Origin of the sequence: Arthrobacter sp. 4R501 (assembly GCF_002929755.1) — a bacterium.
GTDB lineage: Bacteria > Actinomycetota > Actinomycetes > Actinomycetales > Micrococcaceae > Arthrobacter.
The window spans coordinates 1-55727 of the sequence record NZ_PJIW01000014.1 but is presented as its reverse complement, the minus strand read 5'-3'; the positions used below and the strand labels follow the sequence as shown (position 1 = coordinate 55727).

At 65.4% G+C, this 55727-nt stretch carries 55 protein-coding genes, 1 tRNA gene, 1 other RNA gene and 1 pseudogene (1 of these 58 running past the window's edge); 23 read left to right on the top strand and 35 right to left on the bottom strand.

Features of this window, described 5'->3' with window-relative positions:
- The 3 genes in view from CXR02_RS14875 to CXR02_RS14865 are tightly spaced (at most 22 nt apart) and all read left to right on the top strand, a layout consistent with a single transcriptional unit that may run on beyond the window.
- Positions 1-365: the 3' end of a Gfo/Idh/MocA family protein gene (locus CXR02_RS14875; protein WP_104062690.1), read on the top strand. It extends 814 nt beyond the left edge of the window; only the last 365 of its 1179 coding nucleotides appear in the window; its start codon lies beyond the left edge, outside the window; its stop codon occupies positions 363-365.
- A gap of 1 nt (position 366) precedes the next feature.
- Positions 367-1368 carry a sugar phosphate isomerase/epimerase gene (locus CXR02_RS14870; RefSeq protein WP_104062689.1) on the top strand — a complete coding sequence of 334 codons (1002 nt, stop codon included), beginning with the start codon at positions 367-369 and terminating at the stop codon, positions 1366-1368.
- 22 nt (positions 1369-1390) lie between these two features.
- Positions 1391-1924 (top strand): GNAT family N-acetyltransferase, encoded by a 534-nt coding sequence (locus CXR02_RS14865; protein ID WP_104062688.1) that lies wholly within the window; start codon positions 1391-1393, stop codon positions 1922-1924.
- Between the two features lie 22 nt (positions 1925-1946).
- Here CXR02_RS14865 and CXR02_RS14860 read toward each other — a convergent pair whose 3' ends face one another.
- Both CXR02_RS14860 and CXR02_RS14855 read right to left on the bottom strand, forming a co-directional pair.
- Positions 1947-4094, bottom strand: a complete 2148-nt coding sequence (locus CXR02_RS14860; protein WP_104062687.1) for a glycogen debranching N-terminal domain-containing protein — start codon at positions 4092-4094, stop codon at positions 1947-1949.
- Positions 4091-5227, bottom strand: a complete 1137-nt coding sequence (locus CXR02_RS14855) for a glycosyltransferase family 4 protein (RefSeq protein ID WP_104062686.1) — start codon at positions 5225-5227, stop codon at positions 4091-4093. Before CXR02_RS14855 ends, CXR02_RS14860 begins: the two co-directional genes overlap by 4 nt.
- A gap of 181 nt (positions 5228-5408) precedes the next feature.
- Here CXR02_RS14855 and CXR02_RS14850 point away from each other — a divergent pair, with 181 nt between their 5' ends.
- Together CXR02_RS14850 and CXR02_RS14845 are read left to right on the top strand one after the other, a co-directional pair.
- Complete coding sequence (locus CXR02_RS14850; RefSeq protein WP_104062685.1) at positions 5409-6116, top strand: DsbA family oxidoreductase; 708 nt, start codon at positions 5409-5411, stop codon at positions 6114-6116.
- A gap of 122 nt (positions 6117-6238) precedes the next feature.
- A complete protein-coding gene (locus CXR02_RS14845) occupies positions 6239-6880 on the top strand; it encodes a TetR/AcrR family transcriptional regulator (RefSeq protein ID WP_104062684.1) in 642 nt (213 codons plus the stop codon).
- 78 nt (positions 6881-6958) lie between these two features.
- Here CXR02_RS14845 and CXR02_RS14840 read toward each other — a convergent pair whose 3' ends face one another.
- Together CXR02_RS14840 and CXR02_RS14835 are read right to left on the bottom strand one after the other, a co-directional pair.
- Positions 6959-7624 carry a LytR C-terminal domain-containing protein gene (locus CXR02_RS14840; protein WP_104062683.1) on the bottom strand — a complete coding sequence of 222 codons (666 nt, stop codon included), beginning with the start codon at positions 7622-7624 and terminating at the stop codon, positions 6959-6961.
- Positions 7617-7916, bottom strand: a complete 300-nt coding sequence (locus CXR02_RS14835; RefSeq protein WP_181037249.1) for a type II toxin-antitoxin system VapB family antitoxin — start codon at positions 7914-7916, stop codon at positions 7617-7619. Before CXR02_RS14835 ends, CXR02_RS14840 begins: the two co-directional genes overlap by 8 nt.
- 149 nt (positions 7917-8065) lie before the next feature.
- Between CXR02_RS14835 and CXR02_RS14830 the strand changes: the two genes are divergently transcribed.
- Positions 8066-8995 (top strand): hypothetical protein, encoded by a 930-nt coding sequence (locus CXR02_RS14830; RefSeq protein ID WP_104062681.1) that lies wholly within the window; start codon positions 8066-8068, stop codon positions 8993-8995.
- Between the two features lie 282 nt (positions 8996-9277).
- Positions 9278-10693: a stealth family protein gene (locus CXR02_RS14825; RefSeq protein ID WP_308470693.1), complete on the top strand. Its 1416-nt coding sequence runs from the start codon at positions 9278-9280 to the stop codon at positions 10691-10693.
- Positions 10694-10772: 79 nt separating this feature from the next.
- On the opposite strand, the gene CXR02_RS14820 is transcribed toward CXR02_RS14825, so the two are convergent.
- The 3 genes from CXR02_RS14820 to CXR02_RS22660 all read right to left on the bottom strand — a co-directional run bounded on the left by CXR02_RS14820 (position 10773) and on the right by CXR02_RS22660 (position 13804).
- Positions 10773-11705 (bottom strand): phosphodiesterase, encoded by a 933-nt coding sequence (locus CXR02_RS14820; protein ID WP_104062679.1) that lies wholly within the window; start codon positions 11703-11705, stop codon positions 10773-10775.
- Positions 11706-11827: 122 nt separating this feature from the next.
- Positions 11828-12355, bottom strand: coding sequence for a glutathione peroxidase (locus CXR02_RS14815; protein WP_104062678.1), 528 nt, complete (start codon positions 12353-12355; stop codon positions 11828-11830).
- 81 nt (positions 12356-12436) lie between these two features.
- Positions 12437-13804, bottom strand: a complete 1368-nt coding sequence (locus tag CXR02_RS22660) for a M23 family metallopeptidase (protein WP_258060984.1) — start codon at positions 13802-13804, stop codon at positions 12437-12439.
- A 166-nt stretch (positions 13805-13970) separates the two neighbouring features.
- Here CXR02_RS22660 and CXR02_RS14805 point away from each other — a divergent pair, with 166 nt between their 5' ends.
- Positions 13971-14888: an oxygenase MpaB family protein gene (locus CXR02_RS14805; RefSeq protein ID WP_104062677.1), complete on the top strand. Its 918-nt coding sequence runs from the start codon at positions 13971-13973 to the stop codon at positions 14886-14888.
- A gap of 108 nt (positions 14889-14996) precedes the next feature.
- On the opposite strand, the gene CXR02_RS14800 is transcribed toward CXR02_RS14805, so the two are convergent.
- Positions 14997-15084 (bottom strand) — tRNA-Ser (locus CXR02_RS14800).
- A 311-nt stretch (positions 15085-15395) separates the two neighbouring features.
- Here CXR02_RS14800 and CXR02_RS14795 point away from each other — a divergent pair.
- The 4 genes from CXR02_RS14795 (at position 15396) to recR (ending at position 20152) form a co-directional block, all read left to right on the top strand.
- Positions 15396-15722 carry a hypothetical protein gene (locus CXR02_RS14795; RefSeq protein ID WP_104062676.1) on the top strand — a complete coding sequence of 109 codons (327 nt, stop codon included), beginning with the start codon at positions 15396-15398 and terminating at the stop codon, positions 15720-15722.
- Between the two features lie 217 nt (positions 15723-15939).
- Positions 15940-16036: signal recognition particle sRNA small type (gene ffs, locus CXR02_RS14790), an RNA gene on the top strand.
- A 66-nt stretch (positions 16037-16102) separates the two neighbouring features.
- Positions 16103-19489, top strand: a complete 3387-nt coding sequence (locus CXR02_RS14785; protein WP_104062675.1) for a DNA polymerase III subunit gamma and tau — start codon at positions 16103-16105, stop codon at positions 19487-19489.
- Between the two features lie 63 nt (positions 19490-19552).
- Entirely contained in the window at positions 19553-20152 is a 600-nt protein-coding gene (recR, locus tag CXR02_RS14780) for a recombination mediator RecR (protein ID WP_056348564.1), read from the top strand.
- Positions 20153-20264: 112 nt separating this feature from the next.
- Here recR and CXR02_RS14775 read toward each other — a convergent pair whose 3' ends face one another.
- Positions 20265-21416 (bottom strand): ABC transporter permease, encoded by a 1152-nt coding sequence (locus CXR02_RS14775; RefSeq protein WP_104062674.1) that lies wholly within the window; start codon positions 21414-21416, stop codon positions 20265-20267.
- A complete protein-coding gene (locus CXR02_RS14770; protein ID WP_104062673.1) occupies positions 21413-22384 on the bottom strand; it encodes an ABC transporter ATP-binding protein in 972 nt (323 codons plus the stop codon). Before CXR02_RS14770 ends, CXR02_RS14775 begins: the two co-directional genes overlap by 4 nt.
- A gap of 216 nt (positions 22385-22600) precedes the next feature.
- Between CXR02_RS14770 and CXR02_RS14765 the strand changes: the two genes are divergently transcribed.
- Positions 22601-23959, top strand: coding sequence for an aspartate kinase (locus CXR02_RS14765; protein ID WP_058930163.1), 1359 nt, complete (start codon positions 22601-22603; stop codon positions 23957-23959).
- A gap of 89 nt (positions 23960-24048) precedes the next feature.
- On the opposite strand, the gene CXR02_RS14760 is transcribed toward CXR02_RS14765, so the two are convergent.
- Both CXR02_RS14760 and CXR02_RS14755 read right to left on the bottom strand, forming a co-directional pair.
- Positions 24049-24264, bottom strand: coding sequence for a hypothetical protein (locus CXR02_RS14760; protein ID WP_058930164.1), 216 nt, complete (start codon positions 24262-24264; stop codon positions 24049-24051).
- A gap of 132 nt (positions 24265-24396) precedes the next feature.
- Positions 24397-24639, bottom strand: a complete 243-nt coding sequence (locus CXR02_RS14755; protein WP_104062672.1) for a hypothetical protein — start codon at positions 24637-24639, stop codon at positions 24397-24399.
- Between the two features lie 79 nt (positions 24640-24718).
- On the opposite strand from CXR02_RS14755, the gene CXR02_RS14750 reads away from it, so the two are divergent.
- The 4 genes from CXR02_RS14750 to CXR02_RS14735 are packed head-to-tail and all read left to right on the top strand — an operon-like array spanning position 24719 to position 27077.
- Positions 24719-25201 (top strand): MarR family winged helix-turn-helix transcriptional regulator, encoded by a 483-nt coding sequence (locus CXR02_RS14750; protein WP_104062671.1) that lies wholly within the window; start codon positions 24719-24721, stop codon positions 25199-25201.
- Positions 25202-25241: 40 nt separating this feature from the next.
- Positions 25242-25817 carry an SSI family serine proteinase inhibitor gene (locus CXR02_RS14745; protein ID WP_104062670.1) on the top strand — a complete coding sequence of 192 codons (576 nt, stop codon included), beginning with the start codon at positions 25242-25244 and terminating at the stop codon, positions 25815-25817.
- Positions 25795-26727 (top strand): 3-methyladenine DNA glycosylase, encoded by a 933-nt coding sequence (locus tag CXR02_RS14740; RefSeq protein WP_181037248.1) that lies wholly within the window; start codon positions 25795-25797, stop codon positions 26725-26727. Before CXR02_RS14745 ends, CXR02_RS14740 begins: the two co-directional genes overlap by 23 nt.
- Positions 26724-27077 carry a serine protease inhibitor gene (locus CXR02_RS14735; RefSeq protein WP_104062668.1) on the top strand — a complete coding sequence of 118 codons (354 nt, stop codon included), beginning with the start codon at positions 26724-26726 and terminating at the stop codon, positions 27075-27077. The genes CXR02_RS14740 and CXR02_RS14735 overlap by 4 nt, the downstream gene beginning before the upstream one ends.
- A gap of 81 nt (positions 27078-27158) precedes the next feature.
- Here CXR02_RS14735 and CXR02_RS14730 read toward each other — a convergent pair whose 3' ends face one another.
- From CXR02_RS14730 to CXR02_RS14720, 3 genes are all read right to left on the bottom strand, one after another.
- On the bottom strand, positions 27159-30257 hold the full coding sequence (locus CXR02_RS14730) for a S8 family serine peptidase (RefSeq protein WP_104062750.1): 3099 nt from the start codon (positions 30255-30257) through the stop codon (positions 27159-27161).
- 370 nt (positions 30258-30627) lie between these two features.
- The gene (locus tag CXR02_RS23230) at positions 30628-31092 is read right to left on the bottom strand and encodes a hypothetical protein (protein WP_181037247.1); all 465 of its coding nucleotides are present in this window, start codon (positions 31090-31092) and stop codon (positions 30628-30630) included.
- Positions 31093-31442: 350 nt separating this feature from the next.
- A complete protein-coding gene (locus CXR02_RS14720; RefSeq protein WP_104062667.1) occupies positions 31443-31628 on the bottom strand; it encodes a hypothetical protein in 186 nt (61 codons plus the stop codon).
- Between the two features lie 261 nt (positions 31629-31889).
- On the opposite strand from CXR02_RS14720, the gene purS reads away from it, so the two are divergent.
- Genes purS through purL form a run of 3 tightly spaced genes read left to right on the top strand, consistent with a single transcriptional unit; the run spans position 31890 to position 35243 of the window.
- The gene (gene purS, locus CXR02_RS14715; protein WP_056348600.1) at positions 31890-32141 is read left to right on the top strand and encodes a phosphoribosylformylglycinamidine synthase subunit PurS; all 252 of its coding nucleotides are present in this window, start codon (positions 31890-31892) and stop codon (positions 32139-32141) included.
- Position 32142: 1 nt separating this feature from the next.
- On the top strand, positions 32143-32916 hold the full coding sequence (purQ, locus tag CXR02_RS14710) for a phosphoribosylformylglycinamidine synthase subunit PurQ (protein WP_058930174.1): 774 nt from the start codon (positions 32143-32145) through the stop codon (positions 32914-32916).
- Positions 32913-35243 (top strand): phosphoribosylformylglycinamidine synthase subunit PurL, encoded by a 2331-nt coding sequence (purL, locus tag CXR02_RS14705; RefSeq protein WP_104062666.1) that lies wholly within the window; start codon positions 32913-32915, stop codon positions 35241-35243. Before purQ ends, purL begins: the two co-directional genes overlap by 4 nt.
- Before the next feature lie 77 nt (positions 35244-35320).
- Here purL and CXR02_RS14700 read toward each other — a convergent pair whose 3' ends face one another.
- Genes CXR02_RS14700 through CXR02_RS14680 form a run of 5 tightly spaced genes read right to left on the bottom strand, consistent with a single transcriptional unit; the run spans position 35321 to position 37599 of the window.
- Positions 35321-35614 carry a DUF503 domain-containing protein gene (locus CXR02_RS14700; protein ID WP_104062665.1) on the bottom strand — a complete coding sequence of 98 codons (294 nt, stop codon included), beginning with the start codon at positions 35612-35614 and terminating at the stop codon, positions 35321-35323.
- 30 nt (positions 35615-35644) lie between these two features.
- A complete protein-coding gene (locus CXR02_RS14695; RefSeq protein ID WP_104062664.1) occupies positions 35645-35962 on the bottom strand; it encodes a putative quinol monooxygenase in 318 nt (105 codons plus the stop codon).
- Positions 35963-35996: 34 nt separating this feature from the next.
- Positions 35997-36623 carry a hypothetical protein gene (locus tag CXR02_RS14690; protein WP_104062663.1) on the bottom strand — a complete coding sequence of 209 codons (627 nt, stop codon included), beginning with the start codon at positions 36621-36623 and terminating at the stop codon, positions 35997-35999.
- Positions 36624-36637: 14 nt separating this feature from the next.
- Positions 36638-37222, bottom strand: a complete 585-nt coding sequence (locus tag CXR02_RS14685; RefSeq protein WP_104062662.1) for a DUF1990 family protein — start codon at positions 37220-37222, stop codon at positions 36638-36640.
- Positions 37183-37599: an MmcQ/YjbR family DNA-binding protein gene (locus CXR02_RS14680; protein WP_104062661.1), complete on the bottom strand. Its 417-nt coding sequence runs from the start codon at positions 37597-37599 to the stop codon at positions 37183-37185. Before CXR02_RS14680 ends, CXR02_RS14685 begins: the two co-directional genes overlap by 40 nt.
- A gap of 45 nt (positions 37600-37644) precedes the next feature.
- On the opposite strand from CXR02_RS14680, the gene CXR02_RS14675 reads away from it, so the two are divergent.
- Positions 37645-38673, top strand: a complete 1029-nt coding sequence (locus tag CXR02_RS14675) for an isopenicillin N synthase family oxygenase (RefSeq protein WP_104062660.1) — start codon at positions 37645-37647, stop codon at positions 38671-38673.
- Here the strand turns inward: CXR02_RS14675 and CXR02_RS14670 are convergent, their stop codons facing one another.
- From CXR02_RS14670 to CXR02_RS14645, 6 genes are all read right to left on the bottom strand, one after another.
- Positions 38674-39099, bottom strand: a complete 426-nt coding sequence (locus tag CXR02_RS14670; protein WP_104062749.1) for a CoA-binding protein — start codon at positions 39097-39099, stop codon at positions 38674-38676.
- Between the two features lie 291 nt (positions 39100-39390).
- A complete protein-coding gene (locus CXR02_RS14665) occupies positions 39391-40173 on the bottom strand; it encodes a hypothetical protein (RefSeq protein ID WP_104062659.1) in 783 nt (260 codons plus the stop codon).
- A complete protein-coding gene (locus CXR02_RS14660) occupies positions 40170-40721 on the bottom strand; it encodes an RNA polymerase sigma factor (protein WP_104062748.1) in 552 nt (183 codons plus the stop codon). Before CXR02_RS14660 ends, CXR02_RS14665 begins: the two co-directional genes overlap by 4 nt.
- A gap of 281 nt (positions 40722-41002) precedes the next feature.
- Positions 41003-41344: a DUF1508 domain-containing protein gene (locus CXR02_RS14655; RefSeq protein ID WP_104062658.1), complete on the bottom strand. Its 342-nt coding sequence runs from the start codon at positions 41342-41344 to the stop codon at positions 41003-41005.
- Between the two features lie 319 nt (positions 41345-41663).
- On the bottom strand, positions 41664-42953 hold the full coding sequence (locus CXR02_RS14650) for an adenylosuccinate synthase (RefSeq protein WP_056348633.1): 1290 nt from the start codon (positions 42951-42953) through the stop codon (positions 41664-41666).
- Between the two features lie 243 nt (positions 42954-43196).
- A complete protein-coding gene (locus CXR02_RS14645) occupies positions 43197-44261 on the bottom strand; it encodes a M14 family zinc carboxypeptidase (RefSeq protein ID WP_104062657.1) in 1065 nt (354 codons plus the stop codon).
- A gap of 308 nt (positions 44262-44569) precedes the next feature.
- On the opposite strand from CXR02_RS14645, the gene CXR02_RS14640 reads away from it, so the two are divergent.
- The gene (locus CXR02_RS14640) at positions 44570-45199 is read left to right on the top strand and encodes a uracil-DNA glycosylase (RefSeq protein ID WP_056348638.1); all 630 of its coding nucleotides are present in this window, start codon (positions 44570-44572) and stop codon (positions 45197-45199) included.
- Between the two features lie 90 nt (positions 45200-45289).
- Here CXR02_RS14640 and CXR02_RS14635 read toward each other — a convergent pair whose 3' ends face one another.
- From CXR02_RS14635 to CXR02_RS14620, 4 genes are all read right to left on the bottom strand, one after another.
- Positions 45290-45712 carry a DUF3151 domain-containing protein gene (locus CXR02_RS14635; protein WP_104062656.1) on the bottom strand — a complete coding sequence of 141 codons (423 nt, stop codon included), beginning with the start codon at positions 45710-45712 and terminating at the stop codon, positions 45290-45292.
- Positions 45713-45714: 2 nt separating this feature from the next.
- Positions 45715-46734 (bottom strand): class II fructose-bisphosphate aldolase, encoded by a 1020-nt coding sequence (fbaA, locus tag CXR02_RS14630; RefSeq protein ID WP_104062655.1) that lies wholly within the window; start codon positions 46732-46734, stop codon positions 45715-45717.
- A gap of 210 nt (positions 46735-46944) precedes the next feature.
- Positions 46945-48201 (bottom strand): lipase family protein, encoded by a 1257-nt coding sequence (locus tag CXR02_RS14625; RefSeq protein ID WP_104062654.1) that lies wholly within the window; start codon positions 48199-48201, stop codon positions 46945-46947.
- 223 nt (positions 48202-48424) lie between these two features.
- Entirely contained in the window at positions 48425-49078 is a 654-nt protein-coding gene (locus CXR02_RS14620; RefSeq protein ID WP_104062747.1) for a TrmH family RNA methyltransferase, read from the bottom strand.
- A 91-nt stretch (positions 49079-49169) separates the two neighbouring features.
- On the opposite strand from CXR02_RS14620, the gene CXR02_RS14615 reads away from it, so the two are divergent.
- On the top strand, positions 49170-50000 hold the full coding sequence (locus CXR02_RS14615; RefSeq protein ID WP_181037246.1) for an HAD-IIA family hydrolase: 831 nt from the start codon (positions 49170-49172) through the stop codon (positions 49998-50000).
- On the opposite strand, the gene CXR02_RS14610 is transcribed toward CXR02_RS14615, so the two are convergent.
- From CXR02_RS14610 to CXR02_RS14595, 5 genes and pseudogenes are all read right to left on the bottom strand, one after another.
- Positions 49997-51037, bottom strand: a complete 1041-nt coding sequence (locus tag CXR02_RS14610; protein ID WP_104062653.1) for an alpha/beta fold hydrolase — start codon at positions 51035-51037, stop codon at positions 49997-49999. The two genes, CXR02_RS14615 and CXR02_RS14610, sit on opposite strands and share 4 nt — an antisense overlap.
- 70 nt (positions 51038-51107) lie before the next feature.
- Positions 51108-51680: an orotate phosphoribosyltransferase gene (gene pyrE, locus CXR02_RS22655; protein ID WP_219816437.1), complete on the bottom strand. Its 573-nt coding sequence runs from the start codon at positions 51678-51680 to the stop codon at positions 51108-51110.
- A 78-nt stretch (positions 51681-51758) separates the two neighbouring features.
- A pseudogene (locus CXR02_RS14605) lies at positions 51759-52979 on the bottom strand (FAD-dependent oxidoreductase); the annotation flags it as partial.
- Between the two features lie 151 nt (positions 52980-53130).
- On the bottom strand, positions 53131-55398 hold the full coding sequence (locus tag CXR02_RS14600) for a gluconokinase, GntK/IdnK-type (protein WP_104062652.1): 2268 nt from the start codon (positions 55396-55398) through the stop codon (positions 53131-53133).
- 56 nt (positions 55399-55454) lie between these two features.
- Positions 55455-55727 (bottom strand): enolase C-terminal domain-like protein (locus tag CXR02_RS14595; RefSeq protein WP_308470691.1); only part of this gene is annotated, 273 nt, incomplete at its 5' end.

The following is a 55727-nucleotide window of genomic DNA, read 5'->3' as shown; positions in this document are numbered from 1 at the left end:
TGAAGCTGGAGATCTACGGGGATAAGGGTTCCCTGCTGTTCGACCTGGAAAACCTCAACGAACTCCACTTCCTCGATGCCGCCGTCCCGGTCCGGGAGCAGGGCCTCAGCCGGATCCTGGTCAACGAACCCGAACATCCGTTCATGGATGCCTGGTGGCCGCAGGGCCACATCATCGGCTGGGAACACACGTTCACGCATGAGATCCGCGACTTCCTCACTGCCATCAGCACCGGAACCCCGCCGTCGCCGTCGTTCGAGGACGGCCTCGAGGTGCAGAGGATCCTGAACGCCATCGAAGAGTCCGCCGCAGCGAAAAGCGCCACCATCCCGCTGGCCCGCACTACCATTTCTGAAGGAGCCTGACATGCCTCGCCCCTACACCCTGTTCACCGGCCAGTGGGCCGACCTCCCCTTTGAGGAAGTCGCCCGCCTGGCATCCGGCTGGGGCTACGACGGCCTGGAAATCGCCGTGTCCGGGGACCACCTGGACGCCTGGCGCTGGGACGAACCCGGCTACGTCGAATCCAAACTCGCCATCCTGGAGAAGTACAACCTCAAGGTCTGGGCCATCTCCAACCACCTCAAGGGCCAGGCCGTCTGCGATGACCCCATCGACTTCCGCCACGAAGCGATCGTCGGTGCGAAGGTCTGGGGCGACGGCGACCCCGAAGGCGTCCGCCAACGCGCCGCCGAGGAAATGAAACACACCGCCCGGCTCGCCAAGGCACTCGGCGTGGACACCGTCGTCGGATTCACCGGCTCCTCGATCTGGCAGTACGTGGCCATGTTCCCGCCCGTGCCCGCCGCAGTGATCGAGGCCGGCTATCAGGACTTCGCGGACCGCTGGAACCCCATCCTGGACGTCTTCGACGAATGCGGTGTCCGGTTCGCCCACGAGGTCCACCCCTCCGAGATCGCCTACGACTACTGGACCACCGTCCGCACGCTCGAAGCGATCGGCCACCGGCCCGCGTTCGGCCTGAACTGGGACCCGTCGCATTTCATGTGGCAGGGCATCGACCCCGTCTCCTTCATCTGGGACTTTAAGGACCGGATCTACCACGTGGACTGCAAGGACACCAAGCTGCGCCCCACCGGCCGGAACACTGTCATGGGCTCGCACCTGCCGTGGGGTGACCCGCGCCGGGGCTGGGACTTCGTCTCGGCCGGCCGCGGCGACGTCCCCTGGGAATCATCCTTCCGCGCCCTGGCCGCGATCGGCTACACCGGACCCATCTCCGTCGAATGGGAAGACGCCGGCATGGACCGGCTCCACGGCGCCCCCGAAGCGCTCGCCGCCCTGAAGAAGTTCGACTTCCCCGCCTCCCAGACCAGCTTCGACGCCGCCTTCAGCACGAAGCCCTAGGAAGCGCACGTAGAATCCCTGCATGACCCACACGATTCGAAAGGCAACAACGGACGACGCCGGCCCGCTCGCCGACCTGACGGCCGTCACCTTCCCGCTGGCGTGCCCGCCGTCGTCGTCACCGGAGGACATTGCCGCGCACGTGGCAAACACGCTCAGCGAACGTCACTTCCGGGAGTACATGGCAGACCCTGATGTCACCATCCTGGTCATTGACGCGGACGGGGCGCTCCGCGGCTACAGCCTGCTGGTGAACCGGCCAGCAGAGGATCCGGATGTCGCGGCGGCGCTGAAGGTGCTGCCCACCATGGAGCTCAGCAAATGCTACGTCCACCCCGAACACCACGGCCTGGGCGCGGCCGGCGAACTGATGCACGCCAGCCTCCAGGCGGCGGCGGAAGCGGGCGCGGCCGGAGTATGGCTGGGGGTCAACAGCCAGAACGCCCGGGCCATCCGGTTCTACGAAAAGTCCGGTTTCCGCAAGGTGGGCAGTAAGTCCTTCCGGCTGGGAACCACTGTGGAGCACGACTTCGTCCTTGAACGGGCCCTGCCCTAAGCGCTCCCCGAGAAACCTGCCGCTAGTCTCCGGCCCGTCCACCCAGTCGTTCGTCCAGGGGCGGACGCGGTTCCTTCAGCAGCTTCAGCCGCGCTGGGAGGCCGTCGATGCGGCCCTCCCTCCCGCGCGCGCTGATGGCCACACGCGAAGTCCCCAGCAGGACGTTCTCGGCCCTGAAGTCCCCGATTTCCTCCGGGAGGATCGGTGCGAGATGGACCACGTTGCGCGTGAAGTCCGGGTCGAAGCGCAGCAGGATCCGGGCAAGCTGGATGGGAGCTGCCGCGGCCCAGGCCTGGGGCGAGCATGCCGTGGGGTACGGGACAGGGCCGTGGAATTCGGACCGGTCGAACCCGCAGAACAGCTCCGGCAGCCGGCCGTCGAAGTGTTCGGCGGCGTCCAGGATCCCGCTGGCGATCTTCATGGCCTCATCAACAAATCCATAGCGCATCAGCCCTGTGGCCACGATCGCCGTATCGTGCGGCCACACCGATCCGTTGTGATAGCTGACAGGGTTGTAGGCGCCCATGTCCGAAGCCAGGGTCCGGATCCCCCAGCCGGTGAACAGTTCGGGGGACATCAGGCGCTCCGCCACTGACGGGGCTTTTTCCTCGTCCACGATGCCCACCCACAGGCAGTGGCCCATGTTTGAAGTGCACGCGTCAACCGGAGTCTTGTCCTTGTCCAGCGCGATGGCGAAGTAGCCCCTGTCCGGCAGCCAGAACTTCTCGTTGAAAGCCTCCTTCAGGGCGATTGCCCGCTCGGCCCAGTGGTGCTCTGTCTCAGGATCCCCGGCCCAGCGCGCCAGCAGGGACCGTCCCACATAGGCGGAGTAGACGTAGCCCTGGACCTCGCACAGGGCAGTGGGTGGTTCGGCCATCCGCCCGTCGGCAAAGTTGATCCCGTCCCAGGAGTCCTTCCAGCCCTGGTTGAGGAGACCGTGCTGGTTGGGGCGAAGGTATTCCACAAAGCCGTCGCCGTCACGGTCGCCGTATTTTTCGATCCAGTCAAGGGCGCGGTCGGCATGGGGAATCAGCGAATCAATGATGTCCTCGGACAGTCCCCAGCGGCTCAGTTCGCCCAGGAGACTGACAAAGAGCGGGGTGGCGTCCACCGTGCCGTAATAGGCGGTCCCGCCCAGGGACAGCCCCGCCGTCACGCCCAGCCGAACCTCGTGCGGGATGCGTCCCGGCTCTTCCTCGGAGTCGGGATCCACCTTCGTGCCTTGGAGGGTTGCCAGCGTCTGGAGGGTTCCGGCCGCCAACGTGGGGTCAACCAGCAATGACATGTAAGAGGACAGCAGTGAATCCCGGCCAAAGAGTGCCATGAACCAGGGTGCTCCCGCGGCCACGGCCGCACGGTCCGGGTGCTCGGCGTCGAAAATCCGGAGGGACCCCAGATCGCTTTGGCTCCGGCGCAGGGTGGCCTCGATATTGCCGTCCGCGACGCTGATGCGCGGAATATGTTCTTCCCATGCCAAGTGCCGCTGCACGCCCACGCGTCCGCGCGGTTGTCCCTCTTGCGTGAACGGCGCCGCGGGTCCCACACCGTTGATGAGCGGGACCACAATCACGCTGGTGGACCACTCGCCGCGCGCCGGAATGGTTGCGTGGAAGCGAAGCATCTCGGTGGAGACTTCGGCGCCGGCTGCGCGGATGGCGGAGCCGCGCCGCTGGCCGTTACGGAGGGCCTCGATCAGCATCCCACCGTCGCTGACCGTGCGGCTCACCCGCGCGCCCTGCGGAGTCCGGCCGCCCTTGACGTCGAAGAGGTCGGCCTGGTCGGCGTCAACCAACAGTTCGATATCGCAGTCCACGGCTTCCGCTGAGTAGTTTTCGAGGGTGATGTCGTCCTGCAGCCCGGGTCCGATATGACGGACCTGACGGACCACCAGCGGACTGTCGAACCTGCCGCCGGGCCACTGGGCGCGGCCCACGAACGTGGCCTCGTAGGAGTTGGGCCGTTGCGCCACCAGCGGCTCGCGGAGCGCGCCGTTGATGCGCAGTATCCACCGGGACACAATCCTGGTGTCCTGGTAGAACGCGCCATTCGTTTCACCGTCGGCACGGATGTCGCCGCTCCGGGTAGAGATACAGAAGGAAGACCCTTCCACCACCGTTATGGCCTCAGCCCCGCCGACATCAGCCTCAGTGTCGGCATTCCATGCAGTCATGGATGCGCTCCTTCCTCATGACCGCCCGCTAGAGATCGGGCCCGATCCGACGCCCAGATAACTGCTCTCCCTGTTTGATTCTGGCCCACATGGGAAACATCCGGAACCCCGGGAAGCGGGCTCGTTTCCAGCAGTTTTGTGTAGAGGTCCAGGTGGTTGCCCACCATCCGCTCGGTGCTGAACAGTTTGAGGGCCCGGTCCCGGCAGTGCGCCCTGTCCAGCTGTGCCGCAAGGGGCAGGAAGGTGTGCAGGCTGTCCGTGGGCGCAAGGTAGCCGGTCTTTCCATGGTCCACAATCTCCGGTGCGGATCCGATCGGAGTTCCCACTACGGGAGTTCCGGTTGAAAGGGATTCGATCATCACCAGCCCAAACGGCTCGGACCATTGGATGGGGTTCAGGAACGCCATCGCCTCACCCATGAGCTGAAACTTGTCTGTGTCCCCCAGCTCGCCCATAAAATCCTCGTTGGAGCCCAGAAGCGGCTCAATGACGGAGCGGAAGTACGCGATCTCTTCCGGCTCGCGCATCTTGGCTGCGATCCGCAGCGGAATGCCGGCCCTGCGCGCGATGTGGATGGCTTCGAGAACGCCTTTATCCGGGCAAATCCTGCCGACAAAGCAGACGTACCCGCCTGCGCCGGAACCGACCGGGACGGCAGAGACGTCCATTCCGTGATGGATCACGCGGGTGATCGGAACATCCGGCACACGGGAAGCCTGGTCACGTGAGATTCCGATGATGGCCGTGTCGGCAGCCATCGCGCGGTACAAATCCGCCGACGCCGGGGTGAGGGGGCCGTGAATGGTGGTCACCACGGGGGCGGCGGACCTTCGTCGGGCCAGCAGCGGCCCGGCCAGTGTGTGGTCGTGGATGATGTCCACGTCCCCCAGTCCTTCATAGGCCCTGATGACATGGCTGAGCTCCGAGAGTGTGAACCCCATTGCAGCCGGCTCGGATGGCCTCATCCCCGGCACCCTCGGCGCCGGACACGTGCTGTCCGACGCTGCAGCCAACAACACCTCGTGCCCTGCGGCGATGAATCCCCGAGCAAGGGAGTCAACAACCCTTTCGATGCCCCCATACCCGGCCGGGGGAACCGGAATCCATGGTGCCGCGACAAGTCCTATCCGCATACTGTGCCTCCGGGAGGATCAAAGTCCGGGTCCCCCGACCGACTGATGTGTTCAGAATGGCCTCTGCTTAACCCGCTGCTTCGACTATCGCCCCGCGCGGGGAGCCATTTCAAGGCCCAATGTGACAAATCCGACACTGCCCGCGCGGAATGGGCGTCTGACCTGCACAGTTGTGGCAAGCATGAAGATTGAGATCTGGTCAGACGTCGCGTGTCCGTGGTGCTACATCGGCAAGCGCCGGTTCGAGGCGGCCCTGGCCGAGTTCCCGCACCGCGACGCTGTGGAGGTGAAGTGGCGCAGCTACCAGCTGGACCCCACCCTTCCCGAGCACTATGACGGCACCGAGCTGGAGTACCTGAGCACCCGCAAGGGCATGGCCCGGGAGCAGGTTTCGCAGATGTTTGACCACGTCACCGAGCAGGCCAAGGGCGAGGGCCTGGACTACCGGTTCGACCAGGTGGTGGTGGCCAATAGCTTCACCGCCCACCGCCTGATCCACCTCGCTTCCCAGCAGGGACAGCAGGATGCCGCGAAGGAACGCCTGCTGAGCGATCATTTCGAACACGGCAAGGACATCGGAAGCGCCGAGTACCTCACCACCCTGGGCCAGGAGCTGGGCCTCAACACCGATGAAGTCGCCGAACTCTTCACCACGGACAAATACGCCGACGACGTCCGCTTCGATTTCGAGGAAGCCCGCGGCCTGGGCATCAGCGGCGTCCCGTTCTTTGTGATTGACCGCAAGTTCGGGCTCTCCGGCGCCCAACCTGCCGAAACGTTCACGGCGGCGCTCAACCAGGCCTGGCAGGAGACCAACCCCCTGGTTCTGGTCACTGCCGCGGACGGCAACGACGGCGAGGCCTGCGGCCCGGACGGCTGCGCTGTCTGACACGCCCGATCCAACACGGCCCGCTGAGTTCTTGTCCAGATAATCCACCCAGCGGCCACCAAAAGCGGGTCTATCTGGACGAAAACTCCGGGTTTACTGACACATCGCGGTAAAGTGTCCGCATGCCCAGGATTTCGGCGGCCAACAACGCCGCGCAACGCGCCGAGACGCAACGCCGGGTCCTGACAGCGTTCGGGGAGCTCCTGTTCACCCACGGCCTGCCCGGACTGACCATGACTGACGTCGCCCGGCATGCCGGGGTGGGGCGGACCGCGGTGTACAACTACTACGCCGACATCGAAGAACTGCTGATCTCCTACGCCCTGGACGAGACCGAGCGCTTCCTCGCCGAACTCCGGGAGTCACTGAGCAGGCTCGAGAACCCCGTCGAACGGCTGGCCCTGTACGTGCGGACCCAGGTGGAGGACCTCAGCCGCCGCCATCTCCCGCCCGGACCGGCGATGGCGGCGGTGCTGTCGCCGTCGTCCTTTGCGAAACTGGCCGACCACGTGGGTGAACTCAGCGTCCTGCTGCAGGGCATCCTCCGGGACGGCATGGCACAGGGATACCTGCCGCAAGCGGACATTGGCCAGCAGGCGCAGCTCATCCACGGCACACTCTCCTCCAGCGCCGCACGCGGCAGCAACGAGCCCGCAGAACTTGAGGCCCGGATCGCCCGGACCGTGCGGTTCATCCAGCTCGGCGCCGGAGCAAGGTTCGACGACGACGGCGCACCCCTGCGCGTCAGCCTCCCCTTGCCGTAAACCCCTGCGTTGCTCTATCACCTCCGGTCGTCATCCGCCTGGTTTAGCGACCAGACGTGATAGAGCAACGGCGACAGGTCAGGGGCCGGCCGTCGGAATAACCGGCCACTTGGCATCGTCAGCGATCCGTCGGCTTTCCCGCGGGCAGCTGAGCGTCCCGGGCGTCTGGTCTACCCGGTCCGCGGCGGCCAGCTCCTTGAAATCGCTGGAAATAATCACGTCAACGCTGGCGTCCGTCCGGCCGTCCTGGAAGTAGTCGGAGCCGGGCAGGTTCCGTTGGACGCTGAAGGCCGCAGACTGCCCGGCAGCCCCTGAAACCACCGCAGCCACACCGCGGAAGCCGGCATCCGTGTTGGCCACGGCACCCACCACAAACTTCCGGACCAGCAACTCATCCGCCACGGAGCGAGCCAGACCGGGGCGGCTGGTGGAGTTGTAGACGTTGAGGTTGATTTTGTCGTTGGGGGTGTAGTCAAAGGTGGCCCCGGGACAGGTGGTCCGGGGCTCATCGCTGCCCGCCGTCGTCGGAAGCTTCAGCTGTCCGCTCATGATGGCCAACGCAACGATGATGGCGCCGGCAATGAGGCCCAGCAGCAATACCAGGACCACTCCATGCACCACGCGGCGGCGCACCCGCACGGGGTTGTCGGGGTCGCCGGCAGCCTCAAACGTGGCCCGCAGTTCGGGGCCGGTGACAACGTGGTGGCCATGCAGGACGCTGGCGTCCTTGGGTTTCCTAGCCATCTATGACCAGCACGCGGGCGTGGATGGCGGTCCGCTGGTGCAGCGCTGTCCGGACGGCGCGGTGCAGCCCGTCCTCCAGGTACAGGATTCCCTTGTACTGCACCACGTGCGGGAAGAGGTCTCCGAAAAAGGTGGAGTCTTCGGCCAGCAGCGCTTCGAGGTCGAGCGTCCGTTTGGTGGTCACCAGTTCGTCCAGGCGGACAGGTCGCGGCGGCAGCGACGCCCACTGTTTGGGCGTGTTGAAACCATGGTCAGGATACGGGCGTCCCTCGCCCACAGCTTTGAAGATCACCATGCCACCCTAGGCAGCTTGGGGGCCCAAGAGAAGTGTCCGGCCCGCAGCATCCTAAGGTTGTAGCCAAACAGTGACCATCTGTCACATGCCGTGGACATTGCGCCGCCGGCGCAGGATCAGAGGCCCGTGGCTGACACAATGGAGCCATGACCGCACCCGAATTCCCTGCCAGCACCACGCCCGGCGTCCGCCTGCCGTCCACCCCGCCCCTTGCCCTCCTGCTCGACGTTGACGGACCCGTGGCCAGCCCCGTGACCCGGGACGTGAAACCCGGCATCATTGCCGATCTGGTGGCGCTGGCCACTGCCGGAATTCCGGTCATTTTCAATACCGGCCGCTCCGATACCTTCATCCGCGAGCAGGTCATGGAGCCGATGATCGCCGCCGGCATTCCCGCCGGGACAGTCATCCACGCCGTTTGCGAGAAGGGCGCCGTGTGGTTCAGCTACACCGCCGCCGGGCCCGGCCCCATCCACGTTGATCACGAACTGGCCGTGCCCAAGGCCTACGGCGATGACGTCCGCCGGCTCGTGGCCGAGGACTACTCCAGGCACATGTTTTTTGACGAGACGAAACGTGCCATGGTGTCCGTTGAGCAGCACATCGAGGTGCCCTCCGCCGACTACTTGGCCGAACAGAAGCTTTTCGACTCCGACGCCATGGACCTCATGACCCGCCACGGCATGGGCGTGGTTCGCCTGGAGCACCACGCACCGAATTCCGACGACGAGGTGGACTACCGCGTCGATCCCACCATCATTTCCACCGATATTGAGTCAGTGCGGCTCGGCAAGGACCTCGGCGCCAGCCGCGCCGTGGAGTTGCTGGCGGCACAGGGCATCACGCCGCTGGCGTGGCGGACGGTAGGTGATTCCCGCACGGACTACGCCATGGCGGACTGGCTCCACCACAATGACCACCCCGTAAAACACGTTGATGTCCGCCCGGCGGACGGCGTTCCGGTCAAGCCCTATGACGTGTTGACCGCCACCGATCTCGGGCTTGGGGAGGATGTCATTCACGACGACGCCGGCGGAGCTTACCTGCGCAGCTGGCGGGAGGCCATGGTCGGCTGAGCCCGTCCCCGGCCGGCGGCGCCCGTTTGAGGCCTGCCATTTTGGGGGTCGCGCTATTATTCAGATAAGAACGCTTACCATTTAGCCGCGACGGAGACAACCATTACAGAAGCACCTGTCCAGGACGAGATCTACTACGGCGGCCAGGCGTCCGTAGAACCGCGCACCCACACGGAGGTGACGTCTCCGGCTGCCGAAGCTCGCCTCAAACACCGGCCGGACGTCGTCCGGCACAAGGGCCGGTATGCCCTGATCAACCACAACCGGACACCGTACCAGGCCATGGTTGAGGACCTGTTGTTCCTGCGGAATGTCCTCGCAGAGGCCGGGCTGGACTACCTTTTGGTGCGCGGCAACAACGACCGTCCGGTCATCGCCCTGGACTGGAGAGACCGGAAGAAGCTGCGGGCGGCCTTGGTGGAGGCCTGCCGCAACGAGCCCGTGTACTCCATGACCGTGGACGCGAAAAAGAAGTCCTCCGTGCTGGTTGCCGACGGGGATCTCTCCCCCAACCGTCAGGCCCGCATCTTCCGCCTCTACCGACCGCGGGTTGAACCCGACGGCGGTTTCGAGTTCGGTTCCTCCGCTGGCGTCCAGATTGAGCTCTGGAGCTTTGAGGGCGATCAGCTGATCCTCCCGATCGAAAACTCCCTGACCCGACGCACCATGCAGTCCCAGGACGCTGTCCGCGGGACGGTCGAACGGTACGGCCACACCTGGCCCACCATCGAGAACATGTTCGCCGACCACGCCAGCGACATCAGCTTCGACATCGACCTGGTGTTTTCGTGGGTTGACGGCAGCTCTCCCGAATACATCGCGGCCCGCCGTGCCCAGCAGCAGGGTGTGGTTCTCGGCGAAGGCGACGACCACGAAGCCCGCTTCCGGCAGATCAACGAACTCAAATACGCCCTGCGCTCCGTCTACATGTTCGCGCCCTGGATCCGCCGCATCTTTATCGCCACGGACTCCCCCGCCCCGGAGTGGCTCGCGGAGCACCCGTCGGTGACCATTGTCCGCAGCGATGAGTTTTTCGCCGATCCCGCAGTGCTGCCCACGCACAACTCGCAGGCAGTGGAATGCCAGCTCCACCACATTGAGGGCCTCTCCGAGCACTTCCTCTACTCGAATGACGACATGTTCTTCGGCCGCTCGGTGGGCCCGGACATGTTCTTCACACCGGGTGGCGTCACGAAGTTCATCGAGGCCGAGACCCGGATCGGGCTGGGCGACAACGATGCCGAGCGCAGTGGCTTCGAGAACGCCGCCCGCGTGAACCGCAAGCTGCTATGGAACCGGTTCGGTCGGATCACCACGCGGCATCTGGAGCACACCGCCGCCCCGCTGCGGCGCAGCGTTGTGGCCAGGATGGAGCGTGAGTTCCCGGAGGAGTTCCAGAAGACGGCGGCGAGCAGGTTCCGCGCCGCGGACAACATCTCCGTCACCAATTCCTTCTACCACTACTACGCGCTGTTGACGGGCCGTGCGGTCACGCAGACCGCAGCCAAGGTGCGGTACGTGGACACCACCGCCCGCGCCGGGCTGAACACCCTGCCCAAGCTGCTGGCCAAGCGGAACATGGACTTCTTCTGCCTCAACGACGGCAGTTTCCCCGAAGTCCCCGCGGACGAGCGCGCCGAGCTCGTGACCGACTTCCTGGAGAAGTACTACCCCATCAAGGCGCCCTGGGAGCTCTGACGCTCGCGGCCCTGACGCTGGCTACGCCCGCGTTGGGAGCTCCGGCGTCGGGAGCTCCGACCCGCCGGGCTGTGTGAGGCTAGATAGCGTAGTTCGGAAGGGATACCTTCCTGACGCCTCCTGTTTTGGCGTTGGCGGGGATGCTGACGCCCGCGGCGGCCAGTCGCTCAGCAGTCATTTCCGAGGTGACATGCTCCCCTACGGTGGCCGCGTTCCCCAGCGGAACCACGGAGTGGACAATGGTGTGCTCGTAGACGTGCACCAGGTTGAAGGCCTGCCCGCCGTCCCGGCCGCGGGTACCGCCGACGGCGACGTTGAGGTCCTGGGTGTAGCACGTGGCCGAGGCAACGGAGACAGGAATCCCCGCAAAGGTGGCGGTGGTCGAGTAGTGCAGATGCCCGGCCAGAATAGTCCGGACGTCGGAGTTGCGGACCACGGAGGCCAGGCTTGCCTGGTCCCGCAGTTCCACGAGCACGGCAAGGTCCAGGACCGACGGGACCGGCGGATGGTGGAGCGCCAGGATGGTGCCGTCGGGGGCCGGAGTATCCAGTTGGCGGGTGAGCCACCCCAGCTGGGCCGGGCTTAGCTCGCCGTAGTGGTAACCCGGGACCGACGTGTCCATGGTGATGATGCGCAGGCCGTTGATGAAGTAGCTGCAGTCCACCGGTGCGTCACTGGCAGGCTCGTCCAGCAGCCCGGTCCGGAAGTTGGCGCGGTTGTCGTGGTTGCCCATGGCCCAGATGACTTGGGCGCCCATGTCTTCGCAGGCGGGATCAACAATTGCCCGGAGCTTTGCATAGGCCTGAGGGTCGCCTTGGTCGGCGAGGTCACCCGTGAAGATCACGGCCTCGGGCCGCGCGCCGGAAGCCCTGACCTCGTCGAAAAGCTGAATGAGCTTGGCTTCGCTGTCAACTGCGCCGTAAAGGGGATCCGGACCTCCCAACAGGTGGGGGTCGCTCAGGTGGAGAAGGAAGTGGCGTGGCCGGGGGTGTTCGGCCTCGATGTGCTTCATTGCTGCCTCTGTGGTTGGTGGGAAACGGCGTTTCCCTTCTACCCTTCAGTAACTATTATCCAATCAGATAATTGGCAAACTGTGGGTAAATTGTTGCGGCCAAGTTGGAAAAAACTAAAGAATTAAGCCTTGGAAAGTTCGGTTGTGGCCGCCGGTCCGTCAAATTCTGCCAGTGCCATTTCAATTGCGTCGATGACTTCGGCGGAGTCCGGTTCGACGGTGGGTGCGAAGCGTGCCACCACCTCGCCCTCGCGGTTGACCAGGAACTTCTCGAAGTTCCATTTCACCAGGCCAGGCAGCACACTGGTTTTGAACCTTGTCAGCTCGGCATAGAGCGGATGCTGGTCCTCACCACGCACGTTGGCCTTGGCCGTCAGCGGGAAAGTGACACCGAAATTCCGCTCGCAGAACTCGGCGATCTCGCTGTCGTTGCCTGGCTCCTGGCCGGCGAACTGGTTGCACGGAACTCCGAGCACATCGAAGCCGCGGTCGCGGAACTTCTCGTATAGCGTTTCCAGGCCCGCGTACTGCGGAGTGAAACCGCACTTTGACGCCACGTTCACCACCAGCACCACGTTGCCCTTGAACCGGCCAAAGTCGGTTTCGGTGCCGTCGTTGAGAGTGAGGGGAATGGTGTACAGGTCTGTCACAGCGCCGTCCTTGAAAGGTTGGTAATGCAGGTGATTCGTTGCCAACCATCAAGGGTACGGGTGCAGTCTGGGAGTTCTCTGTCAGGGTCCCGCCGACTCGGACCATGTTGCGGTGTCGGTAGGCGTGGCGGTGGTTGTAGCTGTAGTAGAAGACGAGGGCGAGGGCGACGCTGTTGCGGCTGAGGACCCGCTACTCGTTGTTGCTGTTGGCTCCACCGTTGGCGCCGGCGTCGGCGTCAGGCGCGAGGTAGGCCTGAACGGCCACGACCTGGAAACAGTGGGCGTCGGAGACGGCGACGCGCTCGTCGTCGGCGCAGGCGAAGTGCCCGTGGGGGCAGGTGAGGTGCCCGTGGGGGTGGGTGACGTCGTCGTCGGCGTGGCGCTTGAGGTTCCAGTCGGCGTCCGCGTTGCCCGGGGCGTGGAAGGCGTTGGGGACGGCGATGCCGTCGAAGTGGCTGTTTCCGTCGCTGTTTCAGACGCAGTCGGGTCCGGCGATGCGGATTCAGGCGAGGTAGCGTCCGACGACGGCTCTTCCGTGGGTGCCTCGTCCGGCGGTTCCGACGTTGTCACTGATCCCTCCACCGGCGGCGGTTCGGACAGTTCCTCTTCGCCGCCCAGGACCGTGTGGCTGTTGTCCTCGGCGACCGGGATGGCCCAGCGTTGCGCGCCGACGTCCACGGGTTTGGCCTCATAGCTGACCATGGCTATGTCCTCGAGAGCGTCCAACTGCCGAATGCGCAGAAGTGTCCAGTTCAGCGGGCTGGTGTGCTTGCCGTTGAGGATGGTTTCGAAATGCAGATGGCAGCCGGTGGACCATCCCGTGGTGCCCACACGGGCAATGACCTGGCCCACCTGCACGGAGTCCCCCGTCCGGACCGCCACAGCCTCCAAGTGGTTGTACGTGGTGATCAGCCCGTTGCCGTGGTCTAGTTCCACGCGGTTGCCGCCGCCCCAGGGGTGCCACCCGGCGGCCCGGACCACGCCTGCGTCGGCCGAATAAACCCTGGTGCCGCAGCCTGCAGCGAAGTCCTGGCCCAGGTGGAAATCGCCGCCCGCACCGGTGATAGGACTGACCCTGTACCCGAATGGAGAGCTTGAAGTGAGGAGCTCAAGGGGCGCCATGAGGGACCCCTCCGGGGGACGGGTGAGCCCGGCAGCGGCCACGTCGAGCGGAGCGCTCCCGCCCTTGGCGATCGTCCTGACTAGTGTGCGGTTAAACGGAACCAAGGCCCGGCTGTCCGTCAGGAAAGCACCGGCCAGCCCAGGCAGGCCAACATGTCCGGCACCCGCCGGCGAAGCTGCCGGGCGGGGTTCAACGGGGGACGATCCAGGGAGGCCGACGGCGAAGAGTGACGCGGCAACAACGGCGCTGGCGGCCAGCACGCGCACGGCTATGGCGCAGCCGCCCGCGGGCTCCTTCTCCCGGCCGGATCCCCGATGATTGCCCACTCGTTACTCCCGGGTTGGCCCGCCAGACCCCGGATCCAGACGGACTTACCATTTCATGGGACCACAAAGCTCCGGGCCTGTGAACCCCCGCGCCGGGACCGCTGCGGACATTATGTGGATCCGACGTCAAAACCGTGCCCGCCGGCTTCTGGGCGAGAATGGTGACATGCGAAATTTCCTCAGGGAATGGCAGGGCGAAATCAAACGGGTATTCACCGGCAGCACTGCCGGTCAGCCCGCTTGGGTTCCGCGGCTGGCCGAAGGGGACGACGCCGGCTATCACCTTCCCGGCTCGGCCGTCTGGGCGGTGCACGGCTCCATGGCTACCATTGTGGCTGGGGTCCGCGCGCTCCTGATGCAGGCCTTGCACCCCGGGGCGCTGGCGGGAATCCACGAGCACTCCGACTTCCGCGCAGATCCGCTCAGCCGGCTGGCCCGGACCATCCGCTGGATCTTCACCGTCACCTATGGCCCACAGGCCGCCGCCGACGAGGCTTCCGCCCGGGTCCGTCGGCTGCATGAGCCCGTACGGGGGACGTACAGTGACGGGCACGGCGGCGAGCGGAGCTACTCGGCCAACGATCCGGAACTCGCCCGCTGGGTCCACATCGCGTTCGTGGACGCCTTCCTCTCGGCCCATAAAATCTGGGGTGCCGGGATCCCCGGCGGCCCCGACGCCTATGTCCGCGAGTGGGCCCAGGCCGGACGGCTGATGGGCGTGGTGGATCCGCCCCTGAGCGAGGCCGAAATGCGGGAGCAACTGGACCGCTGGTATAACAACGGTGAGTTGGTGGCGGACAGCAGGGTTGCCGAGACCGTTGAGTTCATCCGCAACCCGCCACTGCATCCGCTGCTGCGCCCCGGCTACCGGATCATCTTCGCCGGCGCCGTCTACAGCCTTGAGCCGAAGTACCGCCGCATGCTGGGGCTCCAGGTCGCCCGGCTGGGGCCGTTCCCGCTCCCCGTGAGGCTGGCAACGAAGGTGGCTCTCGGCGTCGTACATCTGGCCCTTGGACGCGGGCCGGGACCCAGCGAACAAGCGGCCCGGGAGCGCCTCCGCCGCCTGGGCTACGCGGGCACGTGACCTGGCAGCTGGGCAGTTGGGCTGGGCAGCTGGGCTCCCAGCAATGGGTCAACGGGCTGAAGGACAGCAAAAACCCGGCCCTGACGAGGTCAGAACCGGGTTTTTGGCTGGCGGAGAATGGGGGATTTGAACCCCCGAGGGCGTTAACCCAACACGCGTTCCAGGCGTGCGCCATAGGCCGCTAGGCGAATTCTCCAGCTGCTTTCGAATCAAAAGCAGATACTAGACTACCTGAACATTCCGGCATCGCCCAATTGGGCCGGCGGACTGTTACCGCACGCGCCAATCCGGGCTCCAGCTAGCCCGTTAACGTAAAAATGGACGCCCCCAATGCGCCCATTCCTCCGATACACCGTTGAGCTGCCGGGTCCGGCCCTCCAGCCAGGCCCCGCAGCTCACAACCTTGAGATTGCCCCAATCGGTGTACATATCCATGATCGGCCCTACCCGCCGGATAAGCAATGAAAATCGCTGCCCATTAGCCTGCCTTCTTGGCAGGATGAGGCCATGACACAGCTGAACGCCCTGGTGGTTTACGTTCCGGAGACACACACGGAGCCGCTGATCGCGGCAATCGGGGACGCCGGCGCGGGCAGGATCGGGAACTATTCGCACTGCACGTTCACCTCCCCCGGCACCGGGCGCTTCACTCCATTGCCGGGTGCCGAGCCGTTCATCGGGGCCGTCGGCGCGGTCGAACGCGTGCCGGAAACCCGGGTGGAGTGCGTTGTGGAGGAAGAGATGCTCGACGCCGTTGTGCTGGCCCTGCGCGCGGCGCACCCTTACGAGGAGCCCGCATTCATGACCTGGCCGGTGGACGGCTGGCGACGCTAGCTGGCGTCCGGGCCTTGGAACCCGCTTTCGCATTTGCGCCAGCTTTCGCGGCCGTGGCCCGCTTGAGCGGTGCGGGCCAGCACCGCTCAAGCGGGTCCGGGCAGCTCATCAGGATATTCCGGGCCGCGAGAGGGCACCCGGCGGAGCACCCGGCCGGGCCACCGCGGGCCCGCGAACGGGCCGTCCGGACCTTCCTGAATCTTCGGGTAAACTTGTCTGCGGCCCCTCATGTGGCGTCATCCTGTTGAACTCCCCCAGGACCGGAAGGTAGCAAGGGTAAACGGGCTCTGGCGGGTGCATGGGGGGTCTTTACTATTCCCCCATAGGGCGGCCGTCCGCGAGGGATCCTGATTGTCTGCCCGGATTGGTAGGGTTTTCTCGTGACTGTTACTACCACCGCCCTTTACCGTAGATACCGCCCGGACTCCTTCGCTGACGTTATCGGGCAGGAACATGTCACCGAGCCGCTGATGACGGCACTGCGGAAAAACCGTGTCAACCACGCCTATCTCTTCTCGGGCCCACGCGGTTGCGGAAAGACCACCTCCGCCCGCATCCTGGCCCGCTGCCTCAACTGCGCCCAAGGCCCCACGGATACGCCCTGCGGTACGTGCCCCAGCTGCATTGAACTGGCCCGCGGCGGCTCAGGCTCCCTGGACGTCATCGAGATCGACGCCGCCAGCCATGGTGGCGTGGACGACGCCAGGGACCTCCGCGAGCGCGCAACGTACGCTCCGGTCCGCGACCGCTACAAGATCTTCATCATCGATGAGGCCCACATGGTCACCTCGGCCGGGTTCAACGCCCTGCTGAAAATCGTTGAAGAACCGCCGGAACATATCAAGTTCATCTTCGCCACAACGGAGCCGGACAAGGTCATCGGCACCATCCGCTCCCGCACGCACCACTACCCGTTCCGGCTTGTCCCGCCGGAGCCGCTGATGGCGTACCTGGAGCTGCTCTGCAACCAGGAAAACGTTCCCGTGGCTCCCGGCGTTCTGTCCCTGGTGGTCCGGGCCGGCGGCGGCTCCGTCCGCGATTCCCTGTCTGTGCTGGACCAGCTGATGGCCGGCGCCGGACCCAACGGCCTCGACTACGAACTTGCCGTAGCCCTCCTCGGCTACACCCACGCATCGTTGCTGGATGACGTGGTGGAAGCTGTGGCCGCCTCAGATGCCGCCACCGTTTTCCGGGCTGTGGACCGCGTGGTGCAGACCGGCCACGATCCCCGCCGCTTCGTCGAGGACCTGCTGGAACGCTTCCGCGACCTCATCATCGTCCAGGCCATGCCCGAAAGCGCCCAGGTCATCCTCCGCGGCATGCCTGCGGACCAGATCGCCCGGCTCCAGAACCAGGCGCACAACCTCGGGGCTTCCGAGCTCTCCCGCGCCGCTGATGTCACCAACACTGCGCTGACCGAGATGACCGGCGCCACGTCTCCGCGCCTGCACCTTGAGCTTCTCTGCGCCCGCATCCTGCTCCCCAGTTCGGAACAGACGGAACGCGGCATTGCTGCGCGGATCGACCGCGTGGAGCGGCGTCTGAATTACGCCGGGAACGACGTCGGCGCTCCCGCTCCGGCTGGTGCTGCGGTTTCGGCTGGACCCGCTGCGGTTTCCGCGGTGCCGGCAGCGGCAACGCCGGCTCCTGCTGCACCTGTTTCCGTACCAGCAGCTTCCGCGCCAGCCGTTTCTGAGGCGCCCGCTGCGGCACTTCCGATTGCTGCGGTTCCCGCCGCAGCACAGCAAGTTGCTGCGGCGCCGGTTGCTGCGCAGCAGCCTTCAGGGCCAGCGGCTGCCGGTCCAGGGGCGGCCCGGCCACCGGCAACCGGAGCCGAACAGACCAGGCCGTCGCTGATGCCGCCCAGGGTCAGCACCAACGACTGGCCGGTTGACGAGTCCACAGGCAGGCGGCCCGCGCCCACACCGCAGGCATCCGGTCAGCCCACCCCAGAGACCGGGGCAGACGCCCCCCGCGCAGTTTCCCCGGCCACCCCGTCTGCAGGCACCGGCGCTGACACGGCTCCTGCCACCCCTGCACCTGCCCCGGCTGCGCCCGCTTCGGTTGGCCATGCCCCTGCCACTGCTGCACCGGCCGGTGCGACAGGAACTGGCGCGACAGGAACTGGCGCGGCAAGAACTGGGGCCGCCGGGACAGGCGACGTCGAAGTCCTGCGCCGTGCCTGGCCGGAAGTTCTGCAGACACTCTCCAAGATCAAGCGCAGCACGTGGGCCCTGGTTGAGCCGAACGCCCAGGTGGGCGCCTTTGACGGCCAGGTCCTGACACTGTCGTTCAGCACTACCGGGTTGGCTGGCGCCTTCGGCCGGGCTGATCACGCCGAAAACCTGCGGCAGGCGATCCACAAAACAGTGGGCATCGACTGCCAGATCACCGCAGTCGCCGGTGGCGCCAACAGGGCAGCGAGCGCTGAGCCAAACCCAAAAGCTCCCGCTAGTCCGGAAGCCAGCCCGGAAGCTCCGGCCAGTTCAGCCGATGTCGCGTGGGGTCTGGCCCCTGCCAGCGCCGTTTCCACGCCTGAGGTCCTGGCCACCGCGCCGGCACCTTCGCCAGCCCCCTCCCCCGCGACGCGTGCTCCCGAACCGGCCGTGCCTCCTGCCACTGCTGCACCTGCGCCGACTGCAGGCGCGGCAGCTATTGCAGAAACTGTCCAGCACACCGGCGACGTCAGCGCGTCGGCAGCCACTGAAGCCGCCCAGGTACCAGCCGCCCAAGGAGAGTCGGTACCAGCTGAGCCTCATGCCACCGCCGGTTCGTATGCCTACTCCGATGACGACTGGGGTCCCCCGCGCGACGAAGATGCTCCGCCACTGGACGAGGAACCACCCATGGACTGGGATCCCTCGGCTGCGGCTACCCCACGACTGTCGCCTTCACAGCCTGAGCCTTCAGCGGCCGCACCCGCCAAGCGCCCCGCTCGAGGTGCTTCAAAGGCCGCAGCAGCAAAGACGTCCCCAGCTGGCAGGTCCTCCGGTGCGGCATCGGCCGCTCCTTCACAACCCGATCCGGCACTGGATCCGTGGGGCCGGGCCGTCGAGCAGGCGCCGGGCGTATGGGTGGTTGGCACCGAGCCCAATGTTGGCAAAAGCCTGAACACGCCCGTCCCGGAAGAGGCCACGGAAACCGCTCCTGCGCCCAGCTACGAGCCCGCCACCGCCCAGGTCCCCAAGACGTCAGCTGTCGTGAGCCAGTCCGATGCCGACGCCAGCTGGGGTTTGCCGCCCGTAGCCCCCACCGCAACCACCGAAATCCCCGCACCATATTCAGCTGCACATCATTCAGCTGCACCGCAGAGCTCCGCGCCAGAGACCCCCGCACTACAAGGCCCCGCACCAGAATCCGCGGCGCCCAACAACCCCGCGCCAGCCAGCCAAGCCCCGGCAGCTCCGGCAGTCCCGCCAATGGAAGCAGCCGTTCCCGAACCAGCTGAAGTTCGTGAGTACGCCATGGCATCGACTGCTCCCGCTGCCGCACCCCTGCAGCCGGCACCGGCGACGTCCGAGTCCGCTGCTGCCGCCCGGCAGAGTCTTTACCAGCGCCTGTCCAACAGCCCCGAGGCCGAAGCCGGGCGTGCCAAGGCGCCGGCCAGGGCTGCCGCCGCAACCTACGTCCAGGACATACCGAGCGCGGACGATGAAACCATTGAGGAATCCGGTGTCTTTGGACGCGCCGCCGTCGAGCGTATTCTGGGCGGGAAGCTGATCGAGGAGCGGTCCCCGGACGGAAGCCCCATCGTTGCGAGGTTCTAGGCACCTGGCGCTCGTACTCCCGCAACTCCATTCACTACCCAAGCCAAGCCAAAAGAGGAAAACGTGTACGAAGGTGCAGTCCAGGAGCTGATCGACGAGCTCGGACGGCTTCCCGGTGTCGGTCCCAAATCCGCCCAGCGGCTTGCCTTCCACATCCTCGAAGCGGACCCGCAGGACATGAAGCGACTCGTGGAAGCCATCACCATGGTGAAGGAACGCGTGAAGTTCTGCACGGTATGCGGCAACGTCACCGAGCAGGAACTGTGCAACATCTGCCGGGATCCCCGGCGCGACCCGTCAGTCATTTGTGTAGTGGAGGAGTCTAAGGACGTCCTCGCCGTGGAGCGCACCCGGTCCTTCCGCGGCCGCTATCACGTGCTGGGCGGAGCCATCAACCCCATTGCCGGCGTTGGGCCCGAACAACTGCGGATCCGGGAACTCCTGACACGGCTGAACGACGGCGCCATCCAGGAAGTCATTATCGCCACCGACCCCAACCTCGAAGGCGAAGCAACGGCCACGTACCTGGCCAGGATGCTGAAGACAATCGGCATCGTGGTGACCCGTCTGGCCTCCGGGCTGCCTGTGGGCGGCGATCTTGAGTACGCCGACGAGGTCACCCTCGGGCGTGCATTCGAAGGCCGCCGCAACGCGCTAACCTGAGCGGACCTGCCCCTGACCTGGTCAGGCCGACAGGCTAAGGCAACAGGCTAAGGAAGACCGGCGGCCCCCTGGGTTCAGGGGGCCGGGCTGAGCCGTCGTCGGGCACACCGGCTTAGGCGATGCGGGTTCCGCGTGCCAGCCTGTGTGCCGGGGTGCGCAGCGAGCGCCAGCCCAGCCACATCAGCAGCCCGGCAAGCAGCAGCTGCAGGCCGAGCCCCAGCGGCCACAAGGGAGTGGACTGTGCCAGGTACTGCGGCTTGGCCTCCCCGTTGGCGCAGGGGTAGGTGCCCTCCGGACCGGCCATGGCGTAGCGTGCACCCTGGCTGATGGATTCGATGGCCCCCACCGGTGACGACATTCCGAGGCCACTGTTGACTCGGACCGTGTAGGGGATGGCATCGGCCACCACCACGTAAGGGTTCATGGCCAGCATCCACGCCACCCTTTCGGTGCGAACTGCTGGCTGGGCACGCAGCGGTCCGGAGCAGGTGTACTCCGGTTCCTGCGGCGCCGTTTCGTCGGGTACCCGCTGCAGCGGTTCAACATTGCGGTACTGCGCCTGGTTGGCCATAACGGTGCCCTGCGAGAGCCCTGTGCCCAGGCCGAAGGCGATCAGGGAACCGAAAACCAGCCCGGCCACTGCAAGGTACGTGACCACAATCGAGAACAGCGGGCGCCCCGCCAGCGCGGAAATTCCGACGCCGATGGCACACACCACGCCCAGTTCAACCGCCAGCATCAGCAGAGCCACGATGACGTGGCCCGGCGTCATGCCGCCGAGGGCCACTCCGATGACCAGGAACGGCGTGCTGGCAACCAGGAAGGCCAGGGCGGCGGCCCACGCGGCGAAGAACTTACCCCACAGGATCTGTCCGGGACGGAGCAGGGTCACCTGCAGGATGGCCAGGGTCCCGCCGGCGCGGTCGCCGTTGACGGCATTGGCAGACAGCGCTGGCGCCACCAGCAATGCGAAGAGGAGGACAAAGGCCAGGACCACCTCGAAGATCATGGACCCCGGACCGGTGTCGGGCGGCAGAAAGTTGGAGTAGGCGCGCTGGGCTTCGCGCTGGGCATTCCAGCTGGCCCACGTCAGCCAGGTCACCAGGCCCGTCAGGATGAACCAGATGGCCAGCATGATGTACCAGCCGCGGGACCGGAGCCGCTGCTTGAGTTCCAGGACCACCACGTCCCGGATGCCGGCAAGGTAGCCGGCACCAAAGCCGGAAGCCGGCGGGCGCTGCGTTGGTTCTGTCAGCTGGCTCATCGCCGCTCCCCCTCAAGGTTCATGTAAGTCTCTTCCAGGGCACCCGAGGCGGGGGCAAAGGAACTGACCCCGACGCCGGCCAGCACCAGGTCGCGCAGGAGGCGGGCGGCGTCGTCGTCGTTCAGCAACACCAGGCTGACGGCCGGCCGGCGGCCGTCCTCAACCCGGAACGCCAGGCCCAAGTCCGTGAGTTTGGCGGCGAGCGCTGCGCCGTCGGTTGCCGAGATGGCGTAGCGCCTGCCGGAGGCGGCAGCCGCGTCCGTGGTCTGGTGCCGGACCGTCCTCCCGCGGTTGACGAACACCGCTGCGTCCGCAATCTCGTCCAGCTCGCTGAGCACGTGGGAGGAGACAACGATGGACTTCCCCTCCGCCGCAAGCTGCCGCAGCATCACGCGCAGCTCCACCCGCGATCCCGGGTCCAGGCCCGACGCCGGCTCATCGAGCAGCAGCACGGACGGATCGTGTATCAGTGCGCGGGCCAGGCTGAGGCGCTGCTGCTGCCCCCGGGACAGGACACGGGCCGGCTGGTCTGCAAGGTCACTCAGGCGGACCCGGTCCAGCATCCCTGTGACGCGCTGCGGGATTCCGGCCTTGGGCAGCCGGTAGAAACGGGCTATCTGGGTGAGGATCTCACGGGCGGTCAGGGACTCCCACACGCCCAGGGTGTCCGGCATCCAGCCAATCCTTTTCCGCACTTCCGCGCGGTGGTGCTGCGGATCCAGCCCATCCACCGTGACAGTGCCGGAATCCGGCGCCAACAGTGAAGCCAGCATGAGCAACAGCGTGGTTTTGCCGGCACCGTTGGGGCCGATGAGTGCGGTGACTTTTCCCGCCGGAGCATGGAAATCCATGTGCTCGACGGCGTGCACCTGCCCGAAGCTGCGGCTCACCGCGGTGGCGCTGATGCCGTCCTGGCGCGGGCTTTCCGGCTGGGCCGGAATGCCTATTCTGTCCCAGTTTTCTGTCATTTCCCGAGCACCTGTCCCCCAAAGCCGTTCATGCATACTGACTATATGAGCCTACGCCTGAGCCGACGGGCGCAGTATCCGCCGGAAGGCTGAGATTTGGACACAATTCCGCGTCCGGCCACAGGCGGCGATAAACTGGGCTGACACGTCACGCCGTCCAGCAGCAAGGCCGTGCCTGACCTCCAGAACTCCGATTGATCCAGTGAAGGTACGCGCATGAGTACGCCCACTTCCGAAGTGCACACAGCAACGCAGCCACAGGAGCTGCCCGAAGGCACTGCCGTGACCAAACAGCTGATTGTGCAGAAGTTCGGCGGCTCCTCCGTGTCGGATGCCGAGGGCGTCAAGCGCGTCGCAAAGCGCGTGGTCGACGCGCAGCGGGCCGGCAACGAAGTGGTGGTGGTCGTATCCGCCATGGGCGACACCACCGACGAACTGCTGGACCTCGCCGCCCAGGTGACAGATTCCGCCCCTGCCCGCGAGATGGACATGCTCCTCTCGGCCGGTGAGCGCATCTCCATGGCCCTGCTCGCCATGGCCATCAACAAGTTCGGCGCCTCAGCACAGTCCTTCACCGGCTCCCAGGCCGGCATGATCACGGACGGCATCCACGGCAAGGCGCGCATTATCGACGTCGATCCGCACCGTATCCGTACGGCCCTGGACAAAGGGCACATCGCGATCGTGGCTGGCTTCCAGGGCATGAGCCGCAGCACCAACGAGATCACCACCCTGGGCCGCGGCGGCTCGGACACCACCGCCGTCGCCCTTGCGGCCGCACTCGACGCCGACGTGTGCGAGATCTACACAGACGTTGACGGCATCTACACCGCAGACCCCCGCGTGGTGCCGTCCGCCCAGAAAATCGACACCATCTCCAGCGAGGAAATGCTGGAACTCGCGGCGTCCGGCGCAAAGATCCTGCACCTGCGCTGCGTTGAATACGCGCGCCGGTTCGGCGTGCCGTTGCATGTCCGGTCCTCATTCAGCCAGAACGAAGGCACCTGGGTCATCCCCAGCGCCGAAGACAAGATCACCACTCAAGAGGGAGTTGCCTTGGAGCAGCCAATCATCTCCGGCGTTGCACACGACCGTTCCGAAGCCAAGGTCACTGTGGTGGGTGTACCGGACATCCCCGGCAAGGCGGCTGCGATCTTCCAGGTCATTGCCGACGCCCACTCGAACATCGACATGATCGTGCAGAACGTTTCGACGCACGGCACGGGCCGGACGGACATTTCCTTCACGCTCCCCATCGTTGAAGGCGCGGAGGCCCTGGAAGCGCTCAAGGCCGCGCAGCCGGACATCGGCTTCGAGAACATCGAATACAACGAACAGATCGGCAAACTGTCCCTGATCGGGGCCGGCATGCGGTCACACCCGGGCGTCTCCGCAACGTTCTTCAAGGCCCTTTCCGACGCCGGGATCAACATCAACATGATCTCCACCTCGGAAATCCGGATCTCCGTGGTGACACACGCCGATCTCCTCGATGACGCCGTCCGTGCCATCCACAAGGCCTTCGACCTGGACAGCGAGGACGAGGCAACCGTCTACGGCGGCACGGGGCGCTAAGCCTTAACGTACTGCACTAAAAAAGGATGTTCTGGGGCCGGATCTACCGGCCACCAGAACATTGCTTTTTTAGGGTGTAAGCGGGCAGCTCAGCCCTGCTTGTCCAATTCTTCGCGGCGCACGGCGTAGTGATGACCTTCGGAATCTGTTTCCACTACGAAGTGGGAAAGGTCCTCATCAGAGGCCTGCTCGAACTGATCATGCTTGTGGAGCACGGGCGAATCCGCGTCCAGACGCGTTGCCGGCCCGAAGACAAAACGGAGCCTGTCAGTCGCGTGCATAAAACCGGTGAGCGCATGTCCCATTGTTTCCACCCCCTTCCCGCGTTGCGGGCGAAAGAGCCGCTACCTCCTTTTGGAGTCAGTGCCCTTATTTTACGCCCGCAGCCCCAAAAAGGGCCTGGTGAGGTTCGGCCTGGCGGGGAGGCCGGGAGGGGCTCAGCGGAGGGACTGGTCGTCCGGGTTCCTGGGCACAACATACGTGCTGCCGTCCGGGCGCGTGACCGTTTCCCATTGCTGGGTTTCCCGCTCGCGCTGAGCCAGGAGTGCCCGGTTCTCTTCGGTCATATCATGCCCCAGGGAACTGCGGTTGGCCGGGCCGAAAATTGCCCTGAGCTTGCCGGTTGCCCGCATGAACCGCTGGGATGCGTTGCCCCTGTCAGCTGACTTTCCTCTGCCCATGAACGTGACCCCTTCGATAGAACCAATTACTGCTCCAGTGTACGCTAACAATTAGTGCACTAACTATTGGAGGAATGTGATGACGGTACGGGCCGGCGCCGCGCGGCAGCAGGACGATGACCTCCTCTTGGAGCAACAGCTCTGTTTTGCCCTCACCGTGGCATCCAGAAGCGTAGTGGGCGCCTACAAGCCCGTCCTCGAAAAGCTCGGACTCACCCACCCGCAATATCTCGTGATGCTGTGCCTGTGGGAATCAGCACCCCGCACCCTGCGCAGCATCAGTGAGGCCCTGGCGCAGGCCCCGGCCACTATCTCACCGCTTCTTCGGCGACTGGAGGAGGCCGGATTTGTCACCCGCCAGCGGGTGGACGGAAACGAACGCAGCCTTGCCGTGGGCCTGACGCCCGCCGGCGCAGCGCTGCGTCAGCAGGCCATTGCCGTCCCGGGCACCATGATGGAACGCCTGGGGCTGACCCGTGAGCAGGTGGGGGCGCTGCACAAATCCATGATGGGGCTCATAGCCGCCTCCGCCGGATCCAACGGGCAACCCGTCGGGGAGTAAATGCGGCAAGGCGTAAAATGGCAGCAACCTAGGAGGGTCCATGCGTTTGCGAACAGTACGGCCATTGCTGGCGGTCCTCGCCATTGCCGGGCTCGCCGCCTGTACGGGCACGCCTGACGGGACCGGGACTTCATCCGCCAGCCCCACAGCTAGCCCCACAACCAGTTCCTCCGCCAGCCCGGGCACTTCCGGGTCCCCCGCTCCGGACACCGAGACCACCGTCCCTGCGCCGTCACCTTCCGCACCCCCGGCCCCGACGGCAGGCCCCGGCGCCGGCAACGCCGAGCTTGCCATCATGGTCAGGCCCTCTCCCACCGAAGCGGCAGTGAACTACACGCTGGTCTGCCGCGGCGGCCTCCCCACGGCTGAGAGCAAGCACCCCAGGCCGGAGGCTGCGTGCGCTGCCCTCAAGAACAACGCTGCGCTCCTCAGCCCGGCCCCCAAGAGCAAAGACGTGGCCTGCACCGAACAATACGGCGGCCCGCAGACCGCCACGGTCACCGGGATTGTGGACGATACTCCCGTGGATGCCACGTTCGCGCGCACCAACGGCTGCGAAATCGGTGCCTGGAACGCAGCCCAGGACGTCCTGGGTGCCAGCGGTGGAGCAACGTAGCCTGCTGACGGCCGATGCCTGGCGTGCCCGCGAGGAAGCGCACGCCCAACGCGTCCGCCGTTACTCGGATCCCTACCTTGCCCGCCGCTCGGCAGGTCGGAAGCACCCGGTGGAGGACTTTCTTTTCACTTACTACACCCAGAAGCCTGGCCAACTGCTGCGCTGGCACCCGGGAGCCGGCGTCGTACTGACCGCTGAAGCGGCGTCCGCCCGCATGGGCTGGAAGCACTACCAAACGCTCGACGACGGCGAACTCGCCTCCCTTGGGCTGCCGCCAGGAACCCCTGCCGTGACTTTTGACCGCGCCCGGTTCCTGGCCGACCGGCACGAGGCTGTGGCCTTCGCGGACATCATTCTTCGCGGCACCGCTGCCCGGCCCGCGCAGCTCGGCTGCTTCGGGCTGCACGAATGGGCCATGGTCTACCGACAGGACAAATTCGACCTGCGCCATGAATACCTGCAACTGAGGCTGGGTTCGGCCGGCACGGACAAAGTGGTGGATGACAACCGGATCCGGTGCTCACACTTCGACGCCTTCCGCTTCTACACGCCCGACGCGACTGCACTGAACGAACTGGCGCCCAGCCGCGAAAACCAGCGGCACATGGAACAGCCGGGCTGCCTGCACGCCAACATGGACCTCTACAAGTGGGCGTACAAACTGCTGCCCGCGCTTCCCAGCGAACTGGTCATGGATTGCTTCGAACTGTCCTGGCGGATCCGGGCCATGGACATGCAGGCCTCCCCCTACGACCTCGCGGAGTGGGGTTACCCGCCCATTCGGATCGAAACCGCGGAAGGCAAAGCGGCCTACGTTGAGCACCAGCGCGCCTTCGCCGGTGAGGCTGCTGCGCTCCGAGGGCGCCTGGCGCAGGCCTTGGCACCGCTTCGAACTGCGGGGACGGCATGAAGGACCTCGAGCTGACCATCAGGGTCACGGAAGACCCCGGCTCCCCCGAGTACGAGTTCCGGCTGATTGTGCGCGATGGCCGCCCTGCTGACGGTTGCACCGTGCCCGATCCCGCAGCAGCGTTGTCAGCGATGGAACGCTTCGGTGAGGACATTTTCTTTCCTAAACCGGCCCCCCCGAAACTCTGCACGCAGCAATACGGCGGGCCGCAGGTGGCCGTTGTGACCGGCTCCATCAACGGCCGTCCCGTCAGTGTGACTTTCCGGCGAACCGATGGCTGTGAAATCTCCCGCTGGCGCGCCATGGCTCCCCTGCTCGGCGGGACAACTGGTTCCCGCGGCGAAATCTGACCATCGGCGGCAGCCTCCGCAAAACGGGAACGCCGCCGGAACCAAGCGGTCCGGCGGCGTTCCCATGCTGTTGCTGAAGGGCTAGAGATCCATGTTGCGGTTTCCGGAGAACTCCGGGACCTCCTGCTTCTTCTTTTCCTTCTTGACCTTGTCCTTCTTGTCGTTGGCAGGGTCACCGGCAGTTTCATCAGCAGGGACCACCAAAGCACTGCCTGGTGTGACAACCACAGAGACGAAGGTGGGCGCGCTCGAACCGGCGAACGTCACCCGGCCGATATAGGAGCCTTCAGCGAGATCCTTCCACTGGAGCTTCAGAATGCCCGACTGGCCGTTCCCGAGCCGCAGCGGATTGGGGGTCACCGTGGCATTTCCCACGTTGGCTCCCAACACCGCAGCGTCCACGGACGCCTTCGTGGGCTGCCCATTGGGGCTTGCGTAGAGGTTCACAAGAATCGTGTAAACGCCCGGAGCCGGGTTCGGAACCGAAATTGATTCACTGGCAGAGGCCGTCTGGGCCAGCAGGGCCTGGCCCGCCGGGTTGAAGACCACCATGTCGAAGTCGGCGGCCTCGTCCGAGGAAAAGACGGAGAACTTTGCCAACGGCGATCCTGCCGGAACGGTGACCTCCTTGGCGAAGTTGGACGCGTCCGTTTCCAGGGCCAGCGGCCCTGGAACCAGTTCGATGGCCGAGGAGTCAGCCTTGGACAGGCCGTCCAAAGTAATTTTCACGGGCGCGTTGGTGCCCGAAACCACCGGAATGTCGCCCTGCCCCTGGCCCCCTTCCGAGGTAAACGCCAGGTTTGCCGGTGCCACCACCGACTGCGGGCGGACGGCCACCGGCGATGCCACGTTCTTGCCGGCACCCTGCCAGACGAGGTTGCCCATGGCAAACTGCCCCAAGGCAGCGCTGGTGTTCTCAAACTTGACCTGGAAGGTGCGCTTCTCGCCGGCAGCGTTGAAGCTAAGGATCGACGGCGTGACCGTCACCTTGACGCCGGGAACGCTGGCCTTGGCCCGGTAAACGCCTGGGGTCAGCGCGGTGACAGTCCGCGTGACCTCTGTCTTGCCGGTGAGTGCCCCCAGCGCGAACGAGGCAACATTCATATCCCGCGGTGCGGTTGTTCCGAGACCCGGGATGCCCAGGTCCAGGCCCGTTCCCTGGATGAACTTCAGGTAGTCGTCCTCGGAGTTGTCGTAGACCAGGCCGGGATCCAGGACCCGCGCAATGTCCACCTGGCCGGCGCCGGTGGCGAACACGTCACCGTTCCGGCTGCCGTCTGCGTTCTTGATGTCAGCTGCCGTGGTCATCATGGCTGACTTGACGGTGGCCGGAGACCATGTGGGGTTCTTGGCCAGAATCAAGGCGCCAAATCCGGCCACGTGCGGCGCGGCCATTGACGTCCCGGACATCATGCCGAACTGGTCGCCGCCGGAACCGATGGGCGAAACGCCTGCCAGCACTGCCACACCCGGCGCCGCCACGTCAGGCTTGAGCAAGTCTGAGCCGGTAGCGAGCAGCGGGCCCCGGGAGGAGAAGCCGGCGATCTGCGGCTGCGGCGCGGGCGGAAGGCCGGTGGTATCCGTGTTCACCAGGGAGACCTTGATGCCGGGGTTGGCGATGATCTTGTCCTTGATCTGCTGCGTGGCCGGCGGGTTCACGTGCACTGTCGGGACTGCGTGGCGGTCAAGGTCCTCGGAGGAGGTGGTTACGTTGACCAGAATCATGCCGATACCGCCGACGCGCTGCACCTCGGCGCTCTTGGCTACGCGGTCCACCACCCCGCGGTCGCAGACAACAATCTTCCCTGTCACCTTGGCGGGATCCAGCGCATTGGGTGCGCACAGTTCCGGGTTTGCTGCGCCGGCGGCTGCGGCACTTGCCGCCAGCACAACGTTGCTCGCAGGAACGGGAGCGGACATAAGACTGGCGCCGCGGTACTTGCTGCCGTCCTCAAATTCGACGGTTCCCTGCAACTCCGTGGAGAAGGAGCTCGCGGCCACCGTGGTCAGCCACGGAGCGCCGTGGTTCACGGTGCTTGCCGTGGGTCCCGAGTTTCCAGCGGATGCCGCAACAAAGATTCCGGCGGACGCCGCGGAAAGGAAAGCCAGGGAAACCGGGTCCGTGGTGGTTGAGGTGCTGCCGGAGATGGAGTAGTTGAGCACATCCACGCCGTCCAGGATGGCTTGATTGATCGCGGCCACGGACGCGGAGCTGTAGCACCCGCCCGTGGCCGGGTTGTCGTCCTCCCAGCACACCTTGTAGACGGAGATCTTTGCCGCCGGCGCCACGCCGCCGGTGATGCCCATATCGGTTGCACCAAGGTTGGCCCGGACGTTCGCGTTGCCCGCGGCGGTGCTGGCCGTGTGCGTTCCGTGGCTTCCCACATCCACGGGCGAAATCACTTCTTCGGGCGCGCGGTTCTCCGGCGCCACGTACGCCATGTAGTCGTCAGCGAAGTAGCGGGCACTCAGGACTTTGGAGTTGCAGGCACTGCCGTCAAACGCCGCCCCGGTTCCCTGGCCCTTCTGGCACTCTCCGACGAAGGTGTCGCCGTCGGACTTGAGCATGGCGATGTTGCCGTCCGCGGTGCGGTACGGGGCGCCCACCTGGGCCTGGCCGGCGAGTGGTTGCACGTCGTCCCCGGCGAAGAACGGGTTGGAGGGGGTGTAGCCGGAGTCAATAACGCCAACTACGACGCCTTTGCCGGCATTTTCCTGTCCGCCGAAGGCAGTCTTCCAGAGGCCGTTTTCACCGCTGAGCCCAAGGAAGTCCGTGCTGGAGTAATCCGGCGCGTTCTCCGTGTCCGGTGCCACGATAAGGACGGCCGGGTCCTTGGCGAGCTTAGCGGCCTGGTCGGCGGTCAGATCGGCCGAGAACCCGTTGATGGCAGCCGTGTACTGACGCTTGATCCGGACGCTTTCGGACCCGGCCACAGCGTTCTGCCTGCCCTCAAGGTGCGCCTGGTACTGCTGGACTTCGGGCCGGTCTGCGTCAAGCTTGCGGCCCTTCTGGGGCTTCGTCGCTGCGAGTCCGGGAGTCCCGCCGTCGTAGGTGGCCGCCGGCCTCTCGGCCAGGACCACAATGTAGCGGCCGGCGGGGTAGTCGCCGGGGTTGATCTTCTTTGAGGCAACTGCCGTGTTTGCTTCAGCGGGCGCCGCGATAGCGGGGCTCATCGCCATCGAAGAAAGGAGCAGCGGCAAGCCCACGGCCAATGCCGCTGCTTTCCGGAGTCCCCCGCCCCGAATGGGGCTTTTTCCAGTTGATTTCACGAGCGACTACACCTTTCACGAGGAACGGCCGGCCACGTTGCCGGTCTGGAGCAGCTGGGAACGGCACACGACATTACAGATTTTGTAATGCTGTGACCAGCCGTTACAAACAGTACAGACTGAGAGCTGAATATGACATAGGACACATCAGGTGTATAGGTCAATCATGCAGCTACAAGGCGGGGCCGGGAAGGCACAAAAGAAAGACCCACGCGGGCCGGACTTTGGAAATGTCCAGCTCCGCGCGGAGGTCTTCTTTGGTGCTAGGAAATCACCTGGCTCAACCCTTGGGCGTCACCTGCAGGCGGCCGAAGGAGACCCGCTTGCCGTCCTTGTCCAGCACCACCACGTCGTCGCGGTTGCTCTGAACACCTGAGGGCAGGATGAACTCCACTGTGTTGTCGGTGGTGGGGAAAATCCAGCCGATCCGGTAGCTCTTCTCGTTCAGGTACACGTAATACCACTGGCCGTAGTCGAGACCCTTCAGGGTCACCTTCTGGCCGTTGCGGTACTTGTCCTGCGTGCCGAGGTCGAACGGAGCCGTCTGTTCCTCGAGGTCCTGGACGGCGAGGACGGGGACCGTCTCGGGCTGCGACGGCTGGAGAGCCAGCACCAGCGCGCCGCCGGTCACCGTGGCGGTGACTTCCTTGGCGCCGTTTGTGGCAGTTGCCGCGAACGAGACCGCGTCGAGCCGGCCTGCCGCGATGTCGGCTGCGGTCAGGACGTGCTCGCGCGTTGCCGTCACGGTCCCGCCAACGGCCAAGGCGTCCTGGCTGATGGAGGCGTCCGGGGCACTGAGCCCGGTCAGGGCGACGTTGCCGGCGTTGCCAACGGTGTAGGCGTATGAGACGGTATCGCCTTCGTTGGCGAAACGGTCTCCCGTTGGCGTCGTTCCACTCGGCGGCTACGGCGCCTTCCAGCTCGGCGTCCCGGACCTTCAGGTCCACTTCGCCACCGTCGAACGTGTAGACCTTGCTGCTCTGGCCCGTGGAACTGACCTCCACTTGCGGCGGGGCACAAAAACGGGCGCCCCCGTTCAGGGACGCCCGGTTGAGGTTTGGGCAAAGACTTGAGGCCTGGATAAAGACTGGGCGCCTACTGCCTGGGGGTCCGAACCACGTCACTGATCCACTGGCGGGTCTTTTCGTCCACGGGGCCGGCCACGCGCGTTTCCCGGGCAGCCCGGTCCGCCTTGATCTTCTGCATAACCATCCGGCCCAACCCGGCAAAAACGGCCATGGCCATCATCGGCAACAGCAGAGATTTCGATTTTTCAGCCATGCGGTAATCCTAGTGACGCTTGCTCCGCGAGGCCATAGCCGCCGTCGTCCTCTACCTCCCGAAAGCCCGCCCCGCCGCGATGACTGTGGCCGATCCCACCGAATACAGGGTGCGGCGCTCGGCCCGGTAGAATGGCCTAGCAAGCTCGCGGAGCGCCCGTCCACACTGTTCGAAAAAGAACGTCCCCAGCATCCCGGAACGGCGTAAGACGGCGTGACTCCGCTGCGCCCTTACCCAATGCTCACGCACAGGAGTTGCCGGATGCCCCGGATCGTTGTTGACGTCATGCCCAAGCCCGAGATTCTGGACCCGCAGGGGAAGGCCATCGTGGGTGCACTCCCCCGTCTGGGCTTCACCAGCTTTAGCTCTGTCCGCCAGGGCAAGCGCTTTGAACTGACGGTTGAGGGCGAGGTGACCGACGCAATCCTGGCCCAGGCCCGCGAAGCCGCCGAGACCCTGCTGTCCAACCCCGTGATCGAAGACGTCGTCAACGTCGAGGTCGTCGAGGCCTGAGATGACTGAACTTCCCTTGATCGGCGAGGCAATCGCCGTCGCCGCCGAGCCCCGGCTCGCCGGTGCCCGGATCGGCGTCGTCACCTTCCCAGGCACCCTTGACGACCGCGACGCCGCCCGGGCAGTCCGGCTCGCCGGCGGCACCGCAGTGCCGCTCTGGCACGCAGACACCACCCTGGGTGACGTGGACGCCGTCGTGATTCCCGGCGGTTTCTCCTACGGCGACTACCTCCGGGCCGGCGCCATTGCCCGCTTCGCGCCGCTGATGTCCAAAATCATCGACGCCGCGAACTCCGATGCCAAGCTGCCTGTGCTGGGCATCTGCAACGGCTTCCAGATCTTGACCGAGTCGCACCTGCTGCCCGGCTCCATGATCAAGAACGACCACCTGAAGTTCATGTGCCGCGACCAGGTCCTGCGTGTGGAAAACAGCAACACCGCCTGGACCCTGGACTACGAGGCCGGCCAGGAAATCACGGTGCCGCTGAAGAACCAGGACGGCCAGTACATCGCCGACGAAAAGGTGCTGGACGCGCTCGAGGCTGAAGGCCGCGTGGTGTTCCGGTACGTGGGCTTCAACCCCAACGGCTCCCGCCGCGACATCGCCGGCATCTCCAACGCCGCCGGCAACGTGGTGGGGCTTATGCCCCACCCCGAGCACGCGGTGGAAGTTGGCTTCGGCCCCGAATCCCTGGACGGGATCGGCGGGTCCGACACCGACGGGCTGGGTTTCTTCACCTCCGTACTGAACAAGATTGTGGGAGGCAACAAATGACCGAGATCAATTCGGTGGTCGAGCCTGTCGAGACCAAGAAGTTCAACATTGACACCGTCGAGAACGCTGCCAAAACGCCGGACACCGAACTGCCGTGGGCCGAACTGGGCCTGAAGCAGAACGAGTTCGATGAGGTAGTCAAGGTCCTGGGCCGCCGCCCCACCGGCGCCGAGCTGGCCATGTACTCCGTCATGTGGAGCGAGCACTGCTCCTACAAGTCCTCGAAGAACCACCTGCGCCAGTTCGGCGAAAAGGTGACCGACGAGATGAAGAAGGACATGCTGGTGGGCATCGGCGAGAACGCCGGCGTCACCAACCTGGGCGACGGCTGGGCCGTGACGTTCAAGATCGAGTCCCACAACTCGCCGTCGTTCGTGGAGCCCTACCAGGGTGCTGCCACCGGCATCGGCGGCATTGTCCGCGACATCATCTCCATGGGCGCCCGCCCGGTGGCCGTGATGGACCCGCTGCGCTTCGGCGCCATCGACCACCCGGACACCGCCCGCGTAATGCACGGTGCCGTCGCTGGCATCGGCGGCTACGGCAACTCGCTGGGCCTGCCGAACATCGGCGGCGAAATGGTCTTCGATTCTGTCTACCAGGGCAACCCGCTGGTTAATGCGCTGGCTGTCGGCGTGATGCGCCACGAGGACATCCGCCTCGCCAACGCGTCCGGCAAGGGCAACAAGGTGGTCCTGTTCGGTGCACGCACCGGCGGCGACGGCATCGGGGGCGCCTCGGTGCTGGCCTCCGAGTCCTTCGACGACACCAAGCCGTCCAAGCGCCCCGCGGTCCAGGTGGGCGACCCCTTCGCCGAGAAGGTCCTGATCGAGTGCTGCCTGGAGCTCTTCAAGGGCTCCCTCGTTGAGGGCATCCAGGACCTCGGCGCCGCTGGCATCTCCTGCGCCACGTCCGAGCTCGCCTCCAACGGCGACGGCGGCATGGAAGTTGAACTGACCTCCGTCCTGCTGCGCGACCCCACGCTGACCCCCGGCGAAATCCTGATGTCCGAGTCGCAGGAACGCATGATGGCCGTGGTCACGCCGGAGAACATCGCCGCCTTCGAAGCTGTGATGGACAAGTGGGCCGTGGAGTACTCCTGGCTCGGCGAGGTCACCGACACCGGCCGCCTGATCATCACCTGGGACGGCGTAGTCATCGTGGACGTCGACCCGCGCACCGTGGCCCACGACGGCCCCGTATATGACCGCCCGTACGCCCGCCCCTCATGGCAGGATTCCGTACAGGCCGATTCCTTCACCGGCTCAGTGCAGGACACCGGCCGCCCCTCCGCCCCCGCGGAACTGGCTGCCGCCGTCACCGAGCTCGTGGCCTCACCGAACATGTGCAGCAAGGACTGGATCACCAACCAGTACGACCGGTACGTGGGCGGCAACACCGCCCTGGCGTTCCCGGACGACGCCGGTGTGGTCCGCGTGGACGAGGAAACCGGCCTGGGCGTTGCCCTGGCCACCGACGCCAACGGCCGCTACACCTACCTCGATCCGTACCACGGCGCACAGCTGGCGCTGGCCGAGGCCTACCGCAACGTGGCCACCTCCGGCGCCGTACCGATGGCCGTCAGCGACTGCCTGAACTTCGGCTCCCCCGAGGACCCGGACGTCATGTGGCAGCTCGCGGAGGCCATCCGCGGCCTGTCCGATGCCTGCATGGTGCTGGGCATCCCAGTCACCGGCGGCAACGTCTCGCTCTACAACCAGACGGGCACCACACCCATCCACCCCTCCCCCGTGGTGGCAGTGCTGGGCAAGCTCGACGACGTCGCCCGCCGCACGCCGTCGGGCTGGCGCGAGGATGGCCAGGCCATCTACCTGCTGGGCACGACGGCGGCCGAGCTGGACGGTTCCGAGTGGGCCAACATGCGCGGCCACCTCGGTGGGCTGCCGCCCAAGGTTGACCTTGCCGCCGAACGCGAGCTGGGTGAAATCCTGATCAACGCATCCCGCGACGGCATGGTTGACTCCGCGCACGACCTCTCCGAGGGCGGCCTTGCGGCAGCCCTGGTGGAGTCCGCACTGCGCTATGGCGTGGGTGCCCGGATCGCCCTGCAGGATGTCCTGGACCGCGACGGCGTGGACCTGTTCACGGCACTGTTCTCCGAGTCACAGGGCCGCGCGGTTGTCGGCGTGCCCCGCTCGGAAGAGGTCCGGTTCAAGGACATGTGCACGGCCCGCGGCTTTGCCCACACCCGCATCGGCGTGGTGGACGCAGCCAGCGGCAACCTGGAGATCAACGGCGTGGACACCATGTCCCTGGCCGCCCTCCGCGAAGCTCACGAGGCGACCCTGCCGAAGTACTTCGGCTAGTCCCCACCCTCAAACCAACGCGGGGTCACTTTCCGCCCAATAATCCCCTTGGGATGGGCGAGTGACCCCGCGTTGGTTTAATCGTCGCTGCGGAGCTCCCGCTGCCTTGAGCTGAGCAGCTCAAATTCGGGCCGGGCGGCCACAAAGCGTTCGACGGCGGTGAGCACCTCCACGACGTGCGCCCGGTCTGCTGCCACCAGCCCGGCGCCCACCTGCGAGCGCCGGTACTGGTCGTGGTCCCCCACCTCCGCGACGGACACGTCGAAGCGGCGCTTGAGCTCGGCCAGCAGCGGCCTGATGACGGAGCGTTTCTCCTTCAGGCTCTGGACGTCGCCAAGGAGGATGTCGAATTCAATCCAGCCGATCCACATGCAGTAATCGTATCGATTGCTCCGATGAGGTCAGATGGTGAGTTCGCCCATCCGGTCCCAGCCGTCGCCGTCGAGCTGGCGGCTGATGATGCGCGGCGTCTCAGCCAGCGCCTGCGGCATGTCCGCCATGGCCTGCTTGAAGTGCGTGCTGTTGACGTGTTCCCCGGCGGCGTCGTCCTTGAAGGCTTCCACCAGGACAAACTCGTTGGGGTCATCCACACTGCGGGACCAGTCGAACCACAGGTTGCCGGGCTCCGCCCGTGTGGCTTGGGTAAAGGCGTCAACGAGGCCCAGCCAGCGCTCGGACCACTCGGGTTTGACCTTGAATTTCACGACGATGAAGATCATGCGGTATTCCTTCCGTTGCGGGGGTGTGGGTTGTTCAGCCTGCGGCCAGGGCAAGGTCACAGGCCTTGATGGCCTCACGTGCAGCCTGCTGCTGCGCCGGGGTTCCTGCCCGTTCCGCCCACTGTTCGGCCAGCTGGAACTCCACCAGCGCCTCGGTAAACCGGCTGGCGCCGTGGAAAGTCCAGCCAAGGTTGTTGTGCAGCGCCACCATCCAGCGCCGTGTGTGCGGATCGTGGGCTGTGGACGCGTATTCGAGGGCGCTCCGGGTCCACAGTTCAGCGTGGGCGGAGTCTGCCAGGGCCAGCATGTGCAGCGCGTCGACGGCGAGGAACTCCTCGCCGAGGTGGTCGCCGAGCTCGGCTGCCTGTTCGAACAGGGGTACGGCCATGGCGGCGTGGCCGCTGGAGTTCAGGACGCGTCCGCGTTCCAGCAGGATCCGCACGCCGACGGTGGGTTCTTCCTCGCCGTCCACGGAGTCCAGCAAGGCATCCGCCTCCTCGTAGCGGCCCTGCAGGCCAATGGCCCGGCCAAGCTGCGTGGCGAGTTCGGCCTTTTCGTAGGTGTCGTAGGTTGGGTCAGCAAGGGCGTCCCGGAAGCGCTGTTCGGACAGCTCGGGATCCCCAAAGTTCCATAGGCGGTCAAGGGTCGATTGGTCCAGCATGTACCTTCTCCTGATCAGCTTTCACCTGCGGCGAGTTGGCGTGCCCCTCCAACGTATCGCGAAGTGATGTGCCGTTGCGCCGCCCGGGCCAGCAGGCCTCCCGCCTGGTAGAACCAGTTCGCGTGCCTGCTGAAGGCGGTGATCTTCAGGAACACCCGCCCGTCAGCGCCGATCTCAACTTCGAAGGCTTCTTCGCCGCGTTCAGGATGGCCGGGCAGCGTGCCGTAGCCGAAACCCGCTGACTGGGGGCCGTCTCCCGGCACCGGCCGCCGCACCCAGACCACCTCGCACGGGGCATTAATACGGAAAGGCCCGACGCCGAACCCGCTCACCACGCGCGCGCCGGGGATCACGAACTCGGACTCGGTCCGGACGCGCAGTCCGGACCGACGCTGCAGTTCCCATGTAAGGATTCCGTACGCCACCCGGCGGTAGAGCGCCAACCCCTCACCCAGGTACTCCTGCGATACGAGGCAGGCGTAGCCTTCCGGCGCCCGGCCGTGCTCGGTGGAGCCGATGCCCGGGTAGTTGAGGCCGCCGGCAGCCAGGCGCTTCCCGGTCAACGGGGCCCGCCCGAAGAACCGGACAGCCGCGCCCATCCCAGCTGCTCCTGTTGCTTGCGGCTCAGGGAGGCCACCACCAGATCGTAGGAATCCTCCACCATGTCCCGGACCATGGCATCGGGCAGGTTTCCGTCCAGACGCACGCCGTTCCAATGCGTCTTGTTCATGTGCCATGCGCCGGTGATTTCCGGGTGGGCGGCCCGCAGCTGCTCAGCCAAAGCGGGTTCACATTTCAGGCTCACGGACCAGTCGTCGGGGTTCATGGCGGACGCCGCAAACATCTTGGCTTCATGCCGCGCGCCACCCGCCACGGCAGCCCGGACCTTAAACACGGAGGTCTCCGGACCGAAGGGAAAATCCTCGAAGGCACCGGGAAATGACAGGCATATTGCCTTGAGTTGGGCTGCGTCCATGGACCGAGCCTACAAAGCCCTTCCCGGCGGTGCTAGTCTGCGAAGATGTCACCCGATCAGGCAACCATCCCCGTTCTGGACATGAGCGCCGCACGCCAGCCGTACGGCTCCTTCAGCCCCGAATTCATCGACCAGCTGCGGGACGCCGCCCACAACGTGGGCTTCTTCCAAATCACCGGTTACGGCGCCGCCCCCGGCCAGGCCGAGGAGCTGCTGGCCCTCATCAAACGCTTCTTCGACCTGCCCCTCGAGGAGCGGATGAAGCTGGACAACAGGATTTCCCCGCACTTCCGCGGCTACACACGGATGGGCACCGAAGTCACGCAGGGACGGGCCGACGCCCGAGAGCAGATCGACTACTCCCCGGAACGCGAGCCCGTCCACAATTACCCGGCCGACCAGCCGTACTGGCTGCTCCAGGGGCCCAACATGTGGCCCGATGAGGCGTTGCCGGAGCTCAAGCCGGCGGCCATGGCCTGGGCCGACCTGATGTCCAGTGTGGGCATGGAGCTGCTGCGGGGCATCTCGGTTTCCCTGGGACTGCCGGAGGACCACTTCGACGAGCCCTTCGGCAACGAACCCGCGTGGATGGGCAAGCTGGTGCATTACGTCGGCGGTGTGGTGGAGGCGGCCGGGAACCAGGGCGTGGGCTCCCACGCTGACTACGGATTTGTCACCCTCCTCCTCCAGGACGAGGTGGGCGGCCTCGAAGTGCTGCCGCCCGGGACAACTGAATGGGCGCCGGTTGAGCCTGTTCCCGGGGCACTCGTGGTGAACCTGGGCGAAATGCTGGAGGTGGCCACGGAAGGATTCCTTGCCGCCACGATCCACCGGGTCAAGGCGCCGCCACCGGGCGTGGACCGCTACTCAGTCCCGTTCTTCTGGTCGCCGCGGCTGGATGCCGTCATTGATCCGGTGCCCCTGCCTCCCGAGCTCAAAGCCCAGGCACGTGGCATCTCCGACGATCCGTCCAACCCGATGCTCGCGTCCTTTGGCCTGAACATGCTCAAGGGCCGCATGCGCGCGCACCCCGATGTGACCGAACGCCACTACCCGGAACTCATGCAGCGCTGATCAGAGGTTGTACTTCCACGCCTGCTGGGCGGGGCAAACGTCCATCACCACGTCCAGGCCGGCGGCCTTGGCACGGTCCACAGCCGCTTCGTCGATAACACCCAGCTGCAGCCACACGGCTTTGGCGCCCACGGCAATTGCCTGGTCCACCACCGCCCCGACCTTCTGCGAGTTCACAAAGCAGTCGACGACGTCGAGGGGTTGCTTTTCGGAGGGAATTTCACCCAGGGTACGGTACCCGTTTTCGCCGTGGACGGCATCGCCGGGAAGGTTGACGGGGATGATCTCCATCCCGAGCCGGTCGCGGATAAACAGCGAGGTGTCGTAGGCTGCGCGCCACTCGTTGGTGGTCAGGCCCACGATGGCCCACCGCCCTTTGTTTCGCATCAGGCGCTCAATAACGGCAGGATCGTTGACGTGGACCATGATGCAAGCGTACATCGTCCCCTGTGCGGCCCCTGATCGAATATTTGAATGAATAGCGGGCGTCAATACTCGAGTGAGCGAATATTACGTCCCACGGACCATGATTTGGCGCAGGGCATGCGGTTCGGCTGTAGTGGTAGTGACCATCCCGAGCGGCCGAGAGACCTGGATCGATGAAGCCGCAGCATCCCTGACCAAACGCTGTACCCGTTGAGGCGACCATCCTCGGCACACAGCGAAGGGTGCTACCGCCCGGATCGATGGAGCACATCTATGACATCAGATTTATGATCAGCGGGTGAACTTCTTCAGCCAGATTGAACCGGGTCCGGCCTTGCCGGCCCCGGTTTTTTCTGTCATTGCCGGGGGGACGATGGCCGACGTCAGGGACTCTGCCGCTGTTCCGGCTTCGGCCAGGGTACCGGCAACCAGCTTTCCGGCCTTGTCGAGTTCGGCACCGGCGTCACGGGTGACGCCCGCAGCGTTCCCCCGCGCGCCGCCGTCGTCCGCCTTTGACGTGCCGGACGGCGTACCGTTTCCGCGGCCGGCCGGCTCCGCGCCCCGGTTCTGGCCTGCGTCTTCCGGACCGTTCGCCGGCGGGGCAGTTTCCCGTTCAACAGTTTGGGGCTGTGCCGGCGCTGGATTGTCGTTGGTTGCAGGATCCGCGGGCACCTGAACCTCCGCCGGACTTGCGGCGGTCCCGCTAGCGGCGGGAGTCCCTGCGATGGACCAGCCGGGAACCCAGTCCTGCAACAACTTCTGGATGGAACTGCTGGCCTGCGCGTCCGGAGCGGTGCCGGTGGCGGCCACCCCGGTGACGCCCAGCCCCATCCCCGCGATGACGGCAAGGCCCACAACAGCGGTCCGGTGCCTCCGGAGGAGCCGGTGCCGGGCGAGCTGGTGGGTCTGGCCAGACAAGAGTGCGGCCAGTTCGGGGCCGGGTTCGGGGACCGGCAGGGAGGCGAGGGAGCCCAGCGCGAGCAGGGCTTTTCGGAGCCCGGCGGAATCGGTTCCACCGGCGTCAAGGAGCATTTCGTCCACAGTACCGATCAGGGAGCTGGCATTGGAGGTCATGGCGCCACGTACTCCTTCACTGCGGACTGCTCGCGCAGCCGGATCAATGCCCGGCGCTGGAGCTGTTTGACGGCGCCGGGACTCTTGCCCATCACAGCGGCCACCTGGTCCACCGTGAGGCCCGCGACGAGGCGTAACGAGAGCACTTCCCGCTGTTCATCCGGCAATTCGTTGAGGAGATCGGCCACTTCCTGCGGCGAGATCCGGTGTAGCACCTCAGTCTCGGCCGAGGACTCCTCGCGTCCGTCGAGGTCGGGTTCGAACGGGAGTTTGCTGGGGGTGCGCTGCTGTCTCCGGTGATCGTCCACCATCCTGGCGTGTGCCACGGAGAAGACAAACGTGCGCAGCCCGGCCACGCCGCCGGTAACCTTCTGCAGCCGTGGCAGGACGGCGATGAAGACTTCCTGCATAACCGCCTCCGGATCTTCTACCCCGCGGGCTGTGAGGTAGCCCAGAACCTGTGGCGCGTACGTTCGGTACACGATACTGAAGAGCTCCGGATCGCGGGCGCGCGCACGCAGAACGTCGTCTGTCAGTGCATCGGTCACGGACACAGGGCCTTCGGTGGAGGGGACTGGGCTTGCTCAGCTTGGGGCCCGCACGTCGCACGCGGAATGCCCTCGCCAGCCAACTTTACCTTCCAGTAACAAAAGAGCCGGCCTGGAACATGATGGGGGACAAGTTCCAGACCGGCGCTTCATAGGGGTAATCGCTCTTGGCACCGCAGGGGTTACGCCGTCGGACAAAAAACTTTCCGGAAGCGTAACGTCGGGCAGGGCTGGCTACGTCCAGCGCGTTCGGGCCCAGCCCAGCTCAGGCCCAGCGCGCCTCAAATCCAGCGCGGGGCGGCCACCCCCAGCCGCGGTGCCTTGGCCATGACAAAAGTGTGCGCCCTGGTGGCGGGGACGCGTTGGTCCCCGCAGTTCGGCTGGAGTTGGGCGGGGACCACCACGGACGTGGGGGCGGGGGCAGTCGGCGAAACTTTTGCGGCGGGGCAGAGATCGGTGACCAGCCCTGTCCCGGCGCATTCGCGGACGGCGGCGATACCGGCAACCACGGCGGCTTTGTTCTCAAAAGCCCCCGACACAGCCATCGCCGTGCCATCCGGCGCCGTGAGGCGGAACCTGAATTGTGAATCCGAATCCAAGAAAACTTCAAACTTCCCGGCCATGATAAATCCTTCCGGTCTGGGGTCCCGTCCGGGCGGAATCTTCGCCTCGGGCGGTCCCGGAGCATCGCTGCGTCCGGCACCTGCGGGTCTGGTCGAATGATCAACTGATCAGTTCAGGGTGTGCTTAAGAGTCTGTCCGGCCCGTCTACAGCCTCACAAGACCGGTTGCGTTAAGCCTGCGTAAATTCCCCCAAGTGACTGGCAGTTAACGTCGCGACAGCCTATTTTGAGGACGTTAACTGCGAGTCACTTGGGCCAGCAGACGACAAAGGCGGGCCACCCTTTCAGGTGACCCGCCGTCGTCGTGCGTTACAGGCTGCTAGTCGTTGATCAGATCGTGGACCACGATGGTCTGGTCGCGGTCCGGGCCGACGCCGATCGCGGAGAAGCGCGTGCCGGAGAGCTTTTCGAGGGCCAGCACGTAGTTGCGGGCGTTCTCGGGGAGATCCTCCAGGGTGCGGGCACCGGTGATGTCCTCGGTCCAGCCGTCGAAATACTCAAAGATGGGCACTGCGTGGTGGAACTCTGTCTGCGTCATGGGCATTTCGTCGTGCCGCACACCGTCGACGTCGTAGGCAACGCAGACCGGGATCTGCTCGATGCCGGTGAGGACGTCCAGCTTGGTGACGAAGTAGTCCGTGAAGCCGTTCACGCGGGAAGCGTGGCGTGCCAGGACGGCGTCGTACCAGCCGCAGCGGCGCGGGCGGCCGGTGTTTACGCCGAACTCGCCACCGGTCTTCTGCAGGTACATGCCCATCTCGTCGAACAGTTCGGTGGGGAACGGTCCGGCGCCAACACGGGTGGTGTAGGCCTTGATGATGCCGATGGAGCGGGAGATCCTAGTGGGGCCGATGCCCGAGCCAACGGACGCGCCGCCGGCGGTCGGGTTGGAGGAGGTCACGAACGGGTACGTGCCGTGGTCCACGTCCAGGAACGTGGCCTGGCCGCCTTCCATAAGCACAACCTTGCCCTCGTCCAAGGCGTTGTTGAGGACCAGTGTGCTGTCGATGACCAGCGGGCGCAGGCGCTCGGCGAAAGCCAGGAAGTAGTCCACGATCTCGTCCACCACAATGTCGCGGCGGTTGTAGACCTTGACCAGGAGTTCGTTCTTCTGGCGCAGGGATCCTTCCACCTTCTGGCGGAGGATGGACTCGTCGAAGACGTCCTGGACGCGGATGCCCAGGCGGGCCACCTTGTCCATGTAGGCCGGGCCGATGCCGCGGCCGGTGGTGCCGATGGCGCGGCTGCCGAGGAAACGCTCGGTGACCTTGTCCAGGACCTGGTGGTAGGGGGCCACGAGGTGCGCGTTGGCGGAGATGCGCAGCTTGGACGTGTCCGCGCCACGGGCCTGAAGGCCTTCGATCTCCTGGAACAGGGCCTCGAGGTTCACCACACAGCCGTTGCCGATGATCGGAATCGCGTTGGGGCTCAAGATGCCGGCCGGAAGGAGTTTGAGCTCATACTTCTCACCGCCTACGACGACGGTGTGCCCGGCATTGTTGCCGCCGTTGGGCTTTACGACGTAGTCAACGCGGCCGCCCAGAAGATCGGTGGCCTTGCCTTTTCCTTCGTCGCCCCACTGGGCTCCTACGATCACGATTGCTGGCATGGGATCCTCCCCCATTCGTTCGGGCCGCACAGGTCCGTCCACCGAAATGGCAGGCCTGCGTAGCGCCGTTCATGAGAATGCCCCGAAGGCCATAGCCTGGCCGGACCGCTACGGCGGCCAGCCACGCAAGAGTCCGGGGCTCTTACCACCCAAGTTTAGCCGATCACGGACTTTGTCCACTCAATGGGGCGCCCGTGGCCCTTCGCGCACGGCAAAGGACCACGGGCAGACTCCCGCGGTCTACTACTCGTCGTCAGCTTCCTCGCCGGGACGGGACGTCTGGGTGTCCAGGCTGTCCCAGAAGGACGTATCGGCGTCGGCAATCGAACCGTCGGCGATGGCCGCCGCAGTGGCCGTCAGCGTGGTCACTGTCTGCTGGATCAGGTAACCGTTGCTGCGGAGCCCGAGGGCGTAGCCGTCCAGATAGTGATCCGACATGCCACGCATTTCGAAGAGCAGGGTGGCAATCCCGTACTCCACTGCGATGCCGTTGCGGCTAATGGTCTCGGCGCTGCCGCCCACGTACTTGCCCAAGTGGCCCCAGCCGGTGGAGTCGACGTTGTTGAAGACCACGGCGCCCAACTGCTTGGACATTTCCACAACAGCCGGATCGGCATTGGGCGTGGTGGGGTACAGGATGGACCCGGAGACCAGCTTTCCGTCGCGTTCGCTCCGGGCGCCCTGGTGGTGCAGGTCGATCATGTAGTCAATGTTGTACTTGCGAATAACGTTGGTGTGGAGCGCCTGGGTTTCGGGCTGGATTTTGGCGACGTGGTCGCGGTTCAGGTCCACCTCCTCGGCGTTGTACCGCGTCATGTGGCGGTCGCCCTTGGCCAGGTAGTCACCCAGCGGGAAGTTCACATCTCCCATCGCGCCGTCGGCGTTGAGCATGGGAACGATGAGGATGTTCACTCCGTCCAGGATGTCCCCCGATTTCCCGGTCCCCAGGTGTTTCACGAATGCCATGGCACCCTCGGTGGTCAGCTGCTCATTTCCGTGCTGCTGGGTCAGGTACAGGATGGTGGGCTTGGCAGGGTCCGAAAGGTACTTCACCAGGTGGATGTCCCGGCCCTTGACAGTCTGGCCGATCACCTCCAGTTCCATGGCTGGCTGGCGGGTGTCCTGATGCTTCAGGAAGGAGACCAACTCGTCATAGGTTGCCAGTTTCGAGGTGGTGATCTGGCCGTTGCCGTCATAGTTGGGGCCTTCGCCCACGGCATGGGCCAACGGTGCCGGCGCGGCGAGTGCCGCCAGAACCAGGGCTCCGGATACGGCCGCGGTCCTTATAGTTGCCAGGGTTTTGTTCACGGTACGTTACCTCTTTCGACTGCATGGAGGGTGCGACCAGCCGCAACGTCCTTATTGCGGGCTGTCACAGAAGCCAATCAAGCTAAACGAAAGCTGTCAATTAACTTGACAGAGATCGAGCGCCCTGTGCCGTCCATCACGGAATCTCACCGGAGGGGGTCCGCATTTCGCGGGGCTTGCTAAACTGATAGAGATCGACCAGGAATCGGTCCACACCACATTTCAAACCACGCCGGACGGGCGCGCCATCACGCGCCCATTTTCCGGATTGGCAGCATCGCCGAGCCCCGCAGGAGACATTGCACTATATGACAGCCCTGGCCCCAGAATCCCTCCGTGAACAGCTCCTGAGCCGCCGCTACGAGCCCAACGTTGCAGCCGTCAACGAGCTGTGCGATTCCCTGCAGAGCGTCAAGCCCCACACCGAAGTCCCGTACGTCGACCCCATGCACGACGTGGACGAGTGCCGCATCATTAGCCTCTACTCCAACATCGGTGAGGCTGACCCGTCCGGTTTCATCACCGCCGGCGACGAAGATGCCGCCACCCGCATGCTCGGCATCCAGTGGAAGCTGGGCCTGCGCCCCGAGTTCGTGATGCCCTGGAACGTACACCCGTGGCACACCCCCGGCGAGGTCAACGGCAAGTTCACGCCGGACCAGATTTCCGCCGGCCTCAAGCCGCTCCTGAAGTTCCTCGCCGTGGTTCCCCGCGCCTCGGTGATCGTGGCCCACGGCACCGAAGCCAACCGCCTGGCCAACCTGCTGCTGAAGACCGAAGTTCCGCTGCTCTGGCGCCGCGGGCTGAAGACCTACAAGGTCCGCTCCCTCAGCGGCCGCGCGTTCGCTGGGACGCCCGCGCGGCAGGAACAGTACCTCGAGGAAATGCGTGTCGTCTACACCGACGCCATGGCCCGCACGGGACTCGCGAAGGTCTAGCCACAGGGGCATCTCTCGATAGGCTCAACCACCGAACGACGGCGGGCGGTCACCTTTCTGAAAAGGTGACCGCCCGCCGTCGTTCTTCTACTACTTGCCCTCGATGGCTGCCTTGGCTGCCGGGTCCGAGTCGTTCAGGAACTTCTCGATGCGTTCCGGTTCCTCGGCTTCGCCGATGGCCGCGGATGCGCGGCCCAGCGAGTAGAGCGCACGCAGGAAGCCGCGGTTGGGTTCGTGCTCCCACGGGATGGGGCCCACCCCGCGCCAGCCGTTGCGGCGCAGCGAGTCCAGCCCGCGGTGGTAGCCCACGCGTGAGTAGGCGTAGGAATCGATGGTGCGGCCCTCGGACCACGCCTCCTCCGCCAGGACAGCCCACAACAGCGACGACGTGGGGTGCTTTTCCACCAGGTCCAGGGCTTCGGCGCCGGCGTCCAGCTGCTCGTAGACGTCGGTCTCGGGTGGCAGGAGCGTTGGCTCAGGGCCCATCAGGTTCTTGCGGAATTCGTGGGACATTCCTAGAAGGTCTTTCCGGCGGAGCCGAGCTGCTTGGTTGCCTCGACAACGCGGGCGGACAGGCCTGCCTCGGCGGAGGCACCCCAGACGCGCGGGTCGTAGAGCTTCTTGTTGCCCACTTCGCCGTCAACTTTCAGCACGCCGTCGTAGTTCTTGAACATGTGGTCCACCACGGGACGCGTGTACGCGTACTGGGTGTCGGTGTCGATGTTCATCTTGATCACGCCGTAGGAGACGGCGTCGGCGATTTCCTGGTCGGAGGAACCGGAGCCGCCGTGGAACACGAGGTCAAACGGGCTGGTCTTGCCAAGTTTGGCTCCCACCTGGGCCTGGATGTCCTTGAGAATCTCCGGGCGCAGCTTCACGCCGCCGGGCTTGTACACACCGTGCACGTTGCCGAAGGTCAGGGCCGTGATGTAGCGGCCGTTCTCGCCGGCGCCGAGGGCTTCAATGGTGGCCAGGGCGTCCTCGACCGTGGTGTACAGCTTGTCGTTGATGGCGTTTTCCACGCCGTCTTCCTCGCCGCCCACGATGCCGATTTCAACTTCGAGGATCATCTTCGCGGCGGCGGTGCGTTCCAGCAGTTCGCGCGCGGTGCTGAGGTTCTCGTTGAGTGGCTCGTGCGAACCGTCCCACATGTGCGAGTTGAAGATCGGGTTCCGGCCGGCCTTGACCTCGGCCTCGGACGCTGCCAGCAACGGCAGGACAAAACCGTCCAGCTTGTCCTTGGGGCAGTGGTCGGTGTGCAGGGCGATGTTGACGTTGTGGTTCTTCGCCACTTCGCGGGCAAAAGCGGCGAAGCCGAGCGAACCGGCAACCATGTCCTTGACCGATGCGCCGGACCAGTACGCTGCGCCACCGGTGGAAACCTGGATGATGCCATCAGACTCAGCCTCGGCGAACCCGCGGATGGCTGCATTCAGGGTCTGCGACGACGTCACGTTGACCGCCGGAAACGCAAAGCCCCCGGCCTTGGCACGATCAATCATCTCGGAGTAAATCTCTGGGGTTGCAATGGGCATGGTGACTCCTATGCTGAGTTTTCGTCTATGGGTTGTGACCCTGGAGAGTAGACCTCTTACGGCTAGCCACCATCCTAGCCATTTCTGTGCAGGGGCAGTGGTTCGGGTCACGCAGGCCGGTAACAGTTACGCTCACACGCACCACGAGGCGGCACGTCACGGCAGCGCCGGAGCCCGGGACTGCCGCGAAATGCCATCTCGTGCAGGGGTCTAGCCGTACAGCCAGCAGTTGCCCACCGAGGACCGGTCCGCGAAGCGGCGCTCCAGGAAGATAAACGCCTGCGGGATGGCGGCGGCGTAGCCGCCAACGTGGGTGGCCCCCGCCGTGACATCGAAATAGACAGCAGACCCGGCCGCGCACCAGCGCTTCGCCAGCTGCCGGCCCTGGTCAAAGGGAATCACGTCGTCGAGCACGCTGTGCGAGAGGAGTACGGGGACCTGCGGCGCCCGGCCGTTGCCAATCTTCTGTGCGGCAATGACAGTTTCTAGCTCGGGGAGCTCCAGCAGCGAGCTCAGCTTCTGGCCCGAAACCGTGAGCTGCGCAGTGTTCAGGAAGCCGCTTGAGGCGATCGACTGCAAGGTGCATTCGTTGTCTGTCGCCGCCAGCTTCGCCCGCCCTGCAGCGTTGAGGTAGGGGCTCAGGTCCAGTCCGCCGGCGGCGCCCATGCCCGTTACCGCGTAGAGCAGGAACCCGGTGTACAGGCCGCCGTCGAGGTTTCGTCCGACGGCGGGAAGGTCGGCGGGGACCGCCCCCGCGTACGCGCCCTTGAGGTTCAGCTCCGGAGCGTATTGGGGTGCAAGCTCGACGGCGGCTGCCGAGGCGCCGCCGCCCTGGGAGTAGCCGGCCAGCGCCACCGGGCCGCCGGGGACGATCTGCGGGTTCCCCAACCGCTGGGCGGCACGGGCGGCGTCGAGGACGGCGTGTGCCTGCGATTCGCGCGCCATGTAGGTGTGGCTGCCGGCCGTGCCGAGACCTTCATAGTCGGTCACCGCTACGGAGTAGCCCCGCGCCAGCAGCCCGGCGATGAAGATCCCCTCGTATTCCTCGCCGGCGGCCATGGCCCGGGACGGTGCGCATTGGTCCCCCTGCCCTTGGGTTCCGGCGGCGTAGCTGACCAGCGGACGCGGGCCGGACCCGGCCCAGGCCGCGTACGGCACCAGCACTGTGCCGGTCACGGCGACAGGCACCCCGGAACTGTTCACGGAGCGGTACATGATGCGCTGCACGGAGGCCTGGGCCCGGATGGTCTTGAGCGGATCGACATAGAAGTCAGACGGCTCCGTCCGGACCAGCTCGCCGCTGTTGGCCGGAAGCGAGGCGGGGGTGCTGTAGAAGTCGAGTGGGTCGGCGATCGTCGCCGGCGTTATGGCAGGTGCCGGAGCGGCCTGGGCCGCCGCGCCACTACCGAAGGTGAGAACCGCGGCCAACACAATGGCCGAACAGACGCGTACAGAAGGATGCTTCATTGAACCTCCAGTCAGTGCCACACTCGCCAGTGAGTGTGATCCAGCCACATGCTACTGGTGGGTAACTTGTGGGACTAGGGATTCGCGAAGATTACCGATAGTTTCGTCTCGGATTCAACGCCGGGGCCAGCCGCGCCTGCATCGAGATGGCATTTCACGGCAATGCCGGAGCCCGGGACTGCTGTGAAATGCCATCTCGGCGGGGGGGCATAAGTGGTGCAGGTCAGACGGGCTGGCTGAAAACGTGCCGGCGGATCCAGGCGTGCATAGCGATCGCGGCGGCGGAGGCGGCGTTGATGGAGCGCGTGGAGCCGAACTGCTCGATGGACAAGGTGGCCAGGGCCGCCTCGTGGACCTCCGGCGTCAGCCCGGGCCCTTCCTGGCCGAACACCAGGACGCAGTCCTTGGGCAGCTCATACGTCTCCAGGGGCACGGAGTCGGGGAATATGTCGATCCCGATGATCGCGAGCCCCTCCCCCTGCGCCCACACCACAAAGTCCTCCACGGTGGGGTGGTGGCGGACGTGCTGGTAACGGTCGGTGACCATCGCCCCGCGCCTGTTCCACCGGCGACGTCCGATGATGTGGACTTCCTTGGCGAGGAACGCGTTGGCGGTGCGCACCACGGTGCCGATGTTGAGGTCGTGCTGCCAGTTTTCGATGGCGATGTGGAAGTTGTGCCGCTTGGAATCGAGGTCCGCCACGATCGCGTCATGCTTCCAGTAGCGGTACTGGTCCACCACGTTGCGGCGGTCGCCGTCGGCGAGCAGTTCCGGATCCCAGTGGTCGCCCGTGGGCAGCTCGCCCTCCCAGGGCCCGACGCCGACCTCTGCCTTTGGCTCCGACGCCGCCTCGGGCGCTGGCTCCTCCGCTGGAATCGGATGAGGTTCGACTGTGTTTCCGGGCGTTTGTTTCACCCCTCAACACTAGACTGGACCACTGGAGCATTCATCACCGGCGGAGGTAAACGTGGCAGAAGCAGACCAGGTACAGGGTTCACCGGCGGTTTACCGCAGCGGCCAGGAGATCGAATGCTGGCTAACAGACATGGACGGCGTACTCGTCCACGAAAACCATGCCGTCCCAGGGGCCGCCGAACTGATCCAGCGCTGGGTGGACACGTCCAAGCGGTTCCTGGTGCTGACGAACAACTCGATCTTCACGCCCCGCGACCTGGCCGCCAGGCTCCGGGCCTCCGGGCTGGAGATCCCCGAGGAGAACATCTGGACGTCCGCGCTGGCCACCGCCACCTTCCTGAAGGACCAGGTGCGGGGTTCCGGCTCCGGGAACCGCGCCTACACCATCGGCGAGGCAGGGCTGACGACGGCGCTGCATGAGGCAGGCTTCATCCTCACCGACCAGGACCCGGACTATGTGGTGCTCGGCGAAACCCGGACCTACTCCTTTGAGGCCATCACCATGGCCATCCGCCTGATCCTGGCCGGGGCCCGCTTTATTGCCACCAATCCGGACGCCACCGGCCCGTCCAAGGACGGCCCGATGCCCGCGACGGGCGCCATCGCCGCGCTCATCACGAAGGCCACCGGCCGGGAACCGTACATTGTGGGCAAGCCGAATCCCATGATGTTCCGGTCCGCCATGAACCAGATCGATGCGCACTCCGAGACCACGGCCATGATCGGGGACCGGATGGACACCGACATCATCGCCGGCATGGAGGCCGGCCTGCACACGGTCCTGGTCCTCAGCGGCATTACGCAGCGCGAAGACATCGCCGCCTATCCGTTCCGGCCCAACCAGGTGCTGAACTCCGTGGCCGACCTGAAGAACCAGATCTAAAAGACCGTCACCTTCGAGCCGCCGCGGGGCAGCGGAAAAAAGTCGTCCATGAGCCGCTCCACGATGGGCCGGTAGATGAGCGGATTCCAGCCCGGGCTCGCGTGCGCCGGCAGGGCCCCGTCCGTTTGCAGGTCCATGGAGACCATGTGGGGTTGGAACGCTGCCGACCACGCGTCCTTGGCCGTCTGGTACCGGACTGTGCGGTCTTTCGGGTTGCCGATGTACGCCATCCGGGTGGCGCCGAGCTTGTCCACAAACCGGTTTCCGTCGAAGTGGTAGATGTAGGCCGACTCGGACTGGATGAGCACACTGGACGGGGCGATTGGGGAGAGCTGCTCCATGGTCTGGTCCAGGATCTGCCGCCAGGTCCGCTCGTCCTTGTGGATGACGCGCTCCCCCAGTTCGTAGCTGCCGCGGACCACGGACGGGACCCGGAAGCCGCTCTCATACAGGAACACCACGCCGTCGAACCAGCTCTCGTCCAGCACGTCGCTCCGGCTGTAGGGGCTGGAGTCCAGCAGGATGAAGTCAACCTCCACGCCGTGGAATTCCCGGAGCCGTGCGGCCACCTGGGTGGCCACCATGCCGCCGAAGCTGTGGCCGTAGAAGAAAAGCTTGGTGAGCTTTTTCGCCCGGACGTGTTCAATGACGGCGATCACCACCTCGTCGATGTCCAGCCCTTGGTTGGAATATCCGACGGCGGCGAGCTGGCCGCGCTTGTTCAGCGCACCACGCATCGCGTTCAGGATCCAGAGCGCCTCTTCCCAGCTGGTCTTGTAACCGGGGAAGAGGAACCAGCTGGCATTCGGGTAGTAGGCGTCGGCGAAGTCGTCCGCGACCTGCAGGATCCTGTTGACCCGCCGCTCCGCCTGGACACGGCGGGTAACCAGCATGTCCGCCGCCAGCAGGGCCGAGGCGCCCGTGCCGGCCAGGAACCCGCGGCGCGAAAACCGCTTGAGCGCGGCGGCATTGGCAAGCAGCCGGGCTTGATGGGCACCAGGCTGTTCCTGCGGATCTGTTTCCTCCCTGTACGGCACACATCTACCGTAGCCACAGCGGAAGCCGTCGCGGCAACCCCGGCCTCGGGTAACCCCTGGCGTGAACCCGCTAGGAGAGTCCCAGCTCGTCCTTGCCGAAGGCGAACAGGTAGGGCACACCGGTCTCGGCTTCGATCTTTTCCTTGGCACCGGTGTCCCGGTCCACAATGACGGCCACGGCCACCACGTTGCCGCCGGCCTTCCGGACACCCTCAACAGCGGTGAGGGCGGAGCCGCCGGTGGTGGACGTATCCTCCAGCACCAGGACCTTGCGGCCCTCAACCGACGGACCTTCAACCTGGCGGCCCATGCCGTAGGACTTCTGGGCTTTGCGGACAACAAAAGCGTCCACGGTGCGGCCGGCCTCCACGGCGGAGTGCATCACAGCCGTGCCCACGGGGTCAGCACCCATGGTCAGGCCACCCGCGCACTCAAAGTCGATCCCGGCGTCGTCCGTCAGTGCCAGCATGACCTGGCCCACCAGCTTGGAGGCCTCATGGTGCAGCGTGATGCGCCGCAGGTCGATGTAGTAGTCGGCCTCGGCGCCGCTGGAGAGGATCACCTTGCCGCGGACCACGGCAAGTTCCTTGATCAGTTCCAGCAGGCGGGAACGGGCAGCGGCAGCGTCAAGAGGGGAAGTCATGGTGTCCAGTTTAGTGGTTCCCCGATTTGTGACGGCGCGCCAAGCCGGGCGGCTTTGCTGCTGCTGCGGCTGAACGCGGCGGGCGAAGGAAGGCGCATGTTCCGGCCGGGGTCCGAACGCGATGAGCCGCGGCATCAGCCGCCGGACCATCGGGGCGTGCCTCACCACAAACAGCAGGGCCCGCGGTGGCTCCCTCCTCCTTCCGGCGAACAGGGGTACGAAAACCGCCCGGTGCATGACGCGCTGAACGGTCTGGAGAAGAACGGTGGGCATCCGGCGCCGCCGTTCCACCGCAGCGAGGTCCTTCATCGAAACTTGACCCCGGAGCAGGGCGGGTGCCAGCCGCGTCGCCGCCGCCACGGCATCCTGGATGGCCAGGTTGATGCCCACGCCGCCCACTGGGGACATGGCATGGGCAGCGTCGCCAATGCACAACAGCCCGTCCACGTACCAGCGCCGCAGCCGGTCCAGCCGCACATCCAGCCAGTGCAGGTCCTCCATGGACCGGATCGAATCCACCCGGTCAGCCAGGTCAGGACGCAGTCCGGAAACGCGCTGCCTGAAGCGTTCCACGCCCTCGGCCCGGATCCGCGCGTCTTCTCCCTTGGGGCCGAGATATCCCATCTGGTAATAGTCGTCACGGAACAGGGCGATCATGGCTTCCCGGTCTCGGAATGCCGGGACGATGCCCGCCACGGCGCCCTTCTCCGACGCATGGCGCGGAAGCCTGAACCACCACGTGTCGAAGGGGACGGGGTAGTTCCTTGGCTTCAGCCCGGCGGCCCGGCGCAGCACTGAATGGCGCCCATCAGTGGCCACCACGAGGTCCGCATGGAGTGCACCTTCGCGGCCGTCGAGCGTGCGGTAGCGGACGCCGGCGACGCGTCCGCCGTCGAGCATTAACGACGTTGCTTCGTGTTGCATCAGGAGCGTGAAGGTGGGTTCGCGCGCTGCCTCCGTGGCCAGGAAGTTCAGGAAGTCCCACTGCGGCATCATGGCAATGTAGTTGTACGGGGGCTTCAGGGACGCGAAATCCCCGAACGTGACCAAGCCGGCGCCCGGGATGGGGATGGCAACGTTGTTCAGCCTGCTCTGCGGAAGCTGACGGAAGCTGTCGCCCAGTCCCAGTTCGTCGATCAGCCTGATGGTGGAGGCATGCACGGTGTCGCCGCGGAAATCCCGCAGGAAGTCGCCATGCTTTTCGAGGACCGTGACCTTCACGCCTGCCCGGGCCAGCAGCAGCCCCAGCATCATGCCCGCCGGCCCTCCGCCCACAACGGCGCACCCCGTTCGCTTCATGCACTAACGGTACGCCGCACATGTGGTGGCCGCACTCGACTGGTTTGGGACGCGGAAATGGCCCTGTGACGCAGAAATGGAACGGCGCTACGCGTATCCGCGTAGCGCCATTCCATCTGCGAGTCGTCAGCCCAAAACCGCAGCGACAACCCTAGAGCCGCGTGTCGAAAGAATCGCAGTACACGTTCTCGTTGAACGTCCCCTGGAACTCAGAGTTGCCCATGATCTTCTCGATGGTGGCGCGGATGGCCTCCACGGTTCCCGCATGGGCATGGATGGCGGTCTTGACCATCGGCACGTCGATGAGGTGGTTGGGCTGGTTCAGCGACACAAACACCGTGGGAACCTCGGTGACGTACCACGGGATTTCCGCGGCCATCGGGGTGGACCACTTGATCCGGATCGCCGCCTCCTGGGCAAAGCCCTTGACGTTCGCGAAGACAAACGCGGCGTCGTACTTGTCCGCGTAGTCGCCGGTGGCTTCCTCGGAGATGATGGACATGAAGTTGATGCCCGTCTCCCCCGCGGCTTCGCGCTGAGCGGCGGTTTTGAACAGGTGCACCTCGAAGCCGGCTTTTTCCAGTTCGTCCCTGACTGTGTCCAGGTACGCCAGCGGGTCCGCCCGGGTGAAGTCCGAGCCGCCGGAGATGCCGTACAGGCGGATCCGCTTGTGCGTCTCCGGCCGGATGGGCAGGTTGTTCGCGGTGTCCTTGACCAGGGTGACGGTCTTGTCCGCGATCTCCGCGGCGATGGCCCGGTGGGCGTCGCTGCCGATCACAGCGAGTGCTTCCACGGGCGGAACCAGTTCGTTGCGGTCCTTCAGGTGCAGCCCCAGCGAGGCCTTGAGTGCCAGGATGCGGCGCAGGGCGTCATGGAGTCGCTGCTCGGTGATGACGCCGGACTTGTAGCCGTCCAGCATGTACTGGAAGTCTTCGTCGGCGTTGCGGAAGAACAGGAACATGTCGCAGCCGGCGGCAATGGTCGCAGGAACCAGGTCCTTGCGCTTCATGGCCTGGGTAAGCCCGATCATCTGCGAGGCGTCAGTGAGGATCAGCCCGTTGAAGCCCAGCTCGCCGCGGAGCAGGTCCTGGAGCAGTTCCGGCGACAGCGTGGCGGGAAGGATGTCCGCATCCGCCAGGCCGGGACGGAAATGCCGGGACAGTTCCGGCGCCCCGATGTGCCCGATCATGATGGACTGCACGCCGTGCCCGATCATCTCGCGGTACACGTGCCCGTAGGTGCGGTTCCACTCCTCGTAGCCGAGGGTGTTGTAGGACGTGACCACGTGCTGGTCGCGCTCGTCCATGCCGTCGCCCGGGAAGTGCTTCATGGCACAGGCAGTGGGCGATTCACTGATGCCGTCGAAGTACTCCTTGGCCCGCTCCACCACGATCTCCGGCGTGTTGCCGAAGGCCCGGGTGGAGATGACCGTGTTACGCCAGTTGTAGTGGATGTCCACGATCGGGGCGAAGGCCCAGTTGCAGCCCAGGGCTGCGGTTTCAACGCCGGCAACCTGCCCCATCCGGCGTGCGATCGACTTGTCCGGGTGCGAACCCGCCTGCAGGTGCGTGGCCACAAACGTGCCGTCGTCGCAGCTTCCGGCGCCACCCATTTCCGGGTTGGACGCCACCAGCAGCGGCACCTTGGACTTCGACTGCGCGTACCGGATGTGTTCCTGGACGGCAGCGGAGGGGCCTGGCCGGTACCGCATGCCACCCACGTGGAAGTTCTCCAGCACCCCATCGAGGTACTCCGGGGAGTAGTCGTTGTTGTGGTTGATGAAGAGCTGCCCGATCTTTTCCTCAAGCGTCATCGATTCCAGGGTGGTGTTCACCCAAGTGATCGCTGCGTCTTCGAGGTTGAACGGCGCGGCCTGGAGGTCGACGTCGAACTGGCGCCCTGGGGTGCCAGTGGCACCATGGGCGGGGCTTCCGACGGCGGCAGTCACCGCAGCCGCGATGCCCGCCAACGCCTCGGCCAAGACCTGGTCCACTGGAGCGGCGATGTCCACCACAATGCCTGCCTCATCGGCTTCGAGCGCTTCGAGGGTGGCCAGCTGGGATTCCAGCAGCGCTGCCGGCATGAAGTGCCCGGAGCGGCCTTCCAGCCGCGACCCCAGGACTTCCTTGCTGCCGTGCAGGTGAAGGAAGACCGTATCCGGCGCCGTGGCACGGATGGCGTCGCGGTAACCGCGGCGAAGAGCCGAGCAGGCCAGAACCAGGCCGCCCTTGGCAGCTGCCAGTTCATTGCCCACCGTGGCAAGCCACGGCCAGCGGTCCTCGTCGGTCAGCGGAGTGCCAGCTGCCATCTTGGCGACGTTCTCCACCGGGTGGAGGGAATCGCCGTCGAGGAACTGAACGCCCAGCTCGCGGGCCACCAGGTCACCGATGGTGGTCTTGCCGCAGCCGGAGACGCCCATAACGATGACGCGGGGACCCGTAGCTCCTCCTGCTGGGGCGGGCGATGTCGCGGCGGTCACCAGTCGTGCACCGTTCCGTCTACCAGGCGGTTGTACGGCAGGTAAGCCTGCTGGTACGGGTACGCTGCCGCGGCTTCCTCGTTGAATTCGACGCCGATACCGGGCTTGTCGCCCGGGTGCAGGTAGCCGTCCTTGAAGGTCATGGACTGCTCGAAGACCTCGTTGGTCTTGTCGGAGTGCTGCATGTATTCCTGGATGCCGTAGTTGTGGATGGCCAGGCCCACGTGCAGCTGGGCGGCGAAGCCCACCGGGGAAATGTCCGTGGGGCC

Coding starts and splice junctions, on each gene's coding strand:
- CXR02_RS14870 (WP_104062689.1), top strand. CDS start 367: ATGCCTCGCCCCTACACCCTGTTCACCGGCCAGTGGGCCGACCTCCCC.
- CXR02_RS14865 (WP_104062688.1), top strand. CDS start 1,391: ATGACCCACACGATTCGAAAGGCAACAACGGACGACGCCGGCCCGCTC.
- CXR02_RS14860 (WP_104062687.1), bottom strand. CDS start 4,094: ATGACTGCATGGAATGCCGACACTGAGGCTGATGTCGGCGGGGCTGAG.
- CXR02_RS14855 (WP_104062686.1), bottom strand. CDS start 5,227: ATGCGGATAGGACTTGTCGCGGCACCATGGATTCCGGTTCCCCCGGCC.
- CXR02_RS14850 (WP_104062685.1), top strand. CDS start 5,409: ATGAAGATTGAGATCTGGTCAGACGTCGCGTGTCCGTGGTGCTACATC.
- CXR02_RS14845 (WP_104062684.1), top strand. CDS start 6,239: ATGCCCAGGATTTCGGCGGCCAACAACGCCGCGCAACGCGCCGAGACG.
- CXR02_RS14840 (WP_104062683.1), bottom strand. CDS start 7,624: ATGGCTAGGAAACCCAAGGACGCCAGCGTCCTGCATGGCCACCACGTT.
- CXR02_RS14830 (WP_104062681.1), top strand. CDS start 8,066: ATGACCGCACCCGAATTCCCTGCCAGCACCACGCCCGGCGTCCGCCTG.
- CXR02_RS14825 (WP_308470693.1), top strand. CDS start 9,278: ATGGTTGAGGACCTGTTGTTCCTGCGGAATGTCCTCGCAGAGGCCGGG.
- CXR02_RS14820 (WP_104062679.1), bottom strand. CDS start 11,705: ATGAAGCACATCGAGGCCGAACACCCCCGGCCACGCCACTTCCTTCTC.
- CXR02_RS14805 (WP_104062677.1), top strand. CDS start 13,971: ATGCGAAATTTCCTCAGGGAATGGCAGGGCGAAATCAAACGGGTATTC.
- CXR02_RS14795 (WP_104062676.1), top strand. CDS start 15,396: ATGACACAGCTGAACGCCCTGGTGGTTTACGTTCCGGAGACACACACG.
- CXR02_RS14775 (WP_104062674.1), bottom strand. CDS start 21,416: ATGAGCCAGCTGACAGAACCAACGCAGCGCCCGCCGGCTTCCGGCTTT.
- CXR02_RS14770 (WP_104062673.1), bottom strand. CDS start 22,384: ATGACAGAAAACTGGGACAGAATAGGCATTCCGGCCCAGCCGGAAAGC.
- CXR02_RS14765 (WP_058930163.1), top strand. CDS start 22,601: ATGAGTACGCCCACTTCCGAAGTGCACACAGCAACGCAGCCACAGGAG.
- CXR02_RS14760 (WP_058930164.1), bottom strand. CDS start 24,264: ATGGGACATGCGCTCACCGGTTTTATGCACGCGACTGACAGGCTCCGT.
- CXR02_RS14755 (WP_104062672.1), bottom strand. CDS start 24,639: ATGGGCAGAGGAAAGTCAGCTGACAGGGGCAACGCATCCCAGCGGTTC.
- CXR02_RS14750 (WP_104062671.1), top strand. CDS start 24,719: ATGACGGTACGGGCCGGCGCCGCGCGGCAGCAGGACGATGACCTCCTC.
- CXR02_RS14745 (WP_104062670.1), top strand. CDS start 25,242: ATGCGTTTGCGAACAGTACGGCCATTGCTGGCGGTCCTCGCCATTGCC.
- CXR02_RS14735 (WP_104062668.1), top strand. CDS start 26,724: ATGAAGGACCTCGAGCTGACCATCAGGGTCACGGAAGACCCCGGCTCC.
- CXR02_RS14730 (WP_104062750.1), bottom strand. CDS start 30,257: ATGGCGATGAGCCCCGCTATCGCGGCGCCCGCTGAAGCAAACACGGCA.
- CXR02_RS14720 (WP_104062667.1), bottom strand. CDS start 31,628: ATGGCTGAAAAATCGAAATCTCTGCTGTTGCCGATGATGGCCATGGCC.
- purS (WP_056348600.1), top strand. CDS start 31,890: ATGCCCCGGATCGTTGTTGACGTCATGCCCAAGCCCGAGATTCTGGAC.
- purQ (WP_058930174.1), top strand. CDS start 32,143: ATGACTGAACTTCCCTTGATCGGCGAGGCAATCGCCGTCGCCGCCGAG.
- purL (WP_104062666.1), top strand. CDS start 32,913: ATGACCGAGATCAATTCGGTGGTCGAGCCTGTCGAGACCAAGAAGTTC.
- CXR02_RS14700 (WP_104062665.1), bottom strand. CDS start 35,614: ATGTGGATCGGCTGGATTGAATTCGACATCCTCCTTGGCGACGTCCAG.
- CXR02_RS14695 (WP_104062664.1), bottom strand. CDS start 35,962: ATGATCTTCATCGTCGTGAAATTCAAGGTCAAACCCGAGTGGTCCGAG.
- CXR02_RS14690 (WP_104062663.1), bottom strand. CDS start 36,623: ATGCTGGACCAATCGACCCTTGACCGCCTATGGAACTTTGGGGATCCC.
- CXR02_RS14685 (WP_104062662.1), bottom strand. CDS start 37,222: ATGGGCGCGGCTGTCCGGTTCTTCGGGCGGGCCCCGTTGACCGGGAAG.
- CXR02_RS14680 (WP_104062661.1), bottom strand. CDS start 37,599: ATGGACGCAGCCCAACTCAAGGCAATATGCCTGTCATTTCCCGGTGCC.
- CXR02_RS14675 (WP_104062660.1), top strand. CDS start 37,645: ATGTCACCCGATCAGGCAACCATCCCCGTTCTGGACATGAGCGCCGCA.
- CXR02_RS14670 (WP_104062749.1), bottom strand. CDS start 39,099: ATGGTCCACGTCAACGATCCTGCCGTTATTGAGCGCCTGATGCGAAAC.
- CXR02_RS14665 (WP_104062659.1), bottom strand. CDS start 40,173: ATGACCTCCAATGCCAGCTCCCTGATCGGTACTGTGGACGAAATGCTC.
- CXR02_RS14655 (WP_104062658.1), bottom strand. CDS start 41,344: ATGGCCGGGAAGTTTGAAGTTTTCTTGGATTCGGATTCACAATTCAGG.
- CXR02_RS14650 (WP_056348633.1), bottom strand. CDS start 42,953: ATGCCAGCAATCGTGATCGTAGGAGCCCAGTGGGGCGACGAAGGAAAA.
- CXR02_RS14640 (WP_056348638.1), top strand. CDS start 44,570: ATGACAGCCCTGGCCCCAGAATCCCTCCGTGAACAGCTCCTGAGCCGC.
- CXR02_RS14635 (WP_104062656.1), bottom strand. CDS start 45,712: ATGTCCCACGAATTCCGCAAGAACCTGATGGGCCCTGAGCCAACGCTC.
- fbaA (WP_104062655.1), bottom strand. CDS start 46,734: ATGCCCATTGCAACCCCAGAGATTTACTCCGAGATGATTGATCGTGCC.
- CXR02_RS14625 (WP_104062654.1), bottom strand. CDS start 48,201: ATGAAGCATCCTTCTGTACGCGTCTGTTCGGCCATTGTGTTGGCCGCG.
- pyrE (WP_219816437.1), bottom strand. CDS start 51,680: ATGACTTCCCCTCTTGACGCTGCCGCTGCCCGTTCCCGCCTGCTGGAA.
- CXR02_RS14600 (WP_104062652.1), bottom strand. CDS start 55,398: ATGGGCGTCTCCGGCTGCGGCAAGACCACCATCGGTGACCTGGTGGCC.